Here is a 56,626-nt window from a genome sequence, read left to right as displayed (position 1 = left end):
GCCTATTAGCGCGCTTATCCACAGAAAAAACCACTCTAGACTGAAACCTCGTTCAATCACTTGAGGTACGGCACGATGAAGATTCTGTTGATAGGCGCTAGCGGCACCATTGGTTCAGCGGTGGACAAAGAACTGTCGCAACGCCATGAAGTCATCCGCATTGGCCGCACCAGCGGTGACTTGCAGGTGGATATCAGCGACAGCGCATCGATCCGCAAATTGTTCGAAAAGACCGGCAAGTTCGATGCACTGGTCTGCGCTGCCGGAAACGTGACCTTCGCCCCACTGGGCGAGATGACTGAAGACAGCTTCGCCCTCGGGCTTAAAGACAAACTGATGGGCCAGGTCAATCTGCTGCTGATCGGCCGCGAATTCGCCAATGACGGCGCCTCGTTCACCTTTACCACCGGCGTGCTCAGCCATGATCCGATCCGCAGCGGCGCCTCGGCAGCGCTGGTTAACGGTGCACTGGACAGCTTCGTTCGCGCCGCCGCCATCGAACTGCCACGCGGCCTGCGAGTGAACTCGATCAGCCCGACCGTGCTATTGGAAGCGATGGGCAGCTACGCCCCGTATTTCCGTGGTTACAAGCCGGTTCCTGCGGCGGATGTGGCGCTGGCCTACGCGAAAAGTGTCGAAGGCTTGCAGACAGGTCAGACATTTCACGTGGGCTAAACCCTTGTGATGAACGGTCAGGCTGCGTAACGTGGCGGCACTTGTCTGGAGAGCCGAAGATGCGTGTTGCCCGTTCGTTAGTCGTTATTGCCCTGCTGCCATTGTTTGCCGCTTGCCAGTTGCTCGATGGCCAGCGAGAAAGTGCTTCGCACGTCGGGCAGTCGCGGATGCAGGGTCAACTGACCGCTGCTGACGGCAAACTGGTGTTTCAGCCATGTCAGGATCAGCGTCAACTGGTGGTCAATGACATTGGTGGCACCAGCATTCTGCAAGAAGCGGCAACGCTGGCTGATGAGCAAGGCAAACTGTTTGCCGATGTTCGCGGCAAAGTCGCCGGTGATCGACTCGACCTGACGCAGCTGTATCGCGTCGAGCGCTCCGGCACCGCGTGTGACGATCCCAACTTCAAACTGCTGATCCTGCGTGCCGCCGGCCATGGCCCGGAGTGGAATGTCAAAGTCAGCGGCAAAGGCATGGTCATCGACCGCGAAGGTCAGCCGCCACTTGCTGTGCCGTATATTGAAGATCAATTGGGCGACGGCCGCTTCAATCTGAGCAGCGAAGCCAACAACCAGCGCATCGAATTGTGGGTCGCGCCGCAACGCTGCGTCGACAGCAGCACCGGCAGCGTGCAGCACATGAGCGCCGAGTTGCGCATCGACGGCCAGGTGCAGCGCGGTTGCGGGTATTTCGGCGGATCGCGCAACGACTGAGCGTTTTAGCCTCACCGGATCCGGCCTTTGCGGCTTATAATCGCGGCCTTCAAACGCCCTGGCGCAGTTGTGCGCCCCGCGAACCCGGATCCTCGCCATGTTACGAATCACTGAACTCAAGCTGCCAATCGACCATCCCGAAGAAGACCTGCGCGTTGCCATCGTGCAACGTCTGGGCATCGCCAGCGATGATTTGCTCGATTTCACCTTGTTCAAGCGCAGCTACGATGCGCGCAAAAAGTCCTCCGAACTGTGCTTCATCTACACCATCGACCTCAACGTACGCGACGAGGCCAACGTGTTGGGCAAGTTCGCCGATGACCGTAACGTCAACGTGGCGCCGGATGTCAGCTACAAATTCGTCGGTCAGGCGCCGAGCGACCTGAGCCAGCGTCCGATCGTTGTCGGTTTCGGCCCGTGCGGGATCTTCGCCGGCCTGCTGCTGGCGCAAATGGGCTTCAAGCCGATCGTCCTCGAACGCGGCACCGAAGTCCGCCAGCGCACCAAAGACACCTGGGGCCTGTGGCGTAAAAGCGTGCTCAACCCGGAATCCAACGTGCAGTTTGGCGAAGGCGGTGCGGGCACGTTCTCCGACGGCAAGCTGTACAGCCAGATCAAGGACCCGAAGTTTCTCGGCCGCAAAGTCCTGCACGAGTTCGTCAAGGCCGGTGCACCGGAAGAAATCCTCTACGTCAGCAAGCCGCACATCGGTACGTTCCGTCTGACCGGCATGGTTGAAAACATGCGCGAGCAGATCCGCGAACTGGGCGGCGAAGTGCGCTTCCAGGAACGCGTCAGCGACGTGCTGATCGAAGACGGCCAACTGGTCGGTGTACAACTGGCCAGCGGCGAAACCCTGCATTCGAAACACGTGGTTCTGGCCCTCGGCCACAGCGCCCGCGACACCTTCCGCATGCTCCACAGCCGTGGTGTGTTCATGGAAGCCAAGCCGTTCTCGGTGGGTTTTCGCATCGAACACCCGCAATCGCTGATCGACCGTGCACGTCTGGGCAAATACGCTGGCCACCCGAAACTCGGGGCTGCCGACTACAAACTGGTGCACCACGCCAAGAACGGCCGCTCGGTCTACAGCTTCTGCATGTGCCCGGGCGGCACCGTGGTCGCGGCGACTTCCGAGCCGAATCGCGTGGTCACCAACGGCATGAGCCAGTACTCGCGTAACGAGCGCAATGCCAACTCAGGCATCGTTGTCGGGATTACGCCGGAAGTCGATTATCCGGGCGGCCCGCTGGCCGGGATCGAGTTGCAGGAACGCCTGGAATCCCACGCCTTTATCCTCGGCGGCAGCGATTACAAGGCGCCGGCGCAACTGGTTGGCGACTTCATCAACGACATCCCATCGACCGAACTGGGCGAAGTCGAGCCGTCGTACAAACCGGGGGTGGCGCTGGGTGATCTGGCCTTGGCTCTACCGGACTTCGCCATCGAAGCGATTCGTGAAGCCTTGCCGGCGTTCGAAAAGCAGATTCGCGGTTATTCGCTGCACGACGCAGTGTTGACCGGGATCGAGACGCGCACTTCATCGCCGCTGCGCATTACCCGTAATGAATTGCTGCAGAGCATGAACGTGAAGGGCTTGTTCCCGGCCGGTGAAGGCGCGGGTTATGCGGGCGGGATTCTGTCGGCAGGTGTTGACGGGATTCGCATTGCCGAAGCCGTGGCGCGGGACATCCTCGGCCTGACTGACTGACACAAAACCCTGTAGGAGTGAGCCTGCTCGCGATAGCGGTACTCCATTCAACATCAATGTTGAATGGAGTACCGCTATCGCGAGCAGGCTCACTCCTACAGTTGATTTCGCTGCATCAGATATTGGCGCGCTGTACTGAAGTCGGCAGCGCCTCACCCCGCTCGGCACTCGCCGCCACTGCGTCGATCAATCCAGCCAGTTCATACCCCTGCGCCTTCAGCCAATCCTGATCGTAATAGGTGTCGGCATACCGCTCGCCGCCATCGCACAGAATCGCCACGATCGACCCCGACTCCCCCGCCGCTTTCATCTGCTGCGCCGCCATCAACGCACCGATCAGATTGGTCCCGCTCGACCCGCCAACATGCCGTCCCAGGCGCTGCGCCAGATAATGCATGGCGGCCAGCGACAAGGCATCCGGCACTTTGACCATTGCATCGATCACCTTCGGCAGGAACGACGCCTCAACGCGCGGCCGGCCAATGCCTTCAATGCGCGAACCGCAGTCCAGGCGCAAACTCGCATCGCCCGTTTGGTAGTAATCGAAGAACACCGAACGCTCGGCATCGGCGCACAACACGCGGGTGCAATGCTGGCGATAGCGCACGTAACGACCCAGGGTCGCGGTGGTGCCGCCGGTGCCGGGGCTGGAAATCAGCCAGCTCGGTTCCGGATGTTTCTCATAGCGCATCTGCTGGAAGATCGATTCGGCAATGTTGTTGTTCGCGCGCCAGTCAGTGGCACGTTCGGCGTAGGTGAACTGGTCGATGAAGTGGCCGCCATGCTCGCGGGCCAGGCGCTCGGATTCGGCGTAGATCTGCGTCGGATCTTTCACCAGATGGCTCTGGCCACCGTAGAACGCGATCTGGGCGATCTTCTCTTTGGACGTGGTCGCCGGCATCACCGCAATGAACGGCAAACCGAGCATCCGCGCAAAATACGCCTCGGAAATCGCCGTCGAACCGCTGGATGCCTCAATGACCGGCGCGCCGGGCTTGAGCCAGCCGTTACACAACGCATAGAGGAACAACGAACGGGCCAGGCGATGTTTGAGGCTGCCGGTCGGATGGCTGGATTCATCCTTGAAATACAACTCGATGCCCGCAAAACCCGGCAGCGGCAAAGGAATCAGGTGGGTGTCGGCGCTGCGCTGAAAATCCGCTTCGATGATGCGGATGGCTTCGCGGGCCCACTGTCGGTTGTCGCTCATGGTGAGGGTTCTCGTTGAATCGGGCAGGAGATGAATCGGCTCGAAAGGCTCACTCATCAGCTTAGGAAAAATCCGATAGCGCGCACAGATACAGCTGAGTCTCAATATGTCAGACAACTGCTAGGCTCAGCGTGGCTTGAGCCAGACACCTTGTAACGCCATATAACAAAAAAGAATATAACTTTTGTTTTAACAACTAACAGTACGGGTTAGGGTGTCCCACCTTTTGACTTTATCGATGGAGAGCGACCTTGCCTCTGCGTAGCACTTTCACGCGTTTCTTTCAGTTGGAAGCTGCCAGCGGTCTGTTATTGATCGCCGCGGCCATCCTGGCTCTGATTATCAACAACTCGCCGCTGTCGTGGCTGTACACCGGCCTGCTCGACACCCCGGTGGTGGCGCAGATCGGTGCGTTGAAAATCGCTAAACCCCTACTGCTGTGGATCAACGACGGTCTGATGGCGATGTTCTTCCTGCTCATCGGCCTGGAAGTGAAGCGCGAAGTCCTTGACGGTCAGCTGTCTAAACCGTCGCAGATCGTCCTGCCCGGTGCAGCCGCGATCGGCGGCATGCTGGTGCCGGCGCTGATCTACTGGTTCCTCAACCGCGACAATCCGGCAGCCCTCGACGGCTGGGCAATCCCGACCGCGACCGACATCGCCTTCGCCCTCGGCGTGCTGGCACTGCTCGGCAAGCGCGTACCGGTGTCGCTGAAACTGTTCCTGATGACCCTGGCGATCATCGATGACCTCGGCGCCATCGTGATCATCGCCATCTTCTACTCCGGCGAACTCTCGACTCTTTCCCTGGGCCTTGCAGCAGCGTGCATCGCGGCGCTGGTGGCGATGAACCGGCTCGGGGTGGTCAAGCTTGGGCCGTACATGATCATCGGTTTGATCCTCTGGGTCTGCGTACTGAAGAGTGGTGTCCACGCAACGCTGGCTGGCGTAACCCTGGCCTTCTGCATCCCGCTGCGCACGAAAAACGCCGAACCGTCGCCGTTGCTGACCCTCGAACATGCGCTGCACCCATGGGTGGCCTACGGCATCCTGCCGCTGTTCGCCTTCGCCAACGCCGGCCTGTCGCTGAGCGGTGTCACCGTGGAAAGCTTCACTCACCATGTGCCGATGGGCATCGCGGTGGGCCTGCTGCTGGGCAAGACGGTCGGCGTGTTCGGCCTGACTTGGCTCGCGGTCAAAACCGGCATCGCCGCCCTGCCCCAAGGTGCCAACTGGGGTCAGGTGCTGGGCGTGGCGATCCTGTGCGGCATTGGCTTCACTATGAGCCTGTTTGTCGGCTCGCTGGCGTTTGAACCGGGTGTGAGTGATTACGCTGGCATGGACCGGATGGGGATTTTGACCGGGTCGATTCTGGCGGCGTTGATTGGTTATGCGGTGACGGCGGCGGCGAGTCGCAAGAACTCCCAACCGATATAACCTCTGTGGCGAGGGTCAAGCACCCTCGCCACAAACTTCCTGCGTTCCCGTTACACAGCGAACAATCCTCACGTCTTTAGCGACGCGTCCTACAGCCACCATTTTCCTGCTTCGTTAACGTTGCGCAGCCCTTTGCGAAGGGCTGTCGATGGATGAGCGAAAGGACGATCAGTGGCTGGCAACAAGGGCATTCCCCGGGTTCAAAACCCACCGCAAGGCGACGGGCATCACGTCACCTACCGCTACATGACGGCCACTGAACTGGCCGAGCGCGACGCCAGACAAAATGCTTACGACGCCATGCTGGCCCGACAGGAGGCTTTCGAGCGCAGCCGTGAGGTGGCGGTCAAAAAAGCCAATCCCGTTCGGGCTGGCTGCGTATTCGCCAAGTCCTGCAAATTGCCGGATGCGATTATCGATTACTCGAGTCCTTCGGGGATGGTGCCGACCGACAGCCTGAAGGATTACGGCGATCTGATTCTGCTGGGCGCGCGTGAGGCCGATGAAAGCGGCGCAGTTCCGCTCAAGAAAATCGGCGCAACCGCTATTCCAGCTGGATTTGGCAGCCTGGCTCTGGCGGGATCGGTGTTTGAAACGCTGCCCGCCGCTGTATCCAGTGCGGCTGTTGCGCCTTTAGTTGGTTTGGTTGCGCTGTTCATGCCATCGAGCCTTGGTGACAGCGCGCTCTATACCGACGAGCAACTGCGTGGACTTGAACAGGCACGAACGCGTGTTCGGTTGAGAGTTGAGCAACAAGCCGACGGCAGCCTGAAAGGTTACGGTTTCTACACCGGCAAGAATCGCGACTGGGAAATGGTTGATGTCGTGCAGTTCAAGGTGCGTGGCAGCCGGTTCATTGCTGACTTGGGTGAAGGAGTAGAACTGATCTGGACGCCGGCTGTGAATGGCTCGGACATCCTTGGTATTCCCGCGTTGGAGGCTGCACCGCAGGCACCGCACATCTGGGTGTATCCACCGACGAAAGCAGCGGACGGGATTCTGGTGAATCCGGTTTATCCGCCGGAGTACCGGGATTTCATTCTGGTTTTTCCGGTGGGGTCGGGAGTAAAACCGATTTACATTGTTGTCAGCGCTGCGAAAGGTACCGCCGAAGAGGGTCATACCTATCACCCAGCTCCTGAAACGGTGGATATAACAGCCTTTCCTGATTTGAGAAGAGCAAAAAAGAAAACACCATACAACGGAGGGCTTCGGGATCGCTGGATCAACGCGAAAGGCCGGATAATATACGAATGGGACTATCTGCACGGTGAACTTGAAGCATACCGCGCAAGCGATGGCAGCCATTTAGGCTCTTTCGATCATAGGACTGGCGAACAGATAGATCCGCCCAAAAAGAAACGAAATATCAAAAAATATTTATGAGGATTACATGGGACTGAAGGCCAGGCTTGAATGGTATGACAAGCAAACCGAACTGGGTGAAGGAGAGGAGCTGTCGAAAGATTTTGGTGAGGACTGCTCACTAATTGAAGCGTTAGGCCTGTCGCCTGCCAGAAACATAAATAATGGCGGATTTGATGTTAAATCCGATTGGTTAAAGATTCTTCAACCGTACTTCCAGCACTTCATCCAATATTCGTCTTACGACTATCAGATATCATTCGTATACCGCGACAACTGGTAGATACCCATTCAATACCCGAAAAAATATCAAAAAAAGATATCTGTGAGGAAGAGATATAGGACTAGAACTGAGACTGGAGTGGTACGACACAGCAACCCTGCAATTGCAGGGCGAGGAGTCGTCAAAAGATCTGGGGGATGATGAATCAGTACTGAATGCCTTAGGCATTCCGGTGGAGGGCAACATCAATAATGGCAGCTTCAACGTCGTCGAGAAGTGGGTTGCGACCATTCAGCCATACTTTCAACATCAAATCATTCTGAGTGCCAACGACTATCAAATTTCGTTTGACTACAGTTAATACCGACAAACAGGCTATTGAAATTTAATGCGCTACCTTTCGATAACCGGCTTTTACCCTGATGACGCTCAAGATGACTCTTTGCAATTCGAGTTACATATAAAAGATAGCGAGATGAACGAAAAAGTTGCACAGCTCATTGAATCCAAGCCCCTGAATGAATTGGAACCCGGGGAGCTGTTATTGACTACAGATCAAGTCACTGCGCTGAAAACTCTTCTCAAAGTTAGCCTCCCGAAGGGTTTGGAGTTCTTCATGGGCACCGGTGCTGATTACTGACTACCGAATTGGGAAGCAAAAAACAAAAAACCCCGACCAGTCACCTGATCGGGGTTTTCTTTACCCTGAATTCCGCTTAGTGCGAAACGCGGCTGGTCCCGCCAACGGTGGAGATGCGCACGCGCTCGCCAACGCGGAACACTTCATTCTCCTGAACCTGCTGCACATAGGCACGCATGCTGCCGTCGTCTTCACGCACGGTGATTTCCACACCTTGCGTACGAGTCAGGCCTTCTTCCGTGGCCGAACCGATCAGACCACCCGCCACCGCACCGATAACCGCGGCAACGATGCTGCCCTTGCCGCCGCCGATGGCGCTGCCGCCAACGCCGCCGACCGCTGCACCAGCGAGGCCGCCGATCGGGGTTTTGGTGCCTTCGATTTTCACCGGGCGCAGGGATTCGATGGTGCCCATGCGAATCGTCTGCACACGACGCGCTTCGTCACGGGAGTAGGAGTCACCGGTCAGGCTCGATTGGCAGCCGGTAAGCAACATCGCCATCGTGGAAAAGGAAGCAACCAGCAGAACAGACTTACGCATAGCATCAACTCCAAAGAAACATATAGTCATTAAACTCCGTGGCTTGACGCCTGTCACGACACCGCCCGGATAAATTGGCTTTCATTCAGGCGCGGTACAGACACCTGCACGCTCCCCCTGATGTAGGCCTACAGTAGCGCCAAATTACCGATTCTGCGCCACCGACACCAAGGATTTTCATGGATTACTTCATCATCGTCGTCACCACTGCCGCCGGTTTGTACTTCCATTGGTGGTTGTACGTGCGGATCAAACGCTGGATGGATCGCGACCTGGCGCTGTCACTGGCGGGCAAGGATGAAGGCAAACGCGCCTTCATGCTCAAACAGTTAGCGAATGCTCAGATGCAGAAGATCAAGCGCCGGGATCTGCCGAAGTGGCTGGAGGCCGCTGCGGCAGGCTATCCCGCTCGGTAGACTGCTCAGGGTGCCAGACGTTCAAGAATCCAGTCGGCGCCCTGCACACGGTAGTTGAGGCGATCGTGCAGACGGCTCGGACGGCCCTGCCAGAATTCGATGCGCTCAGGCAACAAACGGTAACCACCCCAATGTTCCGGGCAGTCGGGTTGAGTATCGGAGAAACGCTGCTCGGTGGCCTTGAGCAAATCTTCCAGTTCACCGCGCCCGTTGATCACCCGGCTCTGCGGTGATGCCCAGGCACCGAGACGGCTGCCCAGCGGACGCACCTGATAATACGCATCCGACTCCGCAGGCGTGACCTTCACCACCCGCCCTTCGATGCGCACCTGGCGTTCGAGGGTTGGCCAGAAGAAAGTCATGGCGGCAAACGGGTTGGCCGCCAGATGCTGGCCCTTGGCGCTGTCGTAGTTGGTGAAGAAGGTGAAGCCCTGCTCGTCCAGGCCCTTGAGCAGCAGAATGCGGCAATGCGGTCGCCCATCCTGGTCGACCGTGGCCAGGGTCATGGCGTTGGCTTCCACCGGCGCCTGTTCGGTTTTCACCGCGTCGGCAAACCACTGGTGAAACAACGCAAATGGCTCGGCCGGGGCTTGCGCCTCGGTCAGACCATCCCGGGTGTAATCACGACGCATATCTGCCAGAGCCTGGGTCATGGCGCATTCCTTTTCGTTAGCGGATCACTTCTTGGTGGTATCGGTCGCGGCGACTTTCTTGTCGGTCGCGGCGGCTTTGGCTGGAGCAGTCTTTTTCGCTGGGGCCTTGGCCGGTGCCTTTTTAGCCGGCGCCTTGGCAGCCGCTTTTTTCGCTGGAGCCTTCTTGGTCGCCGGAACAGCAGCTTTTTTCGCAGCAGGCGCTGGAGTTACCGGTTTGGCGGCTGGCTTGACGTCTTGCGCGGCGACCATGGTCACTGGCTTCGGCGCTGGCATGTTGTACTTGCTCAGCAGCGCAACCATGGTGTTCTGCGGGGTCACCAGCAGTTCGACACGACGGTTCAGGGCACGACCTTCAACGCTGTCGTTGGCCGCACGCGGCGCTTCCGAACCCATGCCGCGCAGCATCAGGCGATCACGCTGCAAGCCGCTGAGACGGAAGATCGCCGCAATGGACTGGGCACGTTCCTGGCTGAGTTTGATGTTGGCAGGCGCGGCACCACTGGAATCGCTGTGGCCAAGGACCAGCACGGCAGTTTTCGGGTCGGCTTCGAGGATTTTCGCCACCCGGGTGAACGGACCGAGGGTGACCGGCAGCAGCATGGCGGGACGATCCGGATTGAACGAGCCTTCGACCGGTGCAGTCACGACCAGCACGTTTTCACGGCGTTCGAGTTGCAGATTGCTGTCCTTGACCGCTTCACGCAGGCGCGGTTCGTAGTCGTCGAGCCAGGCCTGGGTCACTTTCGGATCCGGCATCGGCACGGCTTTGGTGGTGGGTTGATCCTTACCGCCGAACGGCCACCACCATTTGCCACCCGCGTCGGCTTCAGCTTTGGCCACGGTGACCGTTTTTTTCGCTTCCGGGGCGACTTCAGCCTTCATATCGGCCTTGGCCGCTTCATCATCGGAACCGAACGGCCAGTACCACGGGCTGCTGCTTTGAGTCTTGGCCACGGGTGCGGAGGCCGCAGGTTTCAGCGGGGCGGGGGCCGGAGCTGGCTCCTTGGCCGCGACCTTGTCGGAAGAACCGAACGGCCACCAACTACCGCCGTCCGCATCGTTTTTCGGGGTCTGTGCACAACCGGTGATCGCTACACACAGGGCCAGGGCGAGGGTCTTTTTAGATGACATTGAAAATCCACAAAATGAAGTAATGAAAAATCAGAGCACTTTCGCCCGGATAAACAGCCGTTTTGAAACGAAAAACCGCTTGAGGTTCCGACCCTGGGACCTCGGATGAAACTTTACAGACAAGTGGCAAGCACCCGCGCGAGCTTCTGCGCGCGGGGATCCATCAAGACGTACGGCCCAAGGGTATTTGTCACAAAACCAAACGCGACATCATGCTCGGGGTCAGCAAAACCGATGGAACCGCCCGCGCCCGGATGGCCGAACGCACGTGGGCCGAGGCCGTAAGTGGCGTTGGGCACATCCGGTTGATCAAGCATGCAGCCCAGACCGAAACGGGTCTGGGTCAACAAAGTCTTGTCTTCGCCGAGGCTGTGTTCGCGGGTCAGCTCTTCGAGCATGTCGCTTTCGAGCAGGCTGCCGTCGAGCAAACCAGCGTAGAAACCGGCCAGACTGCGCGCATTCCCGTGGCCATTGGCCGCCGGTTGCTGCATGCGTCGCCACTCCGGTTTGTTGGTGCTGGTCAGCACCGACGGCGGATTGGTAAAAGCGCGAGTGGTCATGGCGGCCGGTTCGCGCATGGTCACTTGCAGCAGGCGTTGCGCGGCGGCATCACCAGTATTGCCCTTGCCGCGAGCGATATGCGCCACACGGTGGAACTCTTCGTCAGCCAGACCGACGTGGAAATCCAGTCCCAACGGCTTGGCGACACGGGCGACGATGGATTCGCCAGGCCCGCGACCGTCAGCGCGGCGCAGCAATTCGCCGATCAGCCAGCCGTACGTGATCGCGGCATAGCCGTGCCCATTGCCCGGCGTCCACCACGGTGTTTCAGCCGCGAGGGCGTCGACCATGGTTTGCCAATCGTAGAGGGCTTCCGGCGCCAGCAGCTCACGCAGCGCCGGCAGACCGGCCTGATGGCAAAGCAATTGGCGCAGGGTGATGGATTCTTTGCCGGCAGCGGCGAATTCCGGCCAGTAGCGGGCGACCGGAACATCCAGTTGCAGCTTGCCTTCACCGACCAGTTGCAGGGCGGTGACGGCGGTGAAGGTTTTGGTGCAGGAGAACAGGTTGGCGATGGTGTCGCTGTGCCAGGCCTCGGCGCCATCCTTGTCGGAGGTACCGGACCAGAGGTCGAGGACGGTTTCTCCACCGACCTTGATGCACAGGGCTGCGCCGCGTTCCTGGGGATCGTCGAACAGTGCAGCAAAGGCTTCGCGCACCGCTTCGAATTGAAGCTCGTAATGTCCCTGAATCTGCACCCGCAACTCCCCCGCGAAAACGCTCTACAAAGTGGCCCGCATTGTTCCAGCCCTAGAGGGATTTGGGAACAGCTGCGGGCCAGACGGTTAAAAGCCAAGTCAAAAGATCGCAGCCTGCGGCAGCTCCTACATGAGATCGCGTTCCTCTGCAGGAGCTGCCGCAAGCTGCGATCTTTTAGCGCATCACAGATTAATGACCATTCCCCGAGTGCCCACCCGCGTGCCCTGCTCCCGCACCTTTGCCTGCCTCACCTTTCCTGCCGCCTTCGGCTTCGTGCTTAAGGGCTTTCTCGGCCTCTTTGCCAAGCTGATCAATGGCCTGCAAATTGCTCTTGCGCACTGACTCGACGAAGCCCTGATACGGCAGATCCGTCACTCCCACCAGACCGAAGTGGCCATTCTCACCATCAAGCAGACGGCCGGTTACCGGTTGGTCCAGATACTGGAACCAATGCACGCCAACAATCGACGGTTCACTCAGCGCTTGTTTGAGGAAGTTGGCGTAGGCCGGGCCGCGATCTTCTTCCTTGGCCAGTTGCGTGACGCCGCCCCAGAACGGGCCACGATCCGCTGAGCCAAAGTTGAATTCGGTGATCATTACCGGTTTGTCCAAAGCGCCCAGTGCGGCAAAGTCATAACCGTCCTGCGGTTTCAGCGTGTACATGTTGAAACTCAACACGTCGCAATACTGCGCGCAGGAGGCTACAGCTTCAGGGGTGCTGATGGCGAAGCGACCGCCAAGCAGCAACTGGTTCGGCGCGTGCCATTTCAGCGAGTCGGAGATAGTTTTGAAGTAAGTGTCGGCGAAGACTTTCTGGAAATATTTGAAGTCAGCCTCGATTTCCGGATGTTCCGGGTTCGGCAGTGGTGGCACGAAACCCGGGTCTTCCATCAATTCCCACGCCGGCAGATCAATGCCCCACGCCTTCGACAGCCCCGCCTGATTGCGATACTTGTCGCGCAATTGCTTGAGGAACGCTCGCTTTGCTGGCACGTCGGTGGTCATTTTCAGGGTGCCATAGGCCAGCGCATAGCGGGATTTCGGATCATCGCCGGGACCGGCCCACGCCAGTTCGTTGTCGGCGTAGTAGCCGATCAGCCACGGATCGTCGCGGTGATCGCGGGCGGCGATGGCGACAGCGCGCTCGGTGGCCATGGCGAAACGCGGATCAAACGGATCCGGCATACCGCCCCACCAGTCGCTGCCGGTGCTGATGCTGGTGTAGTCACCGACGATCGACAGCGGCAAGGTGTAAGGCACACGCTCGGCATCACTTAGCGAATCGGCACTCCAGTTACCAACCGTGTTGAAGCCCCAGGCTTGTAGGCGATCGAGCGTGTGGCTGGCCCACTGTTGCTCATCAATGGTGGCCTTGCACGGCTCAGCAGCCTTTTCCGCCGTCGCTTGTACGGTTTCAGTTTTGGCTGCCTCAGCGACACCGGACTTCGGCTCCGCAGGCACCGAGACAGGTTCAGCCGAGTTCACTGCGGCCGTTTCAGCGGCGGCAGACTTGGCCGCTTCGGCGACTCCGGACTTGCTATCACTGTCGGCTTTGCACGGTTCACCGTACGCGCGCTGCAGGTTGGCGCCATAGAAGTCGTACCAGCGCCCGTTGCCGTATCCCCGGCCCTGATCAACACCGTTGCCGCCACGGTTGTCACCCTCGCCAAAATGCTTGGCCAACGGTTCTTCAGGTTTAGGCAGGGATTCAAACATGTACTCACGGCCAGCCACGTAGGTTTGGTTGACCTGGGGGCTGACGGTGTTCACGCCCAGCGAGTAAAACGGATGACCTTCAGGCGTGACCAGATACCAGCGGCCATCACGCTTTTCAGTACGGAAGAAACCGCTGGCCTTGAACGCCGGGCCTTTATTCCAGCCGCCAAATTTGTCCAGCGAAGACTTTTCACGCTCGGCCAGCCAGGTTTTCAGCTGTTGCTGTTCCTTGGCGGCGGCAGATTTCAGTTGTTCGTCGTTGCTGATTTTTTCCGGCCACTTGCTGCGCGTCGATTGCCCGTAGGCGTCGACCAGATTGCCGTAAACGGCCTGGGTGACCGATTCGCCGTCCTGCACACCGAAACGCTCCAGCAGCAAACTCTGCGCGACTTTCGGCTGATCCAAAGACAAGCTCACCGAAACCACTTGGCTGCGATCGATCTCCCCGCTGCTGCTGACCAGCAGGATCCGCTGACCATCGACCGTCATTGGCATGGGTGGCCCGGCTTTCATGCCAAGACTCAGCGGTGACGATGCCACCAGCGGCACCAACAGGGTCTGCGCAGGCCCGGCCGGCAGGTCGACGCGGCTGACCAGGGTACGACCGTCGTTGCTCTGGATTTGCACATAGACCGTCACCGCCCAGTCCATTGCGCTCTGCAAACGCAAAGTCATCATGCCTGACTGCGACCAGTCCCAAGCGCCGGTCTGCGGCGTCAGACGCAAGGTCGGGCGGGCCACCGGGTTGAACGTCACCCGGCGCAGCACTTCGCCCTCAGGCGTTTGCTCGGCGTTGGCTTGCGGCAGATCAGCGTTTTCGGTGGCGATTTTCACCACGTCGGCAGGACGGACAAAGTTGAACAGGGTCTGCTGACCGGCGGGCGCTGCCAGCAACGGGGCAGCGAAGATCAAGGCAAATACGGCAGGCAACGAACGGCGGATCATAAGAACGGAGTTCTCCCTAACGACCAACAATGGCCAATGGAAAAGCGATGGCAGAGAGATAGACAACACGGCGGGCAAAACTGCCCACCGTTGTCTCAGGATATTTCACGACGGAAAGGTGGCAACGCATTGAGGATCGCCTTGCCGTAGCGCTGGGTGACCAGACGCCGATCGAGCAAAGTGATGGTGCCGCGGTCTTCTTCGGTGCGCAGCAGCCGCCCGCAGGCCTGAACCAGTTTCAGCGAAGCGTCGGGCACGGAGATTTCCATGAACGGATTGCCGCCACGGGCCTCGATCCATTCCGACAACGCCGCTTCGACCGGATCGTCCGGGACCGAGAACGGGATCTTGGCGATTACCACGTGTTCACAGTACGCACCCGGCAAGTCCACCCCTTCGGCGAAACTGGCTAGACCGAACAGCACGCTGGAATCACCGCCGTCGACCCGCGCCTTGTGCTTGTTCAGGGTTTCCTGTTTCGACAGGTTGCCTTGAATGAACACTTGCTTGCGCCAGTCGCGGTCGAGACCGTCGAACACGTCCTGCATCTGTTTGCGCGAGGAGAACAACACCAGGGTGCCGCGCGAGCCTTCGACCAGATCGGGCAACTCACGGATGATCGCTGCCGTGTGTGCGGCGGCATCGCGTGGATCGGCTTTCAGGTCCGGCACCCGCAACACACCGGCGTCGGCGTGATGGAACGGGCTCGGCACCACAGCCGTGACGGCCTTTTTCGGCAGGCCGGCGCGCATGCGGAAGCGGTCGAAAGTGCCCAGCGCCGTGAGGGTCGCCGAGGTCACCAGACAGCCGTAAGCCACGTTCCACAAGCTGCGGCGCAAGGTTTCTGCCGCCAGGATCGGGCTGGCATTGACCTCGATATCGAACAGCGAACCGCTTTCGGCCAGAGTCAGCCAGCGCGCCATCGGCGGGCTGTCTTCCGGGTCTTCGGCGGTGAACGCAGTCCACAGCTCCCAGTTGCCGGAGGCACGCGACAACAGGCTGCCGAACAGCGGATACCATTCCTCAGCCTGATTGCTGGCGATGCCGATGTTGACCTCGCCGTCCATGCCTTCCTTGAGCAGGTCGGTCAGACGGGTGAACAGATCATTGAGACGAGCAAAGCCTTTTTTCAGCTCGATGCCCATTTCGCGCATGTGCTCGGGAATCACCCCGGCGACGAAGCGATGCCGTGGCCGCTCGCGACCCTCGACGTCTTCGCCGGGTTTGAAATCGGCGACCTGCTCGCAGGCGCTGAACATGAACTGTTGCTGAGCCTTGATCTCACGCGCCAGTTCCGGAACTTGTTCGATCAATTTGCCAAGATCGCCTGGCAGCGGATGCTGGGCCAGCAGTTTGGTCAGGTTCTTCGCGGTGGTTTCCAGCCAGTCGGCGGTGGAACGCAGGCGCGTGTAATGGGCGAAGTGGCCGATGGCCTTGTCCGGCAGGTGATGGCCTTCGTCGAACACGTAAATGGTGTCGCGCGGATCCGGCAACACCGCGCCGCCGCCCAGTGCAAGGTCAGCCAGGACCATGTCGTGGTTGGTGACGATCACGTCGACCTTGCCCATACCTTCGCGGGCCTTGTAGAAGGCGCACTGGCCGAAGTTCGGGCAATGGCGGTTGGTACACTGGCTGTGATCGGTGGTCAGGCGCGCCCAATCGGCATCTTCCAGTGCATTCGGCCAGCTATCACGGTCGCCGTCCCACTTATTGCCGGCGAGCTTTTCGATCATGCTGGTGAACAGCTTTTGACTGGCCTCATCGACCTCGATCTTGAAGCCTTCTTCTTCGAACAGCTGGGCAGTGGCGGTTTGCGCGTGGCCTTCCTGCAAGAGCATGTCGAGCTTGGACAGGCACATGTAGCGGCCACGGCCCTTGGCCAGGGCGAAGCTGAAATTCAGCCCGCTGTTGCGCATCAGGTCGGGCAAATCCTTGTAGACGATCTGCTCCTGCAGAGCGACGGTCGCGGTGGCAATGACCAGGCGTTTGCCGGCCAGTTTGGCGGTGGGGATCGCGGCCAGGCTGTAGGCCACTGTCTTGCCGGTACCGGTACCGGCTTCCACCGCGACAATCGCGGGGTCGCCACTGCGCCGGCCTTCGTCGTCGGTGTCGATATCCCCGAGGACTTTGGCGATTTCAGCGATCATCAGGCGCTGGCCGTAACGCGGTTTGAGGCTCTTGGCCTCTAGAAAACGCGAATAGGCGCCCTGGATCGTGGTTTTGAGTTCAGTACTGATCATGGATTGTCGGGCGCAAAAAACGCTGGATAAATTTTCAGTGGTTTCGGATGGCGGCTATCATACCCCGCTAATTAATCCCGCGCAGAACGGAGTGCCCCAATGACACCTTTTAGCCTCGTTTACCCCCTGCATGTGCTGTCCGCCCTGGTGTGGGTCGGCGGCATGTTTTTCGCCTGGATGGTCCTGCGCCCTGCGGCTGTGAAGGCCCTAGACGGCCCTGCCCGCCTGACCTTGTGGGTGGAAGTGTTTCAAGGTTTTTTTCGGTGGGTCTGGGTCGCGGTGATTCTGTTGCCGATCAGCGGCGTGGGCATGCTGCATTTGCAGCAGGTCGGGTTTGAGACCGCGCCGAAGTATGTGCAGGTGATGATGGGCTTGTACGTGGTGATGACTGCGCTGTTTATCCGCATTCAGGGGTTGATGCTGCCGGAATTGCGCACGGCGGTTGATGCAAAGGACTGGCCGGCGGGTGCGGCGGTGCTGGGGCGAATTCGCCGGGTGGTGGGGCTTAATCTGATTGTGGGGGTGGTGTTGGTGGCGATTGCGGCGGCGAGGCCGTGATCGTTCCCACGCTCTGCGTGGGAATGCCGCAAGGGACGCTCTGCGTCCAGTGACGCGGAGCGTCACGGGCTGTGTTCCCACGCGGAGCGTGGGAACAATCAGTGATCTTACAAGCGCTGCACAGTCACCGCCCCCGCCGCCCCCACTGGCCCAGGCTGGCCATCCGCCCCGGCCTTGCCGTTCTTGCCACCATCGGCGCGATACACCAAGCACCCCTTGGACTTGCCGCCCTTCCCTGCTTTGCCGCCAACACCCGCCGGGCCACCGTTGCCACCTGCCACATTGACCTTGATCAACTCCGCCGGAAACTCGCGCGGCACTTCAAGGCGCACCAGCGCACCCGGTGCGCCAGGTTGGCCGTCACTGCCGTTACTGCCATCAAAACCGTGCCCGGCCGAGCCATAAGTACAGCCTGGGTCTTCACCGTTGCCGCCATCGAGGCCGACAAACCCCGGCGCGCCGGTGCCGCCACGGGCATCGACCAACAGCTGCGGTGCGTTCAACGCCTTGAATTGCAGATTCAGATTGCGCCCGGCACGGGCGGCTTTTTCATAAGTACCCGGTGCACCCCGTGCAGTAATCCGGCTGCCGTCGCTCAGTTCTGCATGAGCGACCTTCATCTCCAAAGCGTTCTCGCTCGGAACGATCGCGATACGGGCTTCATGGCCAAGACGCAACTCGCCCACAGTCAGTTCGGTCACGTTGGCAGGAATCAGCAACGTACCGTAATCGGCCACTTCCAGTTTTTCCAGCTGCAACGTGCTGGCCGTGTTGGGCAAACGCATCAGCGAATTGGTTTCGACACTGACCACCTGGGCACAGGCCAATGGGCTGATGAATGCAGCGAGCAAGCAGAGTTTACGCATGGGAAGAAGCCTCCGGAGCGGCCGGGGCCGGGATGGTTTGCAGGTGAAATACGCCGAACAGCAGGATGCGGCCACGGTCACGCCAAGGGTGCGGGCGACCTTTGAGGCTGCGATTGCACAGCAGCACTTCGAATAAATGAATCAGCAACAACAGACCGCCGGCCAGATTGACCAGCAGATGCAACGGATGTACGAACGGCACCAACTGGTTGGCCAGCACCACGCAGCAGAACAGCAGGGTCAACAATCGCCCCAGCCCCCAGAACACTTTCATACGCTCCCCCGTGTTGCGAATTATTCTTTGGGCGCACAGTAACGGCTTCTGCGGGGGATAAGCCAGAGGGGAAAATGAAAAAACTTCGATCGTCTGCCAAATGGCTGCCGAAACGACGCTAATCGTCGCCCGGCAGCTCTAGCCTGCGCCCTACAGACGCTTCCTAACGGTTGATGTGCAACTCCACACGCCGGTTCTGCGCACGACCTTCATCGGTGGCGTTATCGGCAACCGGCTCGCTTTCACCGCGACCTTCACTGGTGAGTTTGTTCGGCGCCAAGCCCTGGCTCAGCAAATACGCGGCGACACTGCTCGCCCGCCGTTCCGACAAAGCCTGGTTATACGCATCCGAACCTTTGCTGTCGGTGTGACCTATGACCTTGATGCTCACCACATCGGCACTGCGCAGTTTGTCCATCAGCGTATCGAGCTGGGCTTTCGCCGCCGGGGTCAGGTCGGATTTGTCGAAATCGAACAGCACGTTGCCGGCATCGCTCAAGGTAATGACCTCAGTTTGCGGTGCAGGCTCCGGCACTTTTTCCGTGACCGGGTACTGTGGCAGCGGGCAACCACGGTGATCGACCGGGGTGTTTTCCGGAGTGTCCGGGCAACGGTCGCGGCGGTCAAATACACCGTCGCCGTCTTCATCGCCGTCCTGGGCATAACAGATCAGTCCGCCGGTAAGAATCCCCAGCGCTGCGCCGCCACCGGCCCAGCCAGCGCTTTCGATAGCGCCGAGGCCGCCACCGACCAGTCCGCCGATAACGCTGCAGATCGGCCACGTACGTTGATTGAGGGGTGCAGTGCCATCGCTGTGGGTGGCGCAACCGGTGAGCAAACTGCCTAGCAGCAGCACCGGCAAGACGGACCTTGAGAAAACAGTCATTGTGAAAGCTCCTGTGTCACCGGCCCATACCGGTTACACAGGAGTAAAGACCCGCATCCGCGACTGCACAAGCCGCGGATGCGAGAGGGGCTTAACGCTGGATTTTGATTTCGGTACGACGGTTTTGCGCGCGACCGTCAGCGGTTTTGTTGTCGGCAACAGGCTGGCTTTCACCCAGACCGGACACCGAAACGAAGCTGGCGCGTGGCACACCTTGCTGGATCAGGTAATCCACCACCGAGTGCGCACGACGATCCGACAGTTTTTTGTTGTAGGCATCGCTGCCCACGCTGTCGGTATGCCCGGTCACGGTCAGTTGCGCCGTCGAGGATTCCTGTTTCAGGCGGGTGGCGACCTTGTCGAGCACTTGCTTGTCAGGGCCGGTCAGCGTGGCTTTGTCGAACTGGAAGTGCACATCACGGATAACAATGGTTTCTTCCTTGACCACTACAGCTTCTTCGACCACGGGTGCAGGCGCTGGTGGAGGGCAACCGTCAGCATCGACCTGTACGCCTTTAGGCGTGCCCGGGCACTTGTCGCGACTGTCCGGCACGCCATCGCCGTCTTCGTCGCCATCGCCGTGAACCCAGCAATAGGCCGCTGCCGTGCCACCGACCAGCAACGCACCGTAGCCGGCCCATGCCGAACTTTCGGTCGCGCCGAGACCGGCACCGACGACACCACCGACCGCCGCACAGGTCGGCCAGTCGGTTTTCTGCAAACCTGCGCAACCAGTCAACACACTGGTTAGCAGAATCAAAGGTAACGCTGTCCGAACTATGCTCATCTGGTTTTCTCCTGAGGGATCGGCTTAGAACCGATTCAGGGAGTAAAGACCGGAGTTTTAATCTCCGCCAGCAATAGGCCACCGCTGTTTGCGAGCCTGTTCACAGGACTTCGGCACATTTACCCGAAACGGGCGGAACAGGGCGCTTTGCCGCCACCGTCAGGCAGGCTAGTCTTGGCGGTCTGATTGAGGAGCTTCGATGAACGTCGCCATTTCTTCCCGTACGCCGCAACAGGCATTGGCCGTTTTGCTGGATCGCTACGCCCCGGCGCGGCTGTTGCTGATCGGCGCCAGCGAATTTCCAGCCCTGAGCGTCTTTAAAGAGGCACATCCAGACACCGTCGTGGCCCACGCCGCGCCGGGGGCGTTGCCTGCTGAACTGGCGGCACAGCGTTTCGATCTGGCGCTGGTGGTCGATTGCCTGGAACATTTGCCCAAACGCGATGGCCTCAACTTGTTGGGCGGGATTCGCAATCTCAACGCTAGCCGCATCGCCGTGCTGGCGGATCTGGCGGCCAGCGGCTGGCAGGAAACCGACTTCTATTCACTGGCGCTGCAAGCCAGTGAATGTTTTCAACGCGACGATCAAGTGCTGACCCTGTTCACCTATGATCTGCTTGAATACAAACAAGTCCCCGACTGGCTCAACTCACGGTTCTGGGCCAATCCGGAAAACTTCGGGAAATACTGGTGGTAATGCAATGAGTACAGCCATTTGCCCGTGCGGCAGCGGCAATCTGCTGGAGGCCTGCTGCGGCCATTATCACGACGGCCATCCGGCACCGTGCGCCGAAGCGCTGATGCGTTCGCGCTACAGCGCCTATGTGCTGGGGCTGATCGACTATCTGGTGGCGACCACCCTGCCCGCCCAGCAAGCGGGCCTCAATCGCCAATCGATCACCGACTGGAGTGCGCAGAGCACCTGGCTCGGCCTTGAAGTCGAGAGCTCGGAAGTCTTCGGCGGCCAGCCGGAACACGCTTTCGTCACCTTCACCGCGCGCTGGCATGACGGTCAGGGCGAGCATAGCCATCGCGAGCGTTCGTCGTTCGTGCAGAACGCCGGGCACTGGTACTTCATTGATCCGACGGTGCAGTTGAAGCTGGGGCGCAATGACAGTTGCCCGTGCGCCAGTGGGCAGAAGTTCAAGAAGTGCTGTGCGGGATATTTCGGCGCTTAAGATCAAAAGATCGCAGCCTGCGGCAGCTCCTACACAGGATTTTCGTTTCCCCTGTAGGCGCTGCCGAAGGCTGCGATCTTTTAGCGGCTAGACTGCCAGCAAAGGGAGTAAAACCATGCTCGGTCGCTGGCGCACACTACATTTTCTGTTTTTGATGCTGATCCTGAACCTCGGCGGTTGCGCATCGTGGTTCAACGATGACAGCGTCGACCCCGCCGTGCATCTGGTGAAAGTTGAAGTGGTGCGCGCCAAACTGCTCGAACAGAAATTCATCCTGCACTTTCGCGTCGATAACCCCAACGATAGCGACCTGACCGTGCGCGGCCTCGAATACCGTATTCATCTGGCCGACATCCTGCTGGCCGAGGGTGAGCATGAACACTGGTTTACGGTCGGACCAAAACGCAGTGCTTACTTCAAAGTGCCGATCCGCACCAACCTGTGGCCCCGGGTAAAAGATGTGGTGAAAATGCTGAAAAGCTCGAATCAACAGATTCCCTATCGCTTGCAGGGTGAGATGGAAACCGGTTTATTCATCGCCCACTACGTGCACCTTGAGCGCAATGGCGTGATAATCCCCGCCGATTTAATTCCGGAGCAACACCGATGACCCAGCAACCTCATGTCCATGGCCCTGACTGCAACCACGATCATGACCATCATCACGAACATGACCATGGCCACGTGCACGGCCCGAACTGCGGCCACGCCCACCAGGAACCGGTGCGCAACGCCCTGAAAGACGTCGGCCGCAACGACCCGTGCCCATGCGGCAACGGCAAGAAATTCAAGAAGTGCCACGGCGCGTGATGCCCGGGGCGAAGACCCTCTTCGCCTGACCTGCCGCCTTCGCGAGCAAGCTCGCTCCCACAGTCATTCGAGTTCCTCCAGTTGGAATGCAATCCCTGTAGGAGTGAGCCTGCTCGCGAAGGGGCCGGCACATGCAACATCGTTGGCGTCTGACAGACCGTTATCGCGAGCAGGCTCACTCCTACAGGTGAGCGGGTTTCTTCAGTTGCAATGCAATCCCCTGTGGGAGCGAGCCTGCTCGCGAAGGGGCCGGCACATACGGTGAAGTTTTTCAGCCGGCCACCAGAATCTGTGCAGAACTGACTACCGTCGCATACTCCCCCTGCAAATTCCCCAGCGACATCCCGTGTACCTCTTCAGCCGTACGCAATGTGCCGAAATAATCAGCCTTGTCGAAGGTGAAACAGGCATCCTCCGCTACCCACGCAGCAAAGCCAAGATTGCCCGCCGTACGCGCCGTTGACTCCACTGAGTTGTTCGTCGCCACGCCGACGATAACCAATTGCCCGATCCCCGCCTCGCGCAACCGCGCCTCTAATCCCGTGGCACAAAACGCATCCGGCACCTGTTTCTGAATCAGCCATTCGCCGTCCTGCGGCAAAAACCTCTCCTGAAACTCCACCCCTTCCTGCTCCGGCCAAAACACCGATTCCGGCTCACGGGACAGATGTTGCACATGAATCACCGGCCTTGTGCTACGCCGCCACAGCCCCAGCAGATCAAGGATTCGCTCTTCCGCCTGAAGATTATTCCTTCGACCCAAACGCGGCTGCAGGATGCCTTTTTGCTGGTCGATGATGATCAGTGCAGCGTTGGCCTGAAGCTCCATGGCGATTTTTCTCACGCGGGTCATTGAATTCTGCGCAGTTCAGCATCACCTCTTCCTACTAAGCAAGCTATCGAACGCACACGGGACGACCTGACGCCGGCGTTTGCTGTCCGCACGCAAGTCCATTTCTGCTTTGGAGCTCTCCATGATCGACCTGTATTACTGGACCACCCCCAACGGCCACAAGATCTCTCTGTTCCTCGAAGAAGCCGGCCTGCCGTACAACGTGCACCCGATCAACATCGGTCAGGGTGAGCAGTTTCAGCCACACTTTCTGAAAATCGCCCCGAACAACCGCATCCCGGCCATCGTCGATCATGAACCGGCCGATGGCGGCGAACCGTTGTCGCTGTTCGAATCCGGGGCGATTCTTTTGTATCTGGCGGAGAAGACCGGGAAGTTTCTGCCCCAAGACCTGCGCGGTCGGCAAACGGCGCTGCAATGGCTGTTCTGGCAAATGGGCGGACTGGGGCCGATGGCCGGGCAGAATCACCACTTCAGCCAGTTCGCGCCGGAGAAAATCCCCTACGCGATCAAGCGCTACATCGACGAGACCGCGCGGTTGTATGGCGTATTGAACAAGCAACTGGCTGATAACGAATTCGTCGCCGGCAGCGAATACAGCATTGCCGACATGGCGATCTACCCGTGGATCGTCTCGCACAAATGGCAAAGCCAGAACCTTGAAGACTTCCCGCATGTGCAGCGCTGGTTCAACCACATCAAAGATCGCACGGCGACGTTGAAGGCCTACGCGTTGGTGCAGAAAATCAATCCACCGAAGGCTTGATTGAACGGCAAGAGATCGCAGCCTTCGGCAGCTCCTACAGGGGAATGCATGCTTATGTAGGAGCTGCCGCAGGCTGAGATCTTTTCCATTCGACAGAAATACGCAAATAACCCCCGCCCCCGCTTGCGCGGCCACCTCCTGCTCACTAACGTAGCGCCTTTACTGACGCTACCCCCCGCAGGAGCTTTGCCATGGCCTCGCCAGCCCTCACACATTTTCTTCCCCGGTTCGGCGTTGCCGCAGCAGTGGCCGGTGTTTTGGGCCTGTCCGGTTGCCAGACCTGGAATGCTCAGGACACCCTCCCCCCGACTTCCGGCGTGCAACCGCTCAAGGGGCTGGCGCAGAACGTGTCGGTACGTCGCAATGCCATGGGCATGCCGCTGATCGAGAGCAACACGTTCCATGACGCACTGTTCAGCCTCGGTTACGTCCACGCCAGCGATCGCATCAATCAAATGGTCACCTTGCGCCTGTTGGCGCAGGGCCGCCTGGCGGAAATGTCCGGCGCGTCGATGCTCGATGCCGACCGCTACATGCGCGCGGTCAATCTGAAGAAAAGCGCTGGCGAGCTGTACAAGGCTTCGTCGCCACGCCTCAAGCGCTTCTTCGAAGTCTATGCACGAGGCGTCAACGCCTACCTGTTCCGCTACGCCGACAAGCTGCCGGGCGACCTCGCCTCCAGTGGTTACAAGCCGGAATACTGGAAGCCGGAAGACTCGGCGCTGATTTTCGCCCTGCTGAATTTCAGCCAGTCGGCCAACCTGCCGGAAGAAATTTCCTCGCTGGTGCTGGCGCAAACCGTCACCACCGACAAACTCGCCTGGCTGACGCCGTCCGCGCCTGACGAAAACCTGCCACTGGCCGAGGCCGACAAGCTGCAAGGGCTCAAGCTCAACGGGCAGATCCCCGGCCTGACCGAACTGAGCAACGCCAGCCAGCAACTGTCCGCGCTGAACCTGCTCGGCACCCCGTCTTCGAACAACTGGGCGATCGCCCCGCAACGCAGCCGCAGCGGCAAGAGCCTGCTGGCCAGCGACGCCCATGGGCCGCTGGCTGCGCCGTCGCTGTGGAGCTTTGTGCAGATCCGCGCACCGAAATATCAGGCCGCCGGTGTCACCGTTGCCGGTCTGCCGATGGTCCTCGGCGGTTTCAACGGCAAAGTCGCGTGGAGCATGACCAGCGTGCTCGGCGACAACCAGGATCTGTTTCTGGAAAAAATTCGCCGCCAGGGCAGCAGCCTGACCTACGAGGTCAATGGCAAATGGCAGCCGCTGGGCGTGCGCAACGAAACCTACTTCGTCAAAGGCCAACGGCCGATTCGCGAAGCGGTGTACGAAACCCGCCACGGTGCATTGCTCAACAGTGCTCAGGCGGCCGCGCAAGGCAGCGGTTTCGGCCTGGCCTTGCAGACCCCGAGCTTCACTGATGACAAGTCGCTGGATGCGTTTTTTGATCTGACCCGTGCACAAACCGTTGAACGCGCTTCCGACGCGAGCCGCGAGATCCGCGCCATCGCCCTGAACCTGGTGTTCGCCGATGCGAGCAACATCGGTTGGCAGGTCACCGGGCGTTTCCCCAACCGCCGAGAAGGCGAAGGCTTGCTGCCGTCGCCGGGCTGGGAAGGTCGCTACGATTGGGACGGTTACGCCGACCCGATGCTGCATCCGTACGATCAGGATCCGGCGCAAGGCTGGCTCGGCACCGCCAACCAGCGTGTGATTCCTCACGGTTATGGCATGCAACTGTCGAACTCTTGGGCGGCGCCGGAACGTGGCGAGCGTCTGGCGGAACTGGCCGGCAGCAGCAAGCACGACAGCCGCAGCGTGATCGCCATGCAGTACGACCAGACCACCACCTTCGCCGCCAAGTTGAAGAAAGTCTTCGAAGCACCGGGCATGAAGCAGCCGCTGAAACAGGCGATCGATGCCCTGCCGGAAGCGGATCGCAGCAAGGCGCGCGAAGCGTTCACGCGGTTGATGGCGTTCGACGGCAAGCTCAGCCCGACCTCGGCGGATGCGGCGATCTATGAGCTGTTCCTGCAAGAAAGCATGAAACAGATCTTCCTCGATGAGCTCGGTCCGGAATCGAGTCCTGCGTGGAAGGCGTTTATCGCCAATGGTGATCTGTCTTACGCGGCGCAGGCTGACCATCTGTTGGGGCGCGAAGACAGTCCGTTCTGGGACGACATTCGTACACCGCAGAAAGAAGACAAAGCGATGATTCTTGCCCGTAGCTTCGCGGCGGCGATCAGCGCTGGCGAGAGTCAGTTGGGCGGCGATCACCGGGCCTGGCAGTGGGGCAAGCTGCACAGTTATGCCTGGAAGAACAGCAATGGCCAGACCGTGCGCGGACCACTGGCGGCCGGTGGCGATCACACGACGTTGAACACGTCGGCGTTCGCCTGGGGCCAGGATTTCACCACGACGCGCGCACCGTCGATGCGTTTCATCGTCGACTTCGGCCAAGCCGAACCGCTGATGGGCCAGAACGGTACGGGGCAGTCGGGTAATCCGGTGAGTCCGAACTACCTCAATGGCATCGATGCGTGGTTGAAGGGGCAGTACATCGGCTTGCCGATGCAGCCGCAGAACTTTGATCGGGTGTATGGCAAGGCCCGCCTGACGCTTACTCCCGGCAAATAAGCTGTACATCAAAAGCCCCTCACCCTAACCCTCTCCCGGAGGGATAGGGGACTGATTGGGGGATGCTTGAGTCATACGCCGACCTGAACGTGCACTGCCGAATCCAGAATCAACTCGGTTCGTGCCTTGCCGAATCCGTAATCGACTCGGTCTTTCAGGTCGATGTAGCTGGCCAGACACCTCAGTCGGCCCCCTCTCCCTCCGGGAGAGGGCTGGGGTGAGGGGCTTTTGATCTGGTCCAGAATCTGTGTTCGACTCGGTATTTCACGTCGGCGTAGCTCTCCCAGACACCTCAGTCGGCCCCCTCTCCCTCCGGGAGAGGGCTGGGGTGAGGGGCTTTTGATCTGGTCCAGAATCTGTGTTCGACTCGGTATTTCACGTCGGCGTAGCTCTCCCAGACACCGCGGTCGGCCCCCTCTCCCTCTGGGAGAGGGCTGGGGTGAGGGGCTTTTGATCTGGTCCAGAATCTGTGTTCGACTCGGTATTTCACGTCGGCGTAGCTCTCCCAGACACCGCGGTCGGCCCCCTCTCCCTCCGGGAGAGGGCTGGGGTGAGGGCTGCTCTTCAAAGTCGATAGAACTTCCAGCCCAGCGCCAACCTCATAGCTAACAAGCCCCCCATTCTGGTAAGGACATGGACCTTGTTATCGCCCGCCCCGAGGGTTTGTACTGCCCTGCCGGAGATTTCTACATAGACCCGTGGCGCCCCGTCGAGCGCTCGGTCATTACCCATGCCCACGGCGATCATGCCCGTACCGGTAACCAACATTATCTGGCCAGCAGCGCCAGCGAAGGGATTTTGCGCGCGCGTCTGGGGCAGGACATCAACCTGCAAACCCTCGCCTACGGCCAGCGTCTGACACACCACGGTGTCACCCTGAGCTTTCACCCCGCCGGCCACGTGCTCGGTTCTGCACAAGTGCGTCTGGAATACGGTGGCGAAGTCTGGGTCGCGTCCGGCGACTACAAGATCGAACCGGACGGCACCTGCGCCCCGTTCGAACCGGTGCGCTGCCACACCTTCATCACCGAATCGACCTTCGGCCTGCCGATTTATCGCTGGCAGCCACAGGCGCAGGTGTTCAGCGAGATCAACCAGTGGTGGGCTGCGAACATCGCGGCCGGCAAGGCCAGCGTGTTGTTCTGTTACTCGTTCGGCAAGGCTCAACGGATACTCCACGGCATCGACGAAAGCCTCGGCCCGATCCTCAGCCACGGTGCGGTCGAACCGCTGAATCGGGTCTACCGCGAGGCCGGCGTGTATTTGCCGCCGACGATCTACGCCGGGGACGTAAAAAAAAGCGACCCGATCATGCGCCAGGCTCTGGTCATCGCCCCGCCTTCGGCCGGTGGCAGCAGTTGGATGCGCCGTTTTGGCGAGTACAGCGACGCATTTGCCAGCGGCTGGATGCGTTTGCGTGGCACCCGACGGCGGCGCGGCGTCGATCGCGGTTTCGTGCTCTCCGATCACGCCGACTGGCCCGGCCTGCTCTGGGCCATTGAGCAAACCGGCGCAGAGCGGGTGATGGTCACCCACGGTTCAATCGGCGTGCTGGTGCGGCATCTGCGCGAACAGGGTCTGGATGCCCAGGGTTTCAACACCGAATACGGCGATGACGAAGAAGAACACATCGCCACCGAACCGACCATCGCCGAGATGCCAGCATGAAAGCATTCGCCGAGTTGTACACCGAGCTCGACGCGACCACCTCGAGCAACGCCAAACTGGCGGCGATGCAAGCCTACTTCGCCCAGGCCGAACCGCACGACGCCGCGTGGGCGGTGTACTTTCTCTCCGGTGGCCGGCCCCGGCAACTGGTGCCGGTGAGAATTCTGCGTGAACTCGCCGTCGAGATCTCCGGCCTGGAACCGTGGTTGTTCGAGGAAAGCTATCAAGCCGTCGGTGACCTGGCGGAAACCATTTCGCTGGTACTCGCAGAAAACCCGCACACCTCCGACGCCGGCCTCGCCGAGTGGATCGAGGACAAACTGCTGCCACTGCGCGGTGAAGCACCGGAATATCTGAACCGGCAACTGCCGGCCCTGTGGGCGCAACTGGATCGATCAAGCCTGATGCTGTGCATCAAATTGATCACCGGCAGTTTTCGCGTTGGCGTGTCGAAATTGCTGGTTACCCGGGCCTTGGCCTCGATGGCCGGGCTGGACAGCAAGCGCGTGGCGCAGCGTCTGGTCGGTTACACCGATCTGTCCAACCGGCCGAGCGCCGCCAGTTACCTGAAGCTGATTGCCCCTGAATCCAGCGATGAACATGCCCAGCGGGGTGGTCAGCCGTATCCGTTCTTCCTGGCCCACGCTTTGTCGCAACCGGTGGAAGAATTTGAAGCGCTGATCGGCCCGGCCAGCGATTGGCAGATTGAATGGAAATGGGATGGCATCCGCGCACAAGTGGTCAAGCGAGAGGGCCGACTATGGATCTGGTCGCGGGGCGAGGAACTGGTGACCGAGCGTTTTCCCGAACTGGAGGTCCTGGTACACGGCTTGCCCGATGGCACGGTGATCGACGGCGAAATCGTCGTGTGGAAAAGCACGCATCCGCGCACCGAAGACGCCTTTGATCCGCAATCGACCGAACCGCCGGCAGTGCAGCCCTTCGCCCTGTTGCAACAACGCATCGGCCGCAAGACCCTCGACAAGAAAATCCTCGAAGACGTGCCGGTGGTGGTGCTCGCCTACGACCTGCTCGAATGGCAAGGCGAAGACTGGCGCAATCAACCGCAGGCCAAACGCCGCGCGCAATTGGAAGACGTCATCGCCCGCAGTAACAGTCCGGTACTTTTACCCTCGCCGCTGCTGACCGGCAGCGACTGGCTCGACCTCGCCCGCCAGCGCGAAGCCTCGCGGCGACTGGGTGTCGAGGGCATGATGCTCAAGGCGCGCGACGCGTTATATGGCGTCGGGCGCACCAAAGACATGGGCGTGTGGTGGAAGTGGAAAGTCGACCCGTTCAGCGTCGATGCGGTGCTGATTTACGCGCAGCGCGGTCACGGTCGCCGGGCCAGTCTGTACAGCGATTACACCTTTGCCGTGTGGGACGGCCCGCCCGAGTCGAGCCAGCGTGCGCTGGTGCCGTTTGCCAAGGCCTATTCGGGGCTGACCGATGAGGAAATGCGCAAAGTCGATAGCATCGTGCGCAAAACCACCGTGGAAAAGTTCGGCCCGGTCAGCAGCGTGAAACCGAGCCTGGTGTTTGAACTGGGTTTCGAAGGCATTGCCCTTTCGCGGCGGCACAAGAGCGGGATCGCGGTACGTTTTCCGCGGATGCTGCGCTGGCGCCAGGATAAAACCGTGGATGAAGCGGATAGCCTCGCCACCCTGCAAGACCTGCTGGCCTGACCCCTTTTCCCGGGACATTGATCGTTCCCACGCTCCGCGTGGGAATGCCTCAACGGACGCTCCGCGTTCGGCCTTGGAGGGGACGCGGAGCGTCCCGGGCTGCATTACCACGCAGAGCGTGGGAACGATCAGCGATCTGCTTGACTGTCCCCGACAAGCCACAAATCAGTGCACGCTTTCTGCCGCGCCCGTTTTCGTGCATTCATCCATTGATCTTGTAGCTCTCCTCACCTTTTAAAACACTTGTTCGGGACTCTGGTTCGGAAATTGCTACTTTCTATAGGTCGTACGCGTTCCAGTAACAATAATTCTGCGCCACAAGCGCTCATATTGGTTCTTAGGGATTGAATAATGAAAAAAGCATTGCTGACCCTTTCTGCACTGGCGTTGTGCATGGCCGCTGGCTCCGCGCTGGCCAAGGAATACAAAGAGCTGCGCTTTGGCGTTGACCCTTCGTACGCACCGTTCGAGTCGAAAGCGGCCGACGGCAGCCTGGTGGGCTTCGACATCGACCTGGGCAACGCGATCTGCGCCGAACTCAAGGTCAAGTGCAAGTGGGTTGAAAGTGACTTCGACGGCATGATTCCGGGCCTCAAGGCCAACAAATTCGACGGTGTGATCTCGTCGATGACCGTGACCCCGGCCCGGGAAAAAGTCATCGACTTCTCCAGCGAGCTGTTCTCCGGCCCGACCGCCTATGTGTTCAAGAAAGGCTCCGGCATCACCGCCGACGTTGCGTCGCTGAAAGGTAAAACCGTCGGTTACGAGCAAGGCACTATTCAGGAAGCCTACGCCAAAGCCGTGCTGGACAAGGCCGGCGTGAAAACCCAGGCCTATCAGAACCAGGATCAGGTGTACTCCGACCTGACCTCCGGCCGTCTCGATGCGGGCATTCAGGACATGCTGCAAGCCGAACTGGGCTTTTTGAAGTCGCCACAGGGCGCCGACTATGACGTCAGCAAGCCAGTCGACAGCGAATTGCTGCCAGCCAAAACCGCTGTCGGTATTAAGAAAGGTAACACTGAGCTGAAAGCGCTTTTAGATAAAGGTATCAAAGCGTTACACGATGACGGCAAATATGCCGAGATTCAAAAGAAACACTTTGGCGATCTGAATCTGTACAGCGGCAAATAATGCCCCGGCGCCCATCCTCGATGGGCGCCTTTTCCATCCGCTCAGGTTGCTGATTTATGTTCGAAAACCTATTACAAAATCTGGGGCTCGCAGCCTTCAGCCTCAAGGGTTTTGGCCCGTTGCTGTTGGAAGGCACCTGGATGACCATCAAATTATCGGCGTTGTCGCTGCTGGTGGCCGTTTTGCTCGGCCTGCTCGGCGCCAGTGCCAAGCTGTCAAAAGTCAAACTGGTGCGCCTGCCCGCCCAGCTCTACACCACGCTGATTCGCGGGGTGCCGGATCTGGTGCTGATGCTGCTGATTTTCTACAGCCTGCAAACCTGGCTGACGTCCCTGACCGATTACCTGGAATGGGAATACATCGAAATCGACCCGTTCAGCGCCGGGGTGCTGACCCTGGGTTTTATCTATGGCGCGTATTTCACCGAAACCTTCCGTGGCGCGATCCTCGCCGTGCCGCGCGGTCAGGTTGAAGCCGCCACCGCATACGGTCTCAAACGCGGTCAGCGCTTTCGCTTTGTGGTGTTCCCGCAAATGATGCGTTTCGCCCTGCCGGGCATCGGCAACAACTGGATGGTGATGCTCAAGGCCACTGCGCTGGTGTCGATCATCGGTTTGGCCGATCTGGTCAAAGCCGCGCAGGACGCCGGTAAAAGCACTTATCAACTGTTCTACTTCCTGGTTCTCGCCGCGTTGATCTATCTGCTGATCACCAGTGCCTCGAACTTCATCCTGCGTTGGCTCGAACGCCGCTACGCCGCCGGTGCCCGGGAGGCCGTACGATGATCGAACTTCTGCAGGAATACTGGCGCGCCTTCCTTTATACCGACGGCCAGAACATCACCGGTCTGGCGATGACGCTGTGGCTGCTCAGCGCCTCGATCTTCATTGGTTTCCTGGTGTCGATTCCGCTGTCGATCGCGCGGGTTTCGCCGCACTTCTACATTCGCTGGCCGGTGCAGTTCTACACCTACCTGTTCCGTGGCACGCCGCTGTATATCCAGTTGCTGATTTGCTACACCGGCATTTACAGCTTGGCCGCCGTGCGTGCGCAGCCGCTGCTCGACAGTTTCTTTCGCGATGCGATGAACTGCACAATCCTCGCCTTTGCCCTGAACACTTGCGCCTACACCACGGAAATTTTCGCCGGGGCGATCCGCAGCATGAACCACGGTGAAGTCGAGGCGGCCAAGGCTTACGGGCTGACTGGCTGGAAACTGTATGCCTACGTGATCATGCCGTCGGCGCTGCGCCGTTCGTTGCCGTATTACAGCAACGAAGTGATCCTGATGCTGCACTCCACCACCGTGGCCTTCACCGCGACCATCCCCGACATCCTGAAAGTTGCGCGGGACGCCAACTCGGCGACCTTCCTGACCTTTCAGTCGTTCGGCATCGCCGCGTTGATCTACCTGACCATCACCTTTGCGCTGGTCGGCCTGTTCCGCCTTGCCGAACGCCGATGGCTGGCCTTCCTCGGGCCGACTCACTAGGCCCATCTCAGGAATAAAGAGATAAAAAATGCGCCACCTGATTCATGACTTGCTGGCCCCGCTGCCGGGGACCGCACGACAGATCCACAGCTTCCACTTCGGCCCGGAGCAGGCCAAAGGCAAGGTCTACATTCAGTCCTCGCTGCACGCCGATGAATTACCCGGCATGCTCGTGGCCTGGCACCTCAAGCAGCGTCTGGCGGAGCTGGAAGCCGCCGGGCGCCTGCGCAGCCAAATCGTGTTGGTGCCGGTGGCCAACCCGGTCGGCCTCGAACAAGTGCTGATGGACGTGCCGCTGGGCCGCTACGAACTGGAGAGCGGGCAGAACTTCAACCGCTGGTTCGTCGATCTCAGTGAAGAGATCGGCAACGCCATCGAAGGCAAGCTGAACGACGATCCGCAACACAACCTCGAACTGATCCGCACACATCTGCGCGACGCCCTCGCCCGCCAGACCGCCAGCACGCAACTGCAATCCCAGCGTCTGACCCTGCAACGGCTGGCCTGCGACGCGGACATGGTGCTCGACTTGCACTGTGATTTCGAATCGGTAGTGCACCTTTACACCACGCCCGAAGCGTGGCCGCAGGTCGAACCGCTGGCGCGCTATATCGAAGCCCAGGCGAGCCTGCTGGCCACTGACTCCGGCGGTCAGTCGTTCGACGAATGCTTCACGCTGCTGTGGTGGCAATTGAAAGAGCGCTTCGGCGAACACTTCGAGATTCCGCTGGGCAGTTTCTCCGTGACCGTCGAGTTGCGCGGCCAGGGTGACGTTACTCATCCGCTCGCCAGCCGCGACTGCCAGGCACTGATCGATTATCTGATCCAGTCCGATGCGATCGTCGGCGAGACCAAACCGCAACCACCGCTGCCGTTCCCCGCCACGCCGCTGGCCGGTGTGGAACCGGTGACCACCCCGGTCGGCGGCCTGCTGGTGTATACCGCCACGGCGGGGCAATACCTCGAAGCCGGGCAGCAGATCGCCGAAATCATCGACCCGATCCACGACCGGGTCACCCCCGTTCATTGCACCAGCGCCGGCGTGATGTACGCCCGCTCGCTGCGACGCATGGCCACTGCCGGCATGGTCATCGCCCACGTCGCGGGCGCTGAAGCCTATCGCAGCGGCTACCTACTTTCGCCTTGAGGATGTCTGTCCCATGTACAAACTGACCGTTGAAGGCCTGCACAAAAGCTATGGCGACCATCAGGTGCTCAAAGGCGTTTCGCTCAAGGCCAAGACCGGCGACGTGATCAGCCTGATCGGCGCCAGCGGCTCGGGCAAAAGCACCTTTTTGCGCTGCATCAACTTTCTCGAACAACCTAACGATGGCGCCATGAGCCTCGATGGCCAGGCGATCCGCATGGTCACCGACCGCCACGGCATGCACGTCGCCGACGCCGATGAACTGCAACGCCTGCGCACGCGGTTGGCGATGGTGTTCCAGCACTTCAACCTGTGGAGCCACATGACCGTGCTGGAAAACATCACCATGGCCCCGCGCCGGGTGCTGGGTTGCAGCAAACAGGAAGCCGACGAACGTGCGCGGCGTTATCTGGACAAGGTTGGCCTGCCGGCACGAGTGGCCGATCAATATCCGGCGTTTCTCTCAGGCGGTCAGCAACAGCGCGTGGCGATTGCCCGGGCGCTGGCGATGGAACCGGAGGTAATGCTGTTTGATGAACCGACCTCGGCGCTCGATCCGGAATTGGTGGGGGAAGTGTTGAAGGTGATTCAGGGGCTGGCTGAAGAAGGTCGGACCATGATCATGGTGACCCACGAAATGAGCTTCGCTCGTAAGGTTTCCAGCCAGGTGTTGTTCCTGCACCAAGGCTTGGTGGAAGAAGAAGGCGCCCCCGAAGAAGTGCTCGGCAACCCGAAAAGCGAACGCCTCAAGCAATTCCTCAGCGGTAACCTCAAGTAGCCCACGTTCCCCTGTAGGAGCTGCCGAAGGCTGCGATCTTTTGATCTTGTTTTGTAGAGATCAAGATCAAGATCAAAAGATCGCAGCCTTCGGCAGCTCCTACACGGTCACCCTGATTAAACCTTTCGCCAACTGATGTGGTCACTGGAAGAACCCCTCCAGAGCGCGCGCAGCCCGCATGGCGAAATCCTCCGACCTGGCAAAAATCTGGTTCAGCGCCCGCAACTGGAAGCCGTTCGCCTTTCAGAAACAGGTCTGGGCGGCGGTGAAAAACGGCCAATCCGGTCTGCTCCACGCCAGCACCGGCGCCGGTAAAACTTATGCGGTGTGGTTTGCCGCGCTCAATCGCTTCGCCAAACCCGCCGCTGTTGTTGAAACCCCACGCAAGCGCAAACCACCGGCCGAACCGCTGACCGTGCTGTGGATCACGCCCATGCGCGCCCTCGCCGCCGACACCGCTCGCGCCTTGCAAGCGCCGGTAGATGATTTGCAGATCCCATGGAGCATCGGCCTGCGCACCGGCGATACCAGCAGCAGCGAACGCGCCCGGCAGAGCCGGCGCCTGCCGACCACGCTGATCACCACCCCGGAAAGCCTGACCCTGCTGCTCGCCCGCGCCGATGCCCAAGTGGCGCTGGCGAGCCTACGCATGATCGTCGTCGATGAATGGCACGAACTGCTGGGCAACAAGCGCGGCGTGCAACTGCAACTGGCCCTCGCCCGCCTGCGGCATTGGCAACCCGAACTGATCGTCTGGGGAGTGTCTGCCACCCTCGGTAATCAATCCCACGCCGAACAAGTGCTGATCCCACAGGGCGGCGGCGTCAGCATTCAGGGACAAAGCGAAAAAGCGCTGAAGGTCGACACTATCCTCCCACCGGCCATCGAGCGTTTTCCATGGGCCGGACACATCGGCCTGAAGATGCTGCCGCAAGTGGTCGCCGAACTGGAGGCCTGCGCCAGCAGCTTGGTTTTCACCAATACCCGAGCGCAATCGGAAATCTGGTATCAGGCGCTGCTGGAGGCACGGCCGGACTGGGCCGGGTTGATCGCTTTGCATCACAGTTCGCTGTCTCGCGAGACTCGCGACTGGGTCGAGCAGGCCTTGAAAGACGGACAACTCAAAGCCGTGGTCTGCACCTCAAGCCTGGATCTGGGCGTGGATTTCCTGCCAGTCGAGCGCGTGCTGCAAATCGGTTCGGCCAAAGGTGTCGCGCGCCTGATGCAACGCGCCGGTCGTTCAGGCCACGCGCCGGGACGCACCTCGCGAGTAACGCTGGTGCCGACTCACAGCCTTGAGCTGATCGAAGCCGCTGCCGCCCGTGATGCCGTCGAACAACGGCGTATCGAACCACGCCAGTCACCGCACAAACCGCTGGATGTGCTGGTCCAGCATTTGGTCAGCATGGCCCTCGGCGGTGGATTTTTACCCGATGAGCTGTACGAAGAAGTCCGTGGCGCCTGGGCTTATCGTGACCTGACAGCTGCTGACTGGGCCTGGGCGCTGGCTTTCGTACGCCATGGCGGGATGTCTCTGACAGCCTATCCGGATTACCGCCGGGTCGAGCCAGACGAGCACGGCGTCTGGCGAGTGCCGGATGCGCGATTGGCGCGGCGCCATCGCATGAGCATCGGCACCATCGTCAGTGACGCGAGCATCCATCTGAAATTCTGGAGCAAGGGCGGCGGTGGCAAACAGTTGGGCAGTGTTGAGGAAGGTTTCATCGCGCGGCTTAAACCGGGTGACGGTTTTCTCTTCGCCGGGCGTTTGCTGGAGTTGGTGCGAGTGGAAAACATGACCGCTTACGTCAAACGCAGCACCGCGAAAAAAGCCGCCGTGCCGCGCTGGAATGGCGGGCGCATGCCGCTTTCCAATGAGCTCGCCGCCGCCGTCGTCAGTCGTTTCAGCGCGGCCGCGCAGGGTGAGTTTGTCGGGCCGGAAATGCACGCATTGCGGCCGTTACTGGAAACGCAGATGCGCTGGTCGGGTTTGCCCACCGCCAAAAATCTACTGGCTGAAGTGCTGAAGTCCCGCGAAGGCTGGCACCTTTTCCTCTATCCCTTTGCCGGGCGCCAAGTGCATCTGGGACTGGCAAGCCTGTTGGCATGGCGCGTCAGTCAACAGCAGCCTGTGACGTTTTCCATCGCGGTGAACGATTACGGCCTGGAATTGCTCAGCGCCACGCCGATCGACTGGGCCGAGTATTTGAATGCCGATCTCTTCAATGCCGATGATTTATTAGCGGACGTTCTGGCCAGTCTGAACGCAGGCGAACTGGCCTTGCGCCGTTTTCGCGAGATCGCGCGGATTGCCGGGCTGGTCTTCGCCGGCTACCCCGGCGCACCGAAAAGCACCCGACAGGTGCAGGCGTCCAGCGGACTGTTTTTTGAAGTGTTCAAACAATACGACGCAGATAATCTGTTGCTGGCCCAGGCCGGGGAAGAAGTCCTGCGAGAAGAACTGGATATTCAGCGTCTGGAGCAGACATTGGACCGGATCAATCAGATGAAACTGGACGTGCATCAGGTTAACCGTCCTACACCACTGGGCTTCCCGCTGCTGGTGGAGCGCATGCGCGAAAGCATGAGTTCGGAAAAACTCGCTGATCGCATCAGGCGAATGGTTGGTGATCTGGAGAACAGCGCAGACAAGGATAAATCCTCATGAGTTCAGGCTACCCAGTACGCCTGGCCGGCGAAGAACTATGGCTTTTGCCGGAAAAAGCCCTGTACTGGCCCGCGCAACAGGTCCTGCTAATTGCCGATGTGCATTTCGGCAAAGCGGCGGCTTACCGTAGTCTGGGTCAACCGGTTCCGCACGGCACCACGGCGAGCAATATCGCAGTGATTGATCGGCTGCTGGCGAAGCTGCCCTGCCGGTTATTGATCTTTCTCGGTGACTTCCTCCACGGGCCCGGCTCTCATGCGCCAGGTACGCTGGACGCGCTGGCACAATGGCGCGCGCGCCACGCTGATCTGCCGATGACACTGATTCGCGGCAATCATGACAAACGCGCCGGTGATCCACCTGAATCGCTGAATATCCGGGTGGTGCCGGAACCGCTGCTGCTCGGGCCGTTCGCCTTGCAGCATGAGCCTGATCCGCACCCTGAAAGGCACGTGCTGGCGGGTCACGTACACCCGGTCTATCGGCTGCGCGGCAAGGGTCGGCAAAGCTTGCGACTGGCGTGTTTCAGGCTCGGCGAACGCCTCAGCCTGCTACCGGCATTCGGCGCCTTCACCGGCGGCTATGCGGTCGAGCGCGAAGAGAGTTGCAGGATTTTCGTCATCGGCGATAACGAAATATGGCCAGTCAGTTGAAGTCCTTGCAGACCTCATCTGACTGGCCATTGGTTTTCAATGCAGATCAGGCAACCGGTGCCGGTGGCGGCTCGTCCGGAAGCGTCGGTTCGCCAGGCTCGGAGGGTTGTTCGTTGGGGGTATCGGGATCGGGCTGTCCGGGAATTCCGCCGGCCATGCTCAGTGGCGGATGCGCCAACAAGGACCAGGCCAATACGCCAATCTGATTGGGCTCGAGCCTTGCCAGTTCGGCAGTGATTTGCGGATCGATCTTCATAGGGCACTCCTCGGCGAAGGCCCGTTTTGCCGAAAGCAAAAACGGGCAGTACACCCCATAGAGTGTCTGCCCGCCAAAGAATTCCCGCGATCTGTCGGATGGACCGATCAGGTGCGCGGCAAGGTCACGCCACGCTGGCCCTGGTACTTGCCACCGCGATCCTTATAGGACACTTCACATTCCTCGTCGGATTCGAGGAACAGCATCTGCGCCACGCCTTCGTTGGCGTAGATTTTCGCCGGCAGGTTGGTGGTGTTGGAGAACTCCAGGGTCACGTGGCCTTCCCACTCAGGCTCAAGCGGTGTGACGTTAACGATGATGCCGCAACGCGCGTAGGTGCTTTTGCCCAGACAGATGGTCAGCACATTGCGCGGAATGCGGAAATATTCGACGGTGCTGGCCAGGGCGAAGGAGTTCGGCGGAATGATGCAAACGTCGCTGTGGACGTCGACGAAGCTGCCCGGATCGAAGTTTTTCGGGTCGACGATGGACGAGTTGATGTTGGTGAACACCTTGAAGTGATTGGTGCAGCGCACGTCGTAGCCGTAGCTCGACACACCGTAGGAGATCACTCGGCTGTCATCGCTGCCGCGCATCTGGCGCTCGACGAACGGCTCGATCATGCCCTGTTCCTGCGCCATGCGGCGAATCCACTTGTCCGATTTGATGCTCATGGCGGGGTGTCCTGAATAGCGAGGTGGAAAAATTCTGTCCGGCATCTTACCGGGCGCGCCGCCCGGTTCAAAGTGCGCGGTGCAATTCTCGCCGAACACCCATGAAATACGGGCTTTGGCGACGAACCGTCACACCGCCGATCCCGAAAACAGAGAAACCTTCGCAAGAAGCATTGGCACTTCTCGGAAACTGGGTTAAGGTGGCGTCACTGTGTTGCTTGTGTCACTGAGAATCTCTACACGATATGTTGAATTTCGATCCAACCATCTACAAGAATTTTTCCTGCTCTTTGCACTCAGTCTCGGCCAGGGTTCTTCCTGAGTCGCAGTTATCTTTGTTCAAGGAGTTACACCATGTCTAATCGCCAAACCGGTACCGTTAAGTGGTTCAACGATGAAAAAGGCTTCGGCTTCATCACTCCACAATCCGGTGACGACCTGTTCGTTCACTTCAAAGCTATCCAATCCGACGGCTTCAAAAGCCTGAAAGAAGGCCAACAGGTTTCTTTCATCGCTACCCGCGGTCAGAAAGGCATGCAAGCTGAAGAAGTACAAGTTATCTAACTTGTAGCTTCTTTAGAAAAGAGCCCCGCCCTTAAAAGCGGGGCTTTTTTGTGGGCGCCTCTTTTCCGGGCGTAAAAAAAGATCGCAGCCTTCGGCAGCTCCTACAGGATGTACATCAATTCTCTGTAGGAGCTGCCGAAGGCTGCGATTTTTTGTGGGTGCCTTACCAGGCCACGCCAAACCCGGCGGTATAACGGGTCTTGTTCAGATCGGCATCGTTGGTGCCGCTGATGATGTCGCGTTCAGCCTTGAGGTTGAGCGATGCCCAGTCGGTGACCTTGTAGCGCAGCCCCAATTCAGCATCCAGCGCGTAATCGGCGACACCGGACAGCGGCTTGCCCACTTCACCGTTGGTGAAGAACTCGACTTTCTTGCCGATCAGGTAACGGTTGTAATCCCACTTCATCGCGACAGAATAGAAGTTGTCCTTGCTGCCATCGCGATACTCGTAGTCGGTGCGGTTAAGCAGCGAGCCCAGCGAGAACGCGCCCAACTCGTCATCCCAGAACTGATAGCCGGGACCGGTACCGACCACACGCTGGCGTGCCAGCTCTTCGATGTGATCACGCTTGTAGTTCAGACGGCCCTGCCAAAACCATTTATCGGTCAGGAAGCGGTCGAGTGCGTACTCGGCGCGCCAGTTATTGGTAGTGGTCTCGTCGTCTTGCACTTCGCGGTTGTACTCACCTTCGGCGGTATGACGCCAGCGACCATGACGCGCCGTGGTCTTGAAGCCGACATCGTAGTCATCGGTGTCTTTCTCGGCGCGTTGATAATCCAGCGCCAGGTCGACATTGCCCTTCCACACCAGATCTTCGACCACCGGTTTCGGCTTGAGAATCTGCTGAATGCTCGCCAGCTCAACGGTTTTCGGCGCCTCACCATTGGCCAGGGTGACCTTGCCATCTTCGGCAGCCGTCAGCGACTTGGACACTTCACCGCTGTAGGCATCCTGTTTGACCAGCAAGTGCTGATCACTGTCCAGCGTCTTGACCTCTTTCCAGTCAATGGTGACCGCACCGGCGTATTTGGTCTGGATCAACAGCTTGCCGCCATCGAACACGGTGATGGTGCCGCTCAACTTGTCACCGTTCTTCAACCAGACGGTGTCGGCAAGCAGGGGCGTGGACGCACTGAAAACAGCAAGGCACAGCAGGGATCTGGACAACATAAGCAAATCGAAGGCTCAAGTTTGCGAAAAAAGGTCGGCATTATCCGTAGGAATAAGACCCTGACAAGGACTGACCGGACTATTTCCGATGAGTTCATTTCTCAATTGCGCGATCACCGATTACTCTGAAAGCCATCAAACTGTTCATGCTCAGGAACCGCGCACGTGAAAGACCCGCTCGACAGCGTTGAAAACGATGCGCAAATCCGACGCACGGCGCTCTACTCGACGCTCGCCCAAGTGCCCGAAGGCAAAGTCGTCAGCTATGGTCAGTTAGCTGAACTGGCCGGATTGGGGCGCGCCGCCCGCTGGGTCGGCCGCACCTTGAGTCAGTTACCCGGCGATACAAAGCTGCCCTGGCACCGCGTGCTGGGCGCCGGCGGTCGGATCAGCCTGCCGGTGGGCAGCCCGTCCGGCGATGAACAGCGGGCCCGATTGCGCATGGAAGGCATCACCGTCCTGAACAATCGTGTGGATATTCAGCGCCATGGCTGGCGTCCGGTAGAGCACAGCGGTTAGAGTGCGCGCTTTGTTTCCGCAATCTTGAGGCAGACTTCAGCCCATGCCCCGTAAAACCTGGCGCGCCGCGCTAGCCGCTTATGCCAGTCCTTCGACGCTCGTGCTGTTGTTGCTCGGTTTCGCCGCCGGCCTGCCGTACATGCTGGTGTTCTCTACGCTATCCGTCTGGCTGCGTGAAGCCGGTGTCGCCCGTGAAACCATCGGCTACGCCAGCCTGATCGGCCTGGCCTATGCGTTCAAATGGGTCTGGTCACCTTTACTCGACCAATGGCGCCTGCCGTTGCTGGGCAAACTTGGCCGTCGCCGTTCGTGGCTGGTGCTCTCACAAGCCCTGGTCATCCTCGGCTTGATCGGCATGGGTTTCTGCGACCCGCAAAAGCACCTGTCCTGGTTGATCGCCATTGCTGTTGTTGTCGCCTTCGCCTCCGCCACCCAAGACATCGCGGTCGACGCCTATCGCCTGGAAATCGCCGAAGACAACCGCCAGGCCGCCCTCGCCGCCAGCTATATGTCCGGGTATCGCGTGGCTGCGCTGCTGGCCACTGCTGGCGCGCTGTTCTTCGCTGAGGGCTTCGGCTCCACTGGCTTCAACTATCAGCATTCGGCCTGGGCCGGCACCTACGCGCTGTTCGGTGCACTGATGATTCCCGCGCTGCTGACCACGCTGTTCATGCGCGAGCCGCCGGTGCCGCTACGCACTCAGTTGCAGGCCGGGCGTTACACCTTCATGCACCAACTGATGTCGGTGTTTGTGCTGATCGTGTTGCTGGTCTCGGTACCGGCGATGTTCACCCAGCTCTACAACACTGATTTCGCCAGCGTACTGTTCGGCGGCATGAGCCCGCTCGACCTGCTGCTCGAAGACCGCGCGTTCCTGCGTGCCATTCTGTATACGCTGCTGACCGGTCTGTGCCTGTCGACCATGGGCCGTCGCGGCCTCGCCCCGGTGCTGACGCCGGTCAACGACTTCATTCTGCGCTATCGCTGGCAGGCACTGCTGTTGCTCGGCCTGATCGCCACCTATCGAATGTCGGACACGGTGATGGGCGTCATGGCCAACGTGTTCTACATCGATCAGGGTTTTACCAAGGATCAGATTGCCAGTGTCAGCAAGATCTTCGGGCTGATCATGACGCTGGTCGGCGCCGGTATGGGCGGCCTGCTGATCGTGCGCTTCGGCATTCTGCCGATCCTGTTCATCGGCGGCGCGGCCTCGGCAGCCACCAACCTGCTGTTCGTCATGCTCGCTGACATGGGTCCGAACCTGCAGATGCTGATGGTGACCATTTCCCTCGATAACTTCAGCTCCGGCCTGGCGACGTCGGCGTTCGTTGCCTACCTGTCGAGCCTGACCAACCTGAAGTTCTCGGCCACGCAATACGCGCTGCTCAGCTCGATCATGCTGCTGTTGCCGCGCCTGATGGGCGGGTATTCCGGTGTCTTGGTGGAAAAGTTCGGCTATCACAGCTTCTTCCTGATCACCGCTCTGCTCGGCGTGCCGACGCTGATTCTGATCGCGTTGCACTGGTTCCAGGAAAGCCGCCGCGAAGGCCCGACGCCAACGCCCGAGCCTGTGCCGACGCCGATCGCAGAAGAATCGTAAGACGTTTCGGCAACGGCGGGAGGAATCTCGCCGTCGTGCCTCCCCACTGACCTCACGCCTGTACGTCGGCAAATCTCGCCGGTACACTGCGGAGTCATTTCCAGTCATAGCAACCGACAACGGCCAACCATGCGCACCAGTCAATTTTTGCTCGCCACACAGAAAGAAACGCCTTCCGACGCGGTCGTGATCAGCCACCAGCTGATGCTGCGCGCCGGCATGATCCGCAAACTCGCCTCGGGCCTGTACACCTGGCTGCCCATGGGCCTGCGAGTCATGCGCAAGGTTGAAGCCATCGTTCGCGAAGAGATGAACGCTGCCGGTTCTCTGGAAGTGTTGATGCCGAGCACCCAACCGGCCGAGCTGTGGCAGGAATCGGGGCGCTGGGAAGAGTACGGCCCTGAACTGCTGCGCATCAAAGACCGCCACGGTCGCGACTTCTGCGCGGGCCCGACCCACGAAGAAGTGATCACTGATCTGATGCGCAACGAGTTGAGCAGCTACAAACAGCTGCCGATCAACCTGTACCAGATCCAGACCAAATTCCGTGACGAAATCCGCCCACGCTTCGGTTTGATGCGTGGCCGTGAATTCATCATGAAAGATGCTTACTCGTTCCACGCTGATCAGGCATCGCTGCAGGTCACCTATGACCGCATGCACCAAGCGTACTGCAACGTGTTTACCCGCTTGGGCCTGAAATTCCGTCCGGTTGAAGCCGACAACGGTTCGATCGGTGGTGCCGGTTCGCACGAATTCCACGTACTGGCCGAATCCGGCGAAGACGACATCGTCTTCAGCAACGGCTCCGACTACGCGGCGAACATCGAAAAAGCCGAAGCCGTGCCACGCGAAACTTCGCGCCCTGCTCCGACCGAAGAGCTGCGCCTGGTCGATACGCCAGACACCAAAACCATCGCGGCGCTGGTGGAAAAATTCAATCTGCCGATTGAAAAGACCATCAAGACCCTGATCGTGCGCGCCGAAGAAGAAGGCAAGCTGATCGCACTGGTCATCCGTGGCGACCACGAGCTCAACGAAATCAAGGCTGCCCAGCAACCTGGCGTAGCCAGCCCGCTGGTCATGGCCACCGATGCCGAACTGCGTGACGCCATCGGCGCCGGCGCCGGTTCGCTCGGCCCGCTGAACCTGCCGCTGCCAATCATCATCGACCGTTCGGTCGAGCTGATGAGCGACTTCGGTATCGGCGCGAACATCGACGACAAACACTACTTCGGCGTGAACTGGGAGCGTGACCTGCCAGTTCCGACCGTGGCTGACCTGCGTAACGTGGTCGCTGGTGACCCAAGCCCGGACGGCAAGGGCACGCTGGAAATCAAGCGCGGTATCGAAGTCGGGCACATCTTCCAGCTTGGCAACAAGTACAGCAAAGCGATGAAGTGTGAAGTGCTGGGCGAGAACGGCAAGCCAGTCACCCTGGAAATGGGTTGCTACGGCATCGGCGTGTCTCGCGTGGTGGCTGCGGCCATTGAGCAAAACAACGACGCCAACGGCATCATCTGGAGCGACACCCTGGCGCCGTTCCAGATCGCTCTGGTACCGCTGCGCTATGAAACCGAGCAGGTGCGCGAAGCCACCGACAAGCTGTACGCCGAACTGACAGCCGCCGGTTTCGAAGTGCTGCTGGACGATCGCGACAAGAAAACCAGCCCGGGCATCAAGTTCGCGGACATGGAGCTGATCGGCATTCCACACCGGATCGTGGTCAGCGACCGCGGTCTTGCCGAAGGCAACCTGGAATACAAGAGCCGTACCGAGCCGGAAGCGCAAGCGCTACCGGTCGCCGATGTGGTGTCCTTCCTTCAGGCCCGTATCCGCCGCTGAAACCAGATAGAGACGTCATGTTCAAGCGAAACACCTTAGGCCTAGGTGGCACCGCCCTGTGCGGTGCCCTGCTGGTCAGCGGCTGTGCCAATCACATGTCACAACGCAGCGAGCACGAAGAGCGGGTCGAGCGAAAGTTGCTCGACCACAGCCTGCAGATCGATGTCGGTGAGCCTAAGGAGCTTGAGCTGCCGCAGCGACGCGTAAAGATCAACGAGCAGAAGACCTTCGAAGTCACCGAGTTCGAAGTGACGCGTCGCTACGATCGCTACACGCCTTACCAGCCTTGGCGGGAGATCTATGAGATTCCGCTGGGCGCGGTAGCCGTGGTGGGCGGCATCGGCGCCAACGTGGTCAATGTGTTCGCCCTCGGCAACTTGCCGGACAGCGTCACCAGGGACTGGCTGAGCTATGGTTTTGCCGGGCTCAACCCATTCATGAACGCGCAGTCCAACGGTCGTGCGCAACAGAACCTGGCCGGCATCGATGAAGTCCAGCGCGACAAGCGTACGGAGTATTCGAGCCTGCCGTGGAGCGAACGTCCGGTGCAGGTCAAGGCTGGCAAACAGACCTTCGACATGACCACTGATCGTAACGGTGTACTGCGCCTGAACCTGCTCGACAGTCCGTTTGCCGAAAATGACCTTAATCATGTCGGCAAACTGCAGATCAGCGTCGAAGACGCCAAGGATGACGTGCACTCTGACTCATCGCTGGTGATCAGCAGTCATCTGCGTGGCAAGTTGCTGGAAGCGCACGGGCTGATTTATGACGACCTGGAAGACGACGAAGTGAGCCAGTGGGTACACCGGGTCAAACGTCTGTCGGAACTGGGTCTGGAAGAAGAGGCCAGCGAGCTGGAACAAAGCCTCATCGAACTGACGCGTAACGATCCTGAGTTGCAGGCTGAGTTTCTCAAGTCGCTGACCAAGGATGCCGGACGTCTGGTGGCGGATCCGGGACCGAATTAAGGCCCCATAAAAGATCGCAGCCTTCGGCAGCTCCTACATTGGAACGCGTTTTCCTGTAGGAGCTGCCGAAGGCTGCGATCTTTTGACTTTAACGTTCAAACAACTCCATCTGCTCAAACCCACCCCGCAAATCCTCCAGCCTTACCCCAACCCCCAACAACCGCACCGGTTTCCCGCCGCGATTGAACGCCTGCGTCAGCATCAACTGATAACTGCCCAGATCCCGCCCTGCCCCGGCCTGCTCGAGTGTCGTCTGGGTAAAGTCATGAAACTTCACTTTGACGAACGGCTTGCCCGGCCGATAACTGCTGTCGATCCGCGCCATACGGGTTTTCAGGGTTTCGAGCAGTTCGGGCAATTTATCCAGGCAACTGCGCAGATCCGGCAGATCAACGTCGTAGGTATTTTCCACACTGATCGACTGACGCCGACTGTCGTTGTGCACCAGCCGGTCATCGATCCCACGGGCCAGACTCCACAGTCGCTCGCCAAAACTGCCGAACTCGCGCACCAGCGCCAGCTTGTCCCACTCGCGCAAGTGCTGGCAGTCGACGATCCCCAGCTTGCCGAGCTTGTCGGCGGTGACCTTGCCGACGCCGTGCAACTTGCTCACCGGCAAACCGCTGACAAACTCCTCCACCTGATCCGGCGTAATAACGAACAAGCCGTTGGGCTTTTTCCAGTCACTGGCGATTTTTGCCAGAAACTTGTTCGGCGCCACGCCCGCAGACACGGTGATGTGCAATTGATTGGAGACCCGCCGGCGAATGTCTTGGGCAATGCGTGTGGCACTGCCGCCGAAATGCGCGCTATCGGAAACATCCAGATAAGCCTCATCCAGCGACAGCGGTTCAATCAGGTCGGTGTAGTCGCTGAAGATCGTGTGTATTTCTTTCGACGCTTCGCGATAGGCGTCCATGCGCGGCTTGACGATGGTCAGGTCCGGGCACAGCTTCAAAGCATGTCCCGAAGCCATCGCCGAACGCACGCCATAGGCCCGCGCTTCGTAATTGCAGGTGGCGATCACCCCGCGCCGGTCCGCCGAACCACCCACCGCCAACGGCTTGCCGGCCAGACGCGGGTCATCGCGCATCTCGATGGCGGCGTAGAAACAGTCGCAGTCAATGTGGATGATTTTTCGCTGAGTCATGTCAGAAAAGGAAACGTGGCGTACCGGATCGGCAGTATCTCACTGACACCTGTATATAGCACCAGTGGTATGAATGTTCTTTCCAGGCGGTAGGAAATGTCCTTTGAATTTATTTTCTCAATCGACGAGCGGCCGCCAATAGAGCTGAAAGCCTTGCCCAGCCTGACCTGTAGCGTAACAAACACCCGGAAAAATGCGCTAACCGATTGAACCTCAACAGATTTATCCAGATTGCGGGTTGACACCCCTGCGTTCCTCTGTAGAATGCCGACCCACAGACGCGGGATGGAGCAGTCTGGTAGCTCGTCGGGCTCATAACCCGAAGGTCGTCGGTTCAAATCCGGCTCCCGCAACCAAACATCAAAAAAGGCTACTCGAAAGAGTGGCCTTTTTTGTGCGCGTCTGTTTTGTCGATTTCCTCTTCTTATAAAGAAGCGATCGCCAAACAGGAATTCTTTGCATTTCCGAAACTTAACGCATCAGCTGCGACCGTTTGACGCGAATGCACACTTATTTGACCCTTTATGGGATTAGCGGTTGACACCTCGCCGTTCGCCTGTAGAATGCCGCCACACAGACGCGGGATGGAGCAGTCTGGTAGCTCGTCGGGCTCATAACCCGAAGGTCGTCGGTTCAAATCCGGCTCCCGCAACCAAACATCAAAAAAGGCTACTCGAAAGAGTGGCCTTTTTTGTATCTGTTGAAAAAGTCCTTTCGCAACAATGATCTGTCACTGTGCAGTGAACCGCTTGGGATCTTCAGAAGTACTCACTTGCGACTATGCTTGAGTCGCAGGCAAGGCCTCTGCAATCCAGGAACTGCCCTCGCCGATGCCCGGTGAGAGGCGTAGTATTTTGTGATTATTTTTTTCTACAGGGATTGGTAACTTGGCTGGATACCTCCATCCTGTCGCGCACAATCCAAGAGGTGATTGATGCGCGCCAACTCGTCTGATCCACAAGACACCGTCACAGCGGAACACCCGATCAAACCCGAGCGCCTGCGCTTGCTGGATCGGTTGAGCAAATACCGTCAGCCCATCGGGCTGGGGGTCACCTTGCTGTTGTTCGCCATTGCGCTGATTGCCTGTCGTCATCTGCTCGCCGAACTCGATCTCGATGCGTTGCACGACTCGATTCTTGACGTGCCGAAACCCGCCCTGCTCGGCGCCTTCGGCGCGACCGTGGTCGGCTTCATTATTCTGCTTGGCTACGAATGGTCGGCCAGTCGCTATGCCGGCGTGACCTTGCCGCCGCGCACATTGGCGCTGGGCGGCTTCACCGCGTTTGCGATTGGCAATGCGATCGGTCTGTCGCTGCTGTCCGGCGGTTCGGTGCGCTACCGTTTATATGCACGATTGGGTCTGGGGGCGTCGGAAGTCGCGCACATGACCTTGTTCGCCAGCCTGTCGCTGGGTTGCGCCCTGCCGCCACTGGCTGCATTGGCAACGCTGAGCGACCTGCCTGCTGCCTCTCAAGCCCTGGGTTTGTCCGAAGGTCTGCTCGGCACAGTCGCCACTGTCGTGCTGGCGCTTGGCGCAGTACTGGCTGTTGGCATCTACCGTCGGCGCCTGCCGGAACAACCGTTGCGCGACAACCTGCTGGTCAGGGTTGGCCGCCGCACGTTGCGCTTGCCGGGGCGTCGCCTGACGTTCCTGCAACTGATCATTACCGCCCTCGACGTTGCCGCTGCCGCGACCGTTCTCTATCTATTGCTGCCGGAGGCGCCGCCGTTCGGCGCATTCCTGCTGGTGTACCTGTTGGCATTGGCTGCCGGTGTACTCAGTCATGTACCCGGCGGCGTCGGTGTGTTCGAAGCGATTCTGCTGGCCGCTTTCGCCGACACGCTAGGTGCCGCACCACTGGCCGCGGCGCTGCTGCTGTATCGCCTGATCTACGTGGTGTTGCCGCTGCTGGTGGCCTGCGTATTCCTGCTGATCAACGAAGGTCAGCGCCTGTTTCAAACCCAGACCATGCGCGCCGCGTCTGGTCTGGCCGCGCCGATTCTGGCGGTGTTGGTGTTCCTGTCCGGCGTGGTGCTGCTGTTTTCTGGTGCGACGCCCGAGATCGATACACGTCTGGAACACATCGGCTTTCTGATCCCGCATCGTCTGGTCGACGCCTCGCACTTCGGCGCCAGCCTGATCGGCGTGCTCTGCCTGATGCTGGCCCAGGGCCTGCGCCGGCGCCTGTCGGCGGCGTGGATGCTGACCACCATTCTGCTGCTGGTCGGCGCCCTGCTCTCGCTGCTTAAAGGCTTCGACTGGGAAGAAGCGACGCTGATGACCCTCACCGCAGCCTTGCTCGGTGTGTTCCGTCGCTCGTTCTATCGCCCGAGCCGCCTGACCGAACTGCCCTTCTCCCCCCTGTATCTGGTGGCCAGCCTCTGTGTGCTGGGCGCTTCGACGTGGCTGCTGCTGTTCGCCTATCAGGACGTGCCGTACAGCCATCAACTGTGGTGGCAGTTCACCCTCGACGCTGACGCCCCGCGTGGCCTGCGTTCGCTGCTTGGCGCTGCCGTGCTGTTGCTGGTGATCGCGCTGACCTGGCTGCTGCGCACCGCGCGCCCGGTCATTCACCTGCCGACACCTGACGAACTTGATCGCGCGGCGAAGATTCTGATGGCATCGTCGCAACCCGACGGTGGCCTCGCGCTGACCGGTGACAAGGCGCTGCTGTTTCACCAGAATGACGAAGCGTTCCTGATGTACGCACGCCGTGGCCGCAGCCTGGTGGCGCTGTACGACCCGATCGGCCCCGGCCAGCAGCGCGCCGAAATGATCTGGCAGTTCCGCGACCTTTGTGACATTCACCACGCTCGCCCGGTGTTCTACCAGGTGCGCGCGGAGAACCTGCCGTACTACATGGACATCGGCCTGACCGCGATCAAACTCGGCGAAGAAGCCCGGGTCGATCTGCTTCGCTTTGACCTGGAAGCCAAGGGCAAAGAGATGAAGGACCTGCGTTACACCTGGAACCGTGGCACCCGCGACGGCTTGTCGCTGGAAATCCACGAACCGGGCCAAGCGCCGATGGATGAGCTGAAAGTGATTTCCGATGCATGGCTGACCGGCAAGAACGTGCGTGAGAAAGGCTTCTCCCTCGGCCGATTCAGCGACGATTACCTGAAGCATTTCCGCATCGCGGTGATTCGCTTCGAAGGTCGCCCGGTGGCATTCGCCAACCTGCTCGAGACTTACAGCCATGACCTGGCCAGTCTCGACCTGATGCGCGCGCACCCGGACGCCCCCAAGCTGACCATGGAATTCATGATGGTCGGCCTGATTCAACACTATAAGAGTCACGGATACGCGCGCTTCAGCCTGGGCATGGTGCCGTTGTCGGGGTTGCAACCCCGGCGTGGTGCACCGCTGACCCAGCGACTGGGCTCGATGGTTTTCCGCCGTGGTGAGCAGCTGTACAACTTCCAAGGCTTGCGCCGCTTCAAAGACAAGTTCCAGCCTGACTGGGAACCCCGTTATATGGCCGTGCCCGCCGGACTCGATCCGCTGGTGGCGCTGGCCGACACTGCTGCCCTGATCGCGGGCGGCTTGACTGGATTGGTGAAACGCTGATGATTCAACGCTCCTTGAAGTACATCCTGGCCGCACTGATCGTGCTGGCCGTGATTGCCGGCGGCGGTTTCTGGTACCTCAAACGTCCGGCACCAGAACCGACGCTCGAACCTGTTACGACGGCAGACGGCACCGTTTTGACCCGCGTCATCCCCGGCACCAAACCCAAGGCGCAGGTGCTGGTCGCGGTCAACGACGACCAGAAACTCTCTGAAAAACAACTGACCACCCTGAGCCGCAGCGCCTCGGCGCAAATCGTTCAGGTGATTCTGCCCAAGGACTGCCTGCTGCAAAGCCGCGCCCTGCAAACCGGTCTGCGCGAACTGAACGGCCCGGCTACGCTGGTCAGCGGTATCGGCCCCGGCGCGGTACTGGCCTGGCGTTGGTTGTCTGAGCAAAAGGACGACAAGGCCCAAGCGATTTCCGTGGACCTGGCGCTGGAAAAACCCGGCTGCACTCACCTGTTGCCGAAATCCGCCGCCCACGGCCACTGGCTGGTGGCGTGGAACGACAACCCGGACGACGCCAGCGCAGGTTTCGTGCGCGATCAACCGAACGCCGAAACCAGCATCAGCGACTACGACATCAACCTGCCGCAAGTGCTGAACAACGAACTGCGCAAGATCCTCGTCGGCGGCGACAAGGCCAACGGCGGTCTGGCGATCCCGGTGGTTGAAGTGCCGGCCGGCCAGGCCAAAGACACCGTGACCCTGTTCCTCTCCGGTGACGGCGGCTGGCGCGACCTCGACCGCGACGTGGCCGGTGAAATGGCCAAGATCGGCTACCCGGTCGTCGGCATCGACACCCTGCGCTACTACTGGCAGCACAAGAGCCCGGAGCAAAGCGCACTGGACCTGACCGAACTGATGCAGCACTACCGGCAGAAATGGGGCACCAAACGCTTCATCCTCACCGGTTACTCGTTCGGCGCTGACGTACTGCCAGCGATCTACAACCGCCTGCCGGACACCGAGCAGCAACGCGTAGACGCAATCATCTTGCTGGCCTTCGCCCGCACCGGCAGCTTCGAAATCGAAGTCGAAGGCTGGTTGGGTAACGCCGGCAAAGAAGCCGCCACCGGCCCGGAAATGGCCAAGCTGCCAGCGGCCAAGGTCGTGTGCATCTATGGTGAAGAAGAGACGGATGAAAGTGGCTGCACCGACAAGACGGCAGTCGGAGAGGCGGTGAAACTGCCTGGCGGCCACCACTTCGACGAGAACTACCCGGCGCTGGCCAAGCGTTTGGTGGACTTGATCGAGAAGCGCCAGAGCAAGGACTCGGTCGCCGAAGAGTGATCTGAGCCACGCCCACAAAAGGCCCCCGCAACTTCGCAGTTACGGGGGCTTTTTACATTCCATCAGCCACGAAAATCCCCTGTGGGAAATCCCCTGTGGGAGCGAGCCTGCTCGCGAAGCGGTGGGTCAGTTTACAGATTCGTCGACTGACACTACGCCTTCGCGAGCAGGCTCGCTCCCACAAGGGAATTGCGCTGGATCAGCGGTTTTGTGCCAAGGCTCGTAAATCTCTTGACTCTTCAGGAAGCTAAAAACGCCAAGTGTCCACATTCCATAAAACGTGGACACCTGCTTGATTGGCATTATCGAATCGTCAACTCCACACTCATTCATCTGCTGAACAAATACCCGCAAAACCGCCAGCAACGTTTAGTTTCGTTTACTTCTGGTCTCGCAATATCAGATGACGCCCACAGACCTTGTAGGCAAACTCCGAAACTCGTGTTTGGACGCTCTGCCGCTCTATTGCGCTGTTTTTTGACGGGATACCCTCCGGACGTTGCTGACCCATTCAGCGATCGGGCTTGGTAACCCGGTGGAATAAGGCGCAACAGCGCACCCGACACGACTCAGGCGAAATCCCGTCCGAGCCCCTGTGTTATGGCAGCTGTGTGTGGGACGCTTTCGAGCGTGCCGGTTTCCTTGGTTCCCCGGTTTACCAACCTGCGCACAGCTGCCACCCATTCGCTTGGTATCGGATGCGGCAGCTCTCAAAATCAAGGGAACTGACAATGAACAATCCATCTGATCTTAAAACCATCGGCTTCACCCCTTTCCTCTACAACTCGTATCAAGCGTTCTTCAACGTCCGCGCCGGCATCCCGATCATCGATGCCTTGTCCCAATCCTCCGACCTGCTATCCCTCGCAAAATCCTTCGCCGAGGACGCTGCCTTCATCAGAGACACCGACCGCCACGCTTGGGCTGCGCATTACCTGACGGTGATGGGCAAGGCTTTGCTTGATGATGTGATACAGACACTGATCCCACGACCTGCGCGGACGAAGACCGAGTCTGAAGCAGAGATAACTGAAGGCCTGTAGAGGTTTGAAGATCAAAAGATCGCAGCCTTCGGCAGCTCCTACATGGAATGCGAAACCTGTAGGAGCTGCCGAAGGCTGCGATCTTTTGATCTGAAGTTGCCGCCCACAAAAAAGCCCCCGCCAACCACAAGGCTGACGGGGGCTTTTCGGTTGAGGCCAGGCTTACATCTCCACCTGCGTCCCCAACTCAATCACCCGGTTCAACGGCAAATTAAAGAACCGCAAATTCCCATTGGCATTCTTCAACATGAATGCAAACAGCGCTTCACGCCAACGCGCCATCCCCTCAAGTTTCGAGGCAATCACCGTTTCGCGGCTGAGGAAGTAGGTCGTACGCATCGGGCTGAAGTCCAGATCATCCAGATGACACAGCTTCAGCGCCTGCGGCACGTCCGGCTCGTCGGTGAAGCCGAAGTGCAGGATTACCCGGAAGAAACCCTCCCCGTGCGCTTCCACTTCGAAGCGCCGCGATGGCGGCACACGCGGGATGTCTTCGTAGACAACCGTCAGCAACACCACTTGCTCATGCAGCACCTGGTTATGCAGCAGGTTGTGCAACAGCGCATGCGGTACTGCGTCGGAGCGTGCGGTGAGGAACACGGCGGTGCCCTGCACACGATGCGGCGGTTGCACGCGAATGCTGCTGATGAAGATCGGCAGCGGCAGCGCGCCTTCGTCGAGGCGATCGACCAGCAGTTCCTTACCGCGCTTCCAAGTGGTCATCAGGACAAACAGCACAATACCCGCCAACACCGGGAAGGCACCGCCCTGGATGATCTTCGGTACGTTGGCAGCAAAGAACAAACCATCGACCAACAGGAACCCGAGCAGAATCGGCACCGCCAACAGCGGCGGCCATTTCCATAGCAGCAGGATCACCGCCGACACCAGGATGCTGGTGATCAGCATCGTGCCGGTCACGGCCACACCGTAAGCAGACGCCAACGCGCCCGAGGATTCGAAGCCAATGACCAACAGGATCACGCCGACCATCAGCGCCCAGTTCACCGCACCGATGTAAATCTGACCCTGTTCGGCACTGGAAGTGTGCTGTATGTGCATGCGCGGAATGTAGCCGAGCTGGATGGCCTGACGGGTCAACGAGAACGCGCCGGAAATCACCGCCTGCGAAGCAATGACCGTGGCCAGGGTCGCCAGCACCACCAGTGGCACCAGTGCCCAGTTCGGCGCCAGCAGGTAGAACGGATTACGCGCCGCTTCCGGGTTTTCCAGCAGCAACGCGCCCTGACCGAAGTAGTTCAGCACCAGGGCCGGAAGCACCAGAACCAACCAGGCGCGGGCGATAGGCTTGCGGCCGAAGTGGCCCATGTCGGCATACAGCGCTTCGGCACCGGTCAGCGCCAGCACAACCGCACCGAGGATCGCTACGCCCATGCCAGGATGTACGATGAAGAAACGCACGCCCCATATCGGGTTCAACGCGCTCAGCACTTCAGGGTGCTTAACGATACCGTTGACCCCCAGAGTGCCCAGCACCAGAAACCACGCCACCATTACCGGGCCAAACATCTTGCCGATGCGATCGGTGCCGTGCTTCTGAATCAGGAACAAGGCAACCAGAACTATCAACGACAGCGGCACCACCCAACGTTCAAGCCCATCGAAAGCCAGCTCCAGACCTTCAACCGCCGATAATACGGAGATGGCCGGCGTGATCATGCTGTCGCCGTAAAACAGCGCTGCACCGATCAGCCCCAGAATCACCAGCACCGCCTGCAGTTTCGGGTAGCGGCTGGATGCACGTCGCGCCAGAGCGGTCAGCGCCATGATCCCCCCTTCTCCCTGGTTGTCAGCGCGCAGTACGAACAACACGTACTTGATCGTGACCACCCAAATCAGCGACCAGAAAATCAACGACAGAATCCCGAAAACTCCGTCGTGGTTGACCGGCACCCCATAGTGACCGGCGAACACTTCTTTGAGGGTGTACAGCGGGCTGGTGCCGATGTCGCCGTAAACTACCCCGACCGCCGCGACCAGCATGCTCAGCGGCTTGGTGGCCGAACCCTCGGCGCCTGCCGCATGACTACTTGCCTGACCCATCCAACACTCCTACTTCTCAGAACCGGCTTCTTGAATGAAGCACTATGCTTTGTGGTGCAGCATGCGCTGTTTTACCTGTTGTTACAGACGTTTTGTTAACTGTAAAAAATTGGTAAAGCGCAACGGCGCGAAGCATAGCGCAGCACTCGTCGTATTTCCCTGCATAAAGCTGGTCAAGTGCGTTGCCCGCCGCTAGAATTGCGCACTTTTTGATCAGAGGCGCGCCCTAAGCGCCCGTCCGTCGGCTTTCGCACCAAGAAAGCGATGTCACAAAATACCGAGGTTAGACATGTCCACCACTCCTGCGCCGGCCAATCCGAAGGTTGGCTTTGTATCTCTGGGTTGCCCGAAAGCACTGGTCGACTCCGAGCGCATCCTGACCCAGCTGCGCATGGAAGGCTATGACGTGGTGTCCACCTATCAGGACGCCGACGTTGTAGTCGTCAACACCTGCGGTTTCATCGATTCGGCCAAGGCTGAGTCGCTGGAAGTGATCGGCGAAGCGATCAAGGAAAACGGCAAGGTGATCGTCACCGGCTGTATGGGCGTGGAAGAAGGCAATATCCGCGACGTGCACCCGAGCGTGCTGGCCGTGACCGGTCCGCAGCAGTACGAGCAAGTGGTCAACGCTGTGCACGAAGTGGTTCCACCGCGTAAGGATCACAACCCGCTGATCGACCTGGTGCCGCCACAAGGCATCAAGCTGACCCCGCGCCACTACGCCTACCTGAAGATTTCCGAAGGCTGCAACCACAGCTGCTCGTTCTGCATCATCCCGTCGATGCGCGGCAAACTGGTCAGCCGTCCGGTCGGTGATGTACTCGACGAAGCTCAGCGCCTGGTCAAATCCGGCGTTAAAGAGCTGTTGGTGATCTCGCAAGACACCAGCGCTTATGGCGTTGACGTGAAATACCGTACTGGTTTCTGGAACGGCGCGCCGGTGAAAACCCGCATGACCGAACTCTGCGAAGCGCTGAGCACTCTCGGCGTCTGGGTCCGTCTGCACTACGTTTACCCGTACCCGCACGTCGACGAGCTGATCCCGCTGATGGCCGCCGGCAAGATCCTGCCGTACCTGGACATCCCGTTCCAGCACGCCAGCCCGAAAGTGTTGAAGTCGATGAAACGCCCGGCCTTCGAAGACAAGACCCTGGCGCGGATCAAGAACTGGCGCGAAATCTGCCCGGATTTGATCATCCGTTCGACTTTCATCGTCGGCTTCCCGGGCGAAACCGAAGAAGACTTCCAGTACCTGCTGAACTGGCTGACCGAAGCCCAGCTCGACCGCGTCGGCTGCTTCCAGTACTCGCCGGTTGAAGGCGCTCCGGCCAATGATCTGGATCTGGAAGTGGTGCCGGACGAGGTCAAGCAAGATCGTTGGGATCGCTTTATGGCGCACCAGCAGGCGATCAGCTCGGCCCGCCTGCAAATGCGCATCGGCCGTGAGATTGAAGTGCTGGTCGACGAAGTTGACGAGCAAGGCGCGGTTGGCCGCTGCTTCTTCGATGCCCCGGAAATCGATGGCAACGTGTTTATCGATAACGGCAGCAATTTGAAGCCTGGCGACAAGGTCTGGTGCAAGGTTACTGACGCTGACGAATATGACCTGTGGGCTGAGCAGATCTGATCTGAAGATCAAAAGCCCCTCACCCTAACCCTCTCCCGGAGGGAGAGGGGACTGATCTATGTGTTCTTGCGAGCTGCACCGACCTGAACGTTCGAGTCGAACTCAGGTTTTGAACAGCACGAAGATCAGCTCCCTTCCCCCTCGCTCCCTCCCGGAGGGAGAGGGGACTGATCTGATCTGGTCAAACGATACTGGACACGGTTATAGGGTTTTACCCTTTTTCATGCCGCCAGGGCCTCCATGTCCACCGGAGTTCGGTAGCCATTGTGACTGTGCAGCCTGATCCGATTGTAATAATGGGTCAGGTAGCGCAATACATCGGTACTGGCCTCATCTTCGTTTCGGTAGCCAGCCTTGGGTATCCATTCAGATTTCAAACTGCCAAAGAAACGCTCCATCGGGGCGTTGTCCCAGCAGTTTCCTCGTCGACTCATGCTTTGTTTTATGCGCATGTCCGCCAGCGTTTCACGAAACACTTTACTGCTGTAATGACAGCCCTGATCCGAATGGAACATTAGGTTTTCAGGGCGTCCTCGCGACTCGAAAGCCA

The 56,626-nt window shown here is 59.5% G+C and carries 52 protein-coding genes and 2 tRNA genes; 36 read left to right on the top strand and 18 right to left on the bottom strand.

Translation table 11 applies throughout. The features are described from left to right. Nucleotides 1-75: 75 nt before the first annotated feature. The 3 genes from CKW26_RS14715 (at nucleotide 76) to CKW26_RS14705 (ending at nucleotide 3,099) form a co-directional block, all read left to right on the top strand. Nucleotides 76-675, top strand: a complete 600-nt coding sequence (locus CKW26_RS14715) for a short chain dehydrogenase (RefSeq protein ID WP_095049138.1) — start codon at nucleotides 76-78, stop codon at nucleotides 673-675. Nucleotides 676-734: 59 nt separating this feature from the next. Continuing rightward, complete coding sequence (locus CKW26_RS14710) at nucleotides 735-1,388, top strand: COG3650 family protein (protein ID WP_095049137.1); 654 nt, start codon at nucleotides 735-737, stop codon at nucleotides 1,386-1,388. Nucleotides 1,389-1,485: 97 nt separating this feature from the next. Further along, a complete protein-coding gene (locus CKW26_RS14705) occupies nucleotides 1,486-3,099 on the top strand; it encodes an NAD(P)/FAD-dependent oxidoreductase (RefSeq protein ID WP_095049136.1) in 1,614 nt (537 codons plus the stop codon). 115 nt (nucleotides 3,100-3,214) lie between these two features. Here CKW26_RS14705 and CKW26_RS14700 read toward each other — a convergent pair whose 3' ends face one another. Next, nucleotides 3,215-4,309 carry a PLP-dependent cysteine synthase family protein gene (locus tag CKW26_RS14700; protein ID WP_095049135.1) on the bottom strand — a complete coding sequence of 365 codons (1,095 nt, stop codon included), beginning with the start codon at nucleotides 4,307-4,309 and terminating at the stop codon, nucleotides 3,215-3,217. Between the two features lie 251 nt (nucleotides 4,310-4,560). Here CKW26_RS14700 and nhaA point away from each other — a divergent pair, with 251 nt between their 5' ends. From nhaA to CKW26_RS14675, 5 genes are all read left to right on the top strand, one after another. After that, nucleotides 4,561-5,745 carry a Na+/H+ antiporter NhaA gene (gene nhaA, locus CKW26_RS14695; RefSeq protein WP_095049134.1) on the top strand — a complete coding sequence of 395 codons (1,185 nt, stop codon included), beginning with the start codon at nucleotides 4,561-4,563 and terminating at the stop codon, nucleotides 5,743-5,745. A 171-nt stretch (nucleotides 5,746-5,916) separates the two neighbouring features. Further along, nucleotides 5,917-7,131, top strand: coding sequence for an S-type pyocin domain-containing protein (locus tag CKW26_RS14690; RefSeq protein WP_095049133.1), 1,215 nt, complete (start codon nucleotides 5,917-5,919; stop codon nucleotides 7,129-7,131). A gap of 7 nt (nucleotides 7,132-7,138) precedes the next feature. Continuing rightward, nucleotides 7,139-7,393, top strand: coding sequence for a colicin E3-like toxin immunity protein (locus CKW26_RS14685; RefSeq protein WP_095049132.1), 255 nt, complete (start codon nucleotides 7,139-7,141; stop codon nucleotides 7,391-7,393). Nucleotides 7,394-7,448: 55 nt separating this feature from the next. Next, the gene (locus tag CKW26_RS14680; RefSeq protein ID WP_034154981.1) at nucleotides 7,449-7,694 is read left to right on the top strand and encodes a colicin E3-like toxin immunity protein; all 246 of its coding nucleotides are present in this window, start codon (nucleotides 7,449-7,451) and stop codon (nucleotides 7,692-7,694) included. Between the two features lie 27 nt (nucleotides 7,695-7,721). Beyond that, nucleotides 7,722-7,973, top strand: coding sequence for a pyocin S6 family toxin immunity protein (locus tag CKW26_RS14675; RefSeq protein ID WP_095049131.1), 252 nt, complete (start codon nucleotides 7,722-7,724; stop codon nucleotides 7,971-7,973). Between the two features lie 76 nt (nucleotides 7,974-8,049). On the opposite strand, the gene CKW26_RS14670 is transcribed toward CKW26_RS14675, so the two are convergent. After that, nucleotides 8,050-8,514, bottom strand: coding sequence for a glycine zipper 2TM domain-containing protein (locus CKW26_RS14670; protein ID WP_007918566.1), 465 nt, complete (start codon nucleotides 8,512-8,514; stop codon nucleotides 8,050-8,052). 179 nt (nucleotides 8,515-8,693) lie between these two features. Here CKW26_RS14670 and CKW26_RS14665 point away from each other — a divergent pair, with 179 nt between their 5' ends. Further along, entirely contained in the window at nucleotides 8,694-8,930 is a 237-nt protein-coding gene (locus tag CKW26_RS14665; RefSeq protein WP_095049130.1) for a hypothetical protein, read from the top strand. Between the two features lie 5 nt (nucleotides 8,931-8,935). On the opposite strand, the gene pdxH is transcribed toward CKW26_RS14665, so the two are convergent. From pdxH to dinG, 5 genes are all read right to left on the bottom strand, one after another. Beyond that, nucleotides 8,936-9,583 carry a pyridoxamine 5'-phosphate oxidase gene (gene pdxH, locus CKW26_RS14660; protein WP_016986574.1) on the bottom strand — a complete coding sequence of 216 codons (648 nt, stop codon included), beginning with the start codon at nucleotides 9,581-9,583 and terminating at the stop codon, nucleotides 8,936-8,938. A gap of 24 nt (nucleotides 9,584-9,607) precedes the next feature. Continuing rightward, the gene (locus tag CKW26_RS14655) at nucleotides 9,608-10,714 is read right to left on the bottom strand and encodes an OmpA family protein (protein WP_095049129.1); all 1,107 of its coding nucleotides are present in this window, start codon (nucleotides 10,712-10,714) and stop codon (nucleotides 9,608-9,610) included. 113 nt (nucleotides 10,715-10,827) lie between these two features. After that, a complete protein-coding gene (locus tag CKW26_RS14650) occupies nucleotides 10,828-11,973 on the bottom strand; it encodes a serine hydrolase domain-containing protein (RefSeq protein ID WP_095049128.1) in 1,146 nt (381 codons plus the stop codon). A gap of 190 nt (nucleotides 11,974-12,163) precedes the next feature. After that, a complete protein-coding gene (locus CKW26_RS14645; protein WP_095049127.1) occupies nucleotides 12,164-14,635 on the bottom strand; it encodes a beta-galactosidase in 2,472 nt (823 codons plus the stop codon). Between the two features lie 95 nt (nucleotides 14,636-14,730). Further along, nucleotides 14,731-16,875, bottom strand: coding sequence for an ATP-dependent DNA helicase DinG (gene dinG, locus CKW26_RS14640; protein WP_007918588.1), 2,145 nt, complete (start codon nucleotides 16,873-16,875; stop codon nucleotides 14,731-14,733). Nucleotides 16,876-16,974: 99 nt separating this feature from the next. Here dinG and CKW26_RS14635 point away from each other — a divergent pair, with 99 nt between their 5' ends. Beyond that, the gene (locus CKW26_RS14635) at nucleotides 16,975-17,433 is read left to right on the top strand and encodes a CopD family protein (protein ID WP_095049126.1); all 459 of its coding nucleotides are present in this window, start codon (nucleotides 16,975-16,977) and stop codon (nucleotides 17,431-17,433) included. Between the two features lie 107 nt (nucleotides 17,434-17,540). Here CKW26_RS14635 and CKW26_RS14630 read toward each other — a convergent pair whose 3' ends face one another. The 4 genes from CKW26_RS14630 to CKW26_RS14615 form a co-directional block, all read right to left on the bottom strand. Continuing rightward, on the bottom strand, nucleotides 17,541-18,299 hold the full coding sequence (locus CKW26_RS14630; RefSeq protein ID WP_095049125.1) for a hypothetical protein: 759 nt from the start codon (nucleotides 18,297-18,299) through the stop codon (nucleotides 17,541-17,543). After that, nucleotides 18,292-18,573, bottom strand: coding sequence for a DUF1145 domain-containing protein (locus tag CKW26_RS14625; RefSeq protein WP_095049124.1), 282 nt, complete (start codon nucleotides 18,571-18,573; stop codon nucleotides 18,292-18,294). The genes CKW26_RS14630 and CKW26_RS14625 overlap by 8 nt, the downstream gene beginning before the upstream one ends. A gap of 163 nt (nucleotides 18,574-18,736) precedes the next feature. After that, nucleotides 18,737-19,459, bottom strand: coding sequence for an OmpA family protein (locus CKW26_RS14620; RefSeq protein ID WP_095049123.1), 723 nt, complete (start codon nucleotides 19,457-19,459; stop codon nucleotides 18,737-18,739). 91 nt (nucleotides 19,460-19,550) lie between these two features. Further along, nucleotides 19,551-20,246, bottom strand: a complete 696-nt coding sequence (locus tag CKW26_RS14615) for an OmpA family protein (protein WP_007918596.1) — start codon at nucleotides 20,244-20,246, stop codon at nucleotides 19,551-19,553. Between the two features lie 199 nt (nucleotides 20,247-20,445). On the opposite strand from CKW26_RS14615, the gene CKW26_RS14610 reads away from it, so the two are divergent. The 4 genes from CKW26_RS14610 (at nucleotide 20,446) to CKW26_RS14595 (ending at nucleotide 22,234) form a co-directional block, all read left to right on the top strand. Then, complete coding sequence (locus CKW26_RS14610; protein ID WP_095049122.1) at nucleotides 20,446-20,943, top strand: DUF6231 family protein; 498 nt, start codon at nucleotides 20,446-20,448, stop codon at nucleotides 20,941-20,943. Nucleotides 20,944-20,947: 4 nt separating this feature from the next. Further along, nucleotides 20,948-21,424, top strand: a complete 477-nt coding sequence (locus CKW26_RS14605) for a YchJ family protein (protein ID WP_095049121.1) — start codon at nucleotides 20,948-20,950, stop codon at nucleotides 21,422-21,424. 115 nt (nucleotides 21,425-21,539) lie between these two features. Next, entirely contained in the window at nucleotides 21,540-22,034 is a 495-nt protein-coding gene (locus CKW26_RS14600; RefSeq protein WP_095049120.1) for an LEA type 2 family protein, read from the top strand. Continuing rightward, entirely contained in the window at nucleotides 22,031-22,234 is a 204-nt protein-coding gene (locus CKW26_RS14595; protein ID WP_034154967.1) for an SEC-C metal-binding domain-containing protein, read from the top strand. The genes CKW26_RS14600 and CKW26_RS14595 overlap by 4 nt, the downstream gene beginning before the upstream one ends. Nucleotides 22,235-22,505: 271 nt before the next feature. Here the strand turns inward: CKW26_RS14595 and CKW26_RS14590 are convergent, their stop codons facing one another. Continuing rightward, entirely contained in the window at nucleotides 22,506-23,063 is a 558-nt protein-coding gene (locus CKW26_RS14590) for a cysteine hydrolase family protein (protein ID WP_095049311.1), read from the bottom strand. A 145-nt stretch (nucleotides 23,064-23,208) separates the two neighbouring features. Here CKW26_RS14590 and CKW26_RS14585 point away from each other — a divergent pair, with 145 nt between their 5' ends. The 11 genes from CKW26_RS14585 (at nucleotide 23,209) to pdeM (ending at nucleotide 37,720) form a co-directional block, all read left to right on the top strand. Continuing rightward, entirely contained in the window at nucleotides 23,209-23,853 is a 645-nt protein-coding gene (locus CKW26_RS14585; RefSeq protein WP_095049119.1) for a glutathione binding-like protein, read from the top strand. Nucleotides 23,854-24,044: 191 nt separating this feature from the next. Next, nucleotides 24,045-26,495 carry a penicillin acylase family protein gene (locus CKW26_RS14580; RefSeq protein ID WP_095049118.1) on the top strand — a complete coding sequence of 817 codons (2,451 nt, stop codon included), beginning with the start codon at nucleotides 24,045-24,047 and terminating at the stop codon, nucleotides 26,493-26,495. 633 nt (nucleotides 26,496-27,128) lie between these two features. Continuing rightward, nucleotides 27,129-28,163 carry a ligase-associated DNA damage response exonuclease gene (locus CKW26_RS14575; protein WP_095049117.1) on the top strand — a complete coding sequence of 345 codons (1,035 nt, stop codon included), beginning with the start codon at nucleotides 27,129-27,131 and terminating at the stop codon, nucleotides 28,161-28,163. Then, entirely contained in the window at nucleotides 28,160-29,848 is a 1,689-nt protein-coding gene (locus CKW26_RS14570) for an ATP-dependent DNA ligase (RefSeq protein ID WP_095049116.1), read from the top strand. The genes CKW26_RS14575 and CKW26_RS14570 overlap by 4 nt, the downstream gene beginning before the upstream one ends. A 351-nt stretch (nucleotides 29,849-30,199) precedes the next feature. Then, entirely contained in the window at nucleotides 30,200-30,982 is a 783-nt protein-coding gene (locus CKW26_RS14565) for a transporter substrate-binding domain-containing protein (protein ID WP_007918608.1), read from the top strand. 56 nt (nucleotides 30,983-31,038) lie between these two features. Beyond that, nucleotides 31,039-31,767, top strand: a complete 729-nt coding sequence (locus tag CKW26_RS14560; protein WP_095049115.1) for an ABC transporter permease — start codon at nucleotides 31,039-31,041, stop codon at nucleotides 31,765-31,767. Continuing rightward, the gene (locus CKW26_RS14555; RefSeq protein ID WP_016986412.1) at nucleotides 31,764-32,474 is read left to right on the top strand and encodes an ABC transporter permease; all 711 of its coding nucleotides are present in this window, start codon (nucleotides 31,764-31,766) and stop codon (nucleotides 32,472-32,474) included. Before CKW26_RS14560 ends, CKW26_RS14555 begins: the two co-directional genes overlap by 4 nt. Before the next feature lie 28 nt (nucleotides 32,475-32,502). Next, the gene (locus CKW26_RS14550) at nucleotides 32,503-33,621 is read left to right on the top strand and encodes a succinylglutamate desuccinylase/aspartoacylase family protein (RefSeq protein ID WP_095049114.1); all 1,119 of its coding nucleotides are present in this window, start codon (nucleotides 32,503-32,505) and stop codon (nucleotides 33,619-33,621) included. 13 nt (nucleotides 33,622-33,634) lie between these two features. After that, nucleotides 33,635-34,399 carry an ABC transporter ATP-binding protein gene (locus CKW26_RS14545; RefSeq protein ID WP_095049113.1) on the top strand — a complete coding sequence of 255 codons (765 nt, stop codon included), beginning with the start codon at nucleotides 33,635-33,637 and terminating at the stop codon, nucleotides 34,397-34,399. Nucleotides 34,400-34,577: 178 nt separating this feature from the next. Next, nucleotides 34,578-37,067: a ligase-associated DNA damage response DEXH box helicase gene (locus tag CKW26_RS14540; RefSeq protein ID WP_095049112.1), complete on the top strand. Its 2,490-nt coding sequence runs from the start codon at nucleotides 34,578-34,580 to the stop codon at nucleotides 37,065-37,067. Further along, nucleotides 37,064-37,720 (top strand): ligase-associated DNA damage response endonuclease PdeM, encoded by a 657-nt coding sequence (gene pdeM, locus CKW26_RS14535; protein WP_093436351.1) that lies wholly within the window; start codon nucleotides 37,064-37,066, stop codon nucleotides 37,718-37,720. Before CKW26_RS14540 ends, pdeM begins: the two co-directional genes overlap by 4 nt. Nucleotides 37,721-37,766: 46 nt before the next feature. On the opposite strand, the gene CKW26_RS14530 is transcribed toward pdeM, so the two are convergent. Further along, nucleotides 37,767-37,976, bottom strand: coding sequence for a hypothetical protein (locus tag CKW26_RS14530; RefSeq protein WP_095049111.1), 210 nt, complete (start codon nucleotides 37,974-37,976; stop codon nucleotides 37,767-37,769). Nucleotides 37,977-38,083: 107 nt separating this feature from the next. After that, nucleotides 38,084-38,650: a dCTP deaminase gene (gene dcd / locus CKW26_RS14525; RefSeq protein WP_093436360.1), complete on the bottom strand. Its 567-nt coding sequence runs from the start codon at nucleotides 38,648-38,650 to the stop codon at nucleotides 38,084-38,086. 354 nt (nucleotides 38,651-39,004) lie between these two features. Here dcd and CKW26_RS14520 point away from each other — a divergent pair, with 354 nt between their 5' ends. Then, nucleotides 39,005-39,214 carry a cold-shock protein gene (locus CKW26_RS14520; protein ID WP_002554837.1) on the top strand — a complete coding sequence of 70 codons (210 nt, stop codon included), beginning with the start codon at nucleotides 39,005-39,007 and terminating at the stop codon, nucleotides 39,212-39,214. Nucleotides 39,215-39,377: 163 nt separating this feature from the next. On the opposite strand, the gene CKW26_RS14515 is transcribed toward CKW26_RS14520, so the two are convergent. Then, the gene (locus CKW26_RS14515) at nucleotides 39,378-40,385 is read right to left on the bottom strand and encodes a DUF481 domain-containing protein (protein ID WP_095049110.1); all 1,008 of its coding nucleotides are present in this window, start codon (nucleotides 40,383-40,385) and stop codon (nucleotides 39,378-39,380) included. Between the two features lie 165 nt (nucleotides 40,386-40,550). Between CKW26_RS14515 and CKW26_RS14510 the strand changes: the two genes are divergently transcribed. From CKW26_RS14510 to CKW26_RS14495, 4 genes are all read left to right on the top strand, one after another. Next, a complete protein-coding gene (locus CKW26_RS14510) occupies nucleotides 40,551-40,904 on the top strand; it encodes an MGMT family protein (protein ID WP_016985281.1) in 354 nt (117 codons plus the stop codon). A 43-nt stretch (nucleotides 40,905-40,947) separates the two neighbouring features. Then, entirely contained in the window at nucleotides 40,948-42,507 is a 1,560-nt protein-coding gene (locus tag CKW26_RS14505; protein ID WP_095049109.1) for an AmpG family muropeptide MFS transporter, read from the top strand. 129 nt (nucleotides 42,508-42,636) lie between these two features. Continuing rightward, nucleotides 42,637-44,352: a proline--tRNA ligase gene (locus CKW26_RS14500; RefSeq protein WP_093436373.1), complete on the top strand. Its 1,716-nt coding sequence runs from the start codon at nucleotides 42,637-42,639 to the stop codon at nucleotides 44,350-44,352. Nucleotides 44,353-44,369: 17 nt separating this feature from the next. Further along, nucleotides 44,370-45,323, top strand: a complete 954-nt coding sequence (locus CKW26_RS14495; protein ID WP_095049108.1) for a hypothetical protein — start codon at nucleotides 44,370-44,372, stop codon at nucleotides 45,321-45,323. 88 nt (nucleotides 45,324-45,411) lie between these two features. Here the strand turns inward: CKW26_RS14495 and dinB are convergent, their stop codons facing one another. Beyond that, on the bottom strand, nucleotides 45,412-46,473 hold the full coding sequence (gene dinB, locus CKW26_RS14490; RefSeq protein WP_095049107.1) for a DNA polymerase IV: 1,062 nt from the start codon (nucleotides 46,471-46,473) through the stop codon (nucleotides 45,412-45,414). A gap of 279 nt (nucleotides 46,474-46,752) precedes the next feature. Here dinB and CKW26_RS14480 point away from each other — a divergent pair. From CKW26_RS14480 to CKW26_RS14455, 5 genes are all read left to right on the top strand, one after another. Further along, nucleotides 46,753-46,829 (top strand) — tRNA-Met (locus tag CKW26_RS14480). 222 nt (nucleotides 46,830-47,051) lie between these two features. Next, a tRNA-Met gene (locus CKW26_RS14475) sits at nucleotides 47,052-47,128 on the top strand. Between the two features lie 279 nt (nucleotides 47,129-47,407). After that, complete coding sequence (gene mprF / locus CKW26_RS14470) at nucleotides 47,408-50,047, top strand: bifunctional lysylphosphatidylglycerol flippase/synthetase MprF (protein ID WP_095049105.1); 2,640 nt, start codon at nucleotides 47,408-47,410, stop codon at nucleotides 50,045-50,047. Further along, nucleotides 50,047-51,342 carry a virulence factor family protein gene (locus CKW26_RS14465; protein ID WP_095049104.1) on the top strand — a complete coding sequence of 432 codons (1,296 nt, stop codon included), beginning with the start codon at nucleotides 50,047-50,049 and terminating at the stop codon, nucleotides 51,340-51,342. The genes mprF and CKW26_RS14465 overlap by 1 nt, the downstream gene beginning before the upstream one ends. A 731-nt stretch (nucleotides 51,343-52,073) precedes the next feature. Further along, nucleotides 52,074-52,385 (top strand): DUF3077 domain-containing protein, encoded by a 312-nt coding sequence (locus tag CKW26_RS14455; RefSeq protein WP_095049102.1) that lies wholly within the window; start codon nucleotides 52,074-52,076, stop codon nucleotides 52,383-52,385. Between the two features lie 162 nt (nucleotides 52,386-52,547). Here the strand turns inward: CKW26_RS14455 and CKW26_RS14450 are convergent, their stop codons facing one another. After that, the gene (locus CKW26_RS14450) at nucleotides 52,548-54,389 is read right to left on the bottom strand and encodes a potassium transporter Kup (RefSeq protein WP_371917966.1); all 1,842 of its coding nucleotides are present in this window, start codon (nucleotides 54,387-54,389) and stop codon (nucleotides 52,548-52,550) included. A gap of 349 nt (nucleotides 54,390-54,738) precedes the next feature. On the opposite strand from CKW26_RS14450, the gene rimO reads away from it, so the two are divergent. Beyond that, entirely contained in the window at nucleotides 54,739-56,076 is a 1,338-nt protein-coding gene (gene rimO, locus CKW26_RS14445) for a 30S ribosomal protein S12 methylthiotransferase RimO (RefSeq protein WP_095049100.1), read from the top strand. A 221-nt stretch (nucleotides 56,077-56,297) separates the two neighbouring features. On the opposite strand, the gene CKW26_RS14440 is transcribed toward rimO, so the two are convergent. Next, nucleotides 56,298-56,626 (bottom strand): integrase core domain-containing protein (locus CKW26_RS14440; RefSeq protein ID WP_141231863.1); only part of this gene is annotated, 329 nt, incomplete at its 5' end.

The organism is Pseudomonas sp. Irchel s3h9 (genome assembly GCF_900187475.1).
Lineage (GTDB): Bacteria > Pseudomonadota > Gammaproteobacteria > Pseudomonadales > Pseudomonadaceae > Aquipseudomonas > Aquipseudomonas neuropathica.
Note: the sequence above shows the minus strand (reverse complement) of the source record. Positions and strands in the feature narration are given on the sequence as shown.

What these genes read in the sequence shown, in the direction of transcription:
- CKW26_RS14570 (WP_095049116.1), top strand. Translation starts at nt 28,160, where the DNA reads ATGAAAGCATTCGCCGAGTTGTACACCGAGCTCGACGCGACCACCTCG.
- CKW26_RS14450 (WP_371917966.1), bottom strand. Translation starts at nt 54,389, where the DNA reads ATGCTGGTCGCGGCGGTCGGGGTAGTTTACGGCGACATCGGCACCAGC.
- CKW26_RS14455 (WP_095049102.1), top strand. Translation starts at nt 52,074, where the DNA reads ATGAACAATCCATCTGATCTTAAAACCATCGGCTTCACCCCTTTCCTC.
- CKW26_RS14530 (WP_095049111.1), bottom strand. Translation starts at nt 37,976, where the DNA reads ATGAAGATCGATCCGCAAATCACTGCCGAACTGGCAAGGCTCGAGCCC.
- CKW26_RS14495 (WP_095049108.1), top strand. Translation starts at nt 44,370, where the DNA reads ATGTTCAAGCGAAACACCTTAGGCCTAGGTGGCACCGCCCTGTGCGGT.
- CKW26_RS14585 (WP_095049119.1), top strand. Translation starts at nt 23,209, where the DNA reads ATGATCGACCTGTATTACTGGACCACCCCCAACGGCCACAAGATCTCT.
- CKW26_RS14520 (WP_002554837.1), top strand. Translation starts at nt 39,005, where the DNA reads ATGTCTAATCGCCAAACCGGTACCGTTAAGTGGTTCAACGATGAAAAA.
- CKW26_RS14675 (WP_095049131.1), top strand. Translation starts at nt 7,722, where the DNA reads ATGCGCTACCTTTCGATAACCGGCTTTTACCCTGATGACGCTCAAGAT.
- CKW26_RS14665 (WP_095049130.1), top strand. Translation starts at nt 8,694, where the DNA reads ATGGATTACTTCATCATCGTCGTCACCACTGCCGCCGGTTTGTACTTC.
- mprF (WP_095049105.1), top strand. Translation starts at nt 47,408, where the DNA reads ATGCGCGCCAACTCGTCTGATCCACAAGACACCGTCACAGCGGAACAC.
- CKW26_RS14710 (WP_095049137.1), top strand. Translation starts at nt 735, where the DNA reads ATGCGTGTTGCCCGTTCGTTAGTCGTTATTGCCCTGCTGCCATTGTTT.
- CKW26_RS14550 (WP_095049114.1), top strand. Translation starts at nt 32,503, where the DNA reads ATGCGCCACCTGATTCATGACTTGCTGGCCCCGCTGCCGGGGACCGCA.
- CKW26_RS14610 (WP_095049122.1), top strand. Translation starts at nt 20,446, where the DNA reads ATGAACGTCGCCATTTCTTCCCGTACGCCGCAACAGGCATTGGCCGTT.
- CKW26_RS14605 (WP_095049121.1), top strand. Translation starts at nt 20,948, where the DNA reads ATGAGTACAGCCATTTGCCCGTGCGGCAGCGGCAATCTGCTGGAGGCC.
- CKW26_RS14700 (WP_095049135.1), bottom strand. Translation starts at nt 4,309, where the DNA reads ATGAGCGACAACCGACAGTGGGCCCGCGAAGCCATCCGCATCATCGAA.
- CKW26_RS14555 (WP_016986412.1), top strand. Translation starts at nt 31,764, where the DNA reads ATGATCGAACTTCTGCAGGAATACTGGCGCGCCTTCCTTTATACCGAC.
- CKW26_RS14500 (WP_093436373.1), top strand. Translation starts at nt 42,637, where the DNA reads ATGCGCACCAGTCAATTTTTGCTCGCCACACAGAAAGAAACGCCTTCC.
- CKW26_RS14630 (WP_095049125.1), bottom strand. Translation starts at nt 18,299, where the DNA reads ATGCGTAAACTCTGCTTGCTCGCTGCATTCATCAGCCCATTGGCCTGT.
- CKW26_RS14565 (WP_007918608.1), top strand. Translation starts at nt 30,200, where the DNA reads ATGAAAAAAGCATTGCTGACCCTTTCTGCACTGGCGTTGTGCATGGCC.
- CKW26_RS14560 (WP_095049115.1), top strand. Translation starts at nt 31,039, where the DNA reads ATGTTCGAAAACCTATTACAAAATCTGGGGCTCGCAGCCTTCAGCCTC.
- CKW26_RS14465 (WP_095049104.1), top strand. Translation starts at nt 50,047, where the DNA reads ATGATTCAACGCTCCTTGAAGTACATCCTGGCCGCACTGATCGTGCTG.
- rimO (WP_095049100.1), top strand. Translation starts at nt 54,739, where the DNA reads ATGTCCACCACTCCTGCGCCGGCCAATCCGAAGGTTGGCTTTGTATCT.
- dinG (WP_007918588.1), bottom strand. Translation starts at nt 16,875, where the DNA reads ATGATCAGTACTGAACTCAAAACCACGATCCAGGGCGCCTATTCGCGT.
- CKW26_RS14620 (WP_095049123.1), bottom strand. Translation starts at nt 19,459, where the DNA reads ATGACTGTTTTCTCAAGGTCCGTCTTGCCGGTGCTGCTGCTAGGCAGT.
- CKW26_RS14655 (WP_095049129.1), bottom strand. Translation starts at nt 10,714, where the DNA reads ATGTCATCTAAAAAGACCCTCGCCCTGGCCCTGTGTGTAGCGATCACC.
- CKW26_RS14625 (WP_095049124.1), bottom strand. Translation starts at nt 18,573, where the DNA reads ATGAAAGTGTTCTGGGGGCTGGGGCGATTGTTGACCCTGCTGTTCTGC.
- dinB (WP_095049107.1), bottom strand. Translation starts at nt 46,473, where the DNA reads ATGACTCAGCGAAAAATCATCCACATTGACTGCGACTGTTTCTACGCC.
- CKW26_RS14685 (WP_095049132.1), top strand. Translation starts at nt 7,139, where the DNA reads ATGGGACTGAAGGCCAGGCTTGAATGGTATGACAAGCAAACCGAACTG.
- pdeM (WP_093436351.1), top strand. Translation starts at nt 37,064, where the DNA reads ATGAGTTCAGGCTACCCAGTACGCCTGGCCGGCGAAGAACTATGGCTT.
- CKW26_RS14645 (WP_095049127.1), bottom strand. Translation starts at nt 14,635, where the DNA reads ATGATCCGCCGTTCGTTGCCTGCCGTATTTGCCTTGATCTTCGCTGCC.
- pdxH (WP_016986574.1), bottom strand. Translation starts at nt 9,583, where the DNA reads ATGACCCAGGCTCTGGCAGATATGCGTCGTGATTACACCCGGGATGGT.
- CKW26_RS14615 (WP_007918596.1), bottom strand. Translation starts at nt 20,246, where the DNA reads ATGAGCATAGTTCGGACAGCGTTACCTTTGATTCTGCTAACCAGTGTG.
- CKW26_RS14515 (WP_095049110.1), bottom strand. Translation starts at nt 40,385, where the DNA reads ATGTTGTCCAGATCCCTGCTGTGCCTTGCTGTTTTCAGTGCGTCCACG.
- CKW26_RS14505 (WP_095049109.1), top strand. Translation starts at nt 40,948, where the DNA reads ATGCCCCGTAAAACCTGGCGCGCCGCGCTAGCCGCTTATGCCAGTCCT.
- CKW26_RS14580 (WP_095049118.1), top strand. Translation starts at nt 24,045, where the DNA reads ATGGCCTCGCCAGCCCTCACACATTTTCTTCCCCGGTTCGGCGTTGCC.
- CKW26_RS14575 (WP_095049117.1), top strand. Translation starts at nt 27,129, where the DNA reads ATGGACCTTGTTATCGCCCGCCCCGAGGGTTTGTACTGCCCTGCCGGA.
- CKW26_RS14540 (WP_095049112.1), top strand. Translation starts at nt 34,578, where the DNA reads ATGGCGAAATCCTCCGACCTGGCAAAAATCTGGTTCAGCGCCCGCAAC.
- CKW26_RS14635 (WP_095049126.1), top strand. Translation starts at nt 16,975, where the DNA reads ATGACACCTTTTAGCCTCGTTTACCCCCTGCATGTGCTGTCCGCCCTG.
- dcd (WP_093436360.1), bottom strand. Translation starts at nt 38,650, where the DNA reads ATGAGCATCAAATCGGACAAGTGGATTCGCCGCATGGCGCAGGAACAG.
- CKW26_RS14705 (WP_095049136.1), top strand. Translation starts at nt 1,486, where the DNA reads ATGTTACGAATCACTGAACTCAAGCTGCCAATCGACCATCCCGAAGAA.
- CKW26_RS14715 (WP_095049138.1), top strand. Translation starts at nt 76, where the DNA reads ATGAAGATTCTGTTGATAGGCGCTAGCGGCACCATTGGTTCAGCGGTG.
- CKW26_RS14670 (WP_007918566.1), bottom strand. Translation starts at nt 8,514, where the DNA reads ATGCGTAAGTCTGTTCTGCTGGTTGCTTCCTTTTCCACGATGGCGATG.
- CKW26_RS14590 (WP_095049311.1), bottom strand. Translation starts at nt 23,063, where the DNA reads ATGGAGCTTCAGGCCAACGCTGCACTGATCATCATCGACCAGCAAAAA.
- CKW26_RS14545 (WP_095049113.1), top strand. Translation starts at nt 33,635, where the DNA reads ATGTACAAACTGACCGTTGAAGGCCTGCACAAAAGCTATGGCGACCAT.
- CKW26_RS14600 (WP_095049120.1), top strand. Translation starts at nt 21,540, where the DNA reads ATGCTCGGTCGCTGGCGCACACTACATTTTCTGTTTTTGATGCTGATC.
- CKW26_RS14595 (WP_034154967.1), top strand. Translation starts at nt 22,031, where the DNA reads ATGACCCAGCAACCTCATGTCCATGGCCCTGACTGCAACCACGATCAT.